Source organism: Streptomyces sp. NPDC051320 (assembly GCF_040682175.1).
Taxonomy (GTDB): domain Bacteria; phylum Actinomycetota; class Actinomycetes; order Streptomycetales; family Streptomycetaceae; genus Streptomyces.
Genome location: NZ_JBFBAL010000024.1, coordinates 1 through 42,381, shown reverse-complemented (window position 1 = coordinate 42,381; position 42,381 = coordinate 1). Strand labels below are relative to the sequence as shown.

33 protein-coding genes, 1 tRNA gene and 4 pseudogenes are annotated in these 42,381 nt (G+C 68.6%); 14 read left to right on the top strand and 24 right to left on the bottom strand.

The window, feature by feature from the left end:
• Positions 1-282 precede the first annotated feature (282 nt).
• Both AB0M87_RS31835 and AB0M87_RS31830 read right to left on the bottom strand, forming a co-directional pair.
• On the bottom strand, positions 283-930 hold the full coding sequence (locus AB0M87_RS31835; RefSeq protein ID WP_365859163.1) for a methyltransferase domain-containing protein: 648 nt from the start codon (positions 928-930) through the stop codon (positions 283-285).
• Positions 931-1,057: 127 nt separating this feature from the next.
• Positions 1,058-1,471: an ATP-binding protein gene (locus AB0M87_RS31830; RefSeq protein WP_365859161.1), complete on the bottom strand. Its 414-nt coding sequence runs from the start codon at positions 1,469-1,471 to the stop codon at positions 1,058-1,060.
• 630 nt (positions 1,472-2,101) lie between these two features.
• Here AB0M87_RS31830 and AB0M87_RS31825 point away from each other — a divergent pair.
• Entirely contained in the window at positions 2,102-2,440 is a 339-nt protein-coding gene (locus AB0M87_RS31825; protein ID WP_365859159.1) for a MerR family transcriptional regulator, read from the top strand.
• Between the two features lie 95 nt (positions 2,441-2,535).
• Here AB0M87_RS31825 and AB0M87_RS31820 read toward each other — a convergent pair whose 3' ends face one another.
• Positions 2,536-3,768 carry a PP2C family protein-serine/threonine phosphatase gene (locus tag AB0M87_RS31820; RefSeq protein WP_365859157.1) on the bottom strand — a complete coding sequence of 411 codons (1,233 nt, stop codon included), beginning with the start codon at positions 3,766-3,768 and terminating at the stop codon, positions 2,536-2,538.
• A gap of 232 nt (positions 3,769-4,000) precedes the next feature.
• Positions 4,001-5,518 carry a CehA/McbA family metallohydrolase gene (locus AB0M87_RS31815; protein ID WP_365859155.1) on the bottom strand — a complete coding sequence of 506 codons (1,518 nt, stop codon included), beginning with the start codon at positions 5,516-5,518 and terminating at the stop codon, positions 4,001-4,003.
• 203 nt (positions 5,519-5,721) lie between these two features.
• Between AB0M87_RS31815 and AB0M87_RS31810 the strand changes: the two genes are divergently transcribed.
• Positions 5,722-6,549 (top strand): LLM class F420-dependent oxidoreductase, encoded by an 828-nt coding sequence (locus AB0M87_RS31810; RefSeq protein ID WP_365859153.1) that lies wholly within the window; start codon positions 5,722-5,724, stop codon positions 6,547-6,549.
• A gap of 463 nt (positions 6,550-7,012) precedes the next feature.
• Here the strand turns inward: AB0M87_RS31810 and AB0M87_RS31805 are convergent.
• The 8 genes and pseudogenes from AB0M87_RS31805 to AB0M87_RS31770 form a co-directional block, all read right to left on the bottom strand.
• Positions 7,013-7,829, bottom strand: a pseudogene (locus tag AB0M87_RS31805) (IS5 family transposase).
• A gap of 199 nt (positions 7,830-8,028) precedes the next feature.
• Complete coding sequence (locus tag AB0M87_RS31800; RefSeq protein ID WP_365859151.1) at positions 8,029-8,178, bottom strand: hypothetical protein; 150 nt, start codon at positions 8,176-8,178, stop codon at positions 8,029-8,031.
• Between the two features lie 395 nt (positions 8,179-8,573).
• Positions 8,574-9,290 (bottom strand): hypothetical protein, encoded by a 717-nt coding sequence (locus AB0M87_RS31795; RefSeq protein WP_365859149.1) that lies wholly within the window; start codon positions 9,288-9,290, stop codon positions 8,574-8,576.
• Positions 9,287-9,859: a hypothetical protein gene (locus tag AB0M87_RS31790; protein ID WP_365859147.1), complete on the bottom strand. Its 573-nt coding sequence runs from the start codon at positions 9,857-9,859 to the stop codon at positions 9,287-9,289. Before AB0M87_RS31790 ends, AB0M87_RS31795 begins: the two co-directional genes overlap by 4 nt.
• Before the next feature lie 14 nt (positions 9,860-9,873).
• A complete protein-coding gene (locus AB0M87_RS31785) occupies positions 9,874-11,157 on the bottom strand; it encodes a putative T7SS-secreted protein (protein WP_365859145.1) in 1,284 nt (427 codons plus the stop codon).
• A complete protein-coding gene (locus tag AB0M87_RS31780) occupies positions 11,154-11,468 on the bottom strand; it encodes a hypothetical protein (protein ID WP_365859143.1) in 315 nt (104 codons plus the stop codon). The genes AB0M87_RS31785 and AB0M87_RS31780 overlap by 4 nt, the downstream gene beginning before the upstream one ends.
• Before the next feature lie 40 nt (positions 11,469-11,508).
• Positions 11,509-12,372, bottom strand: coding sequence for a hypothetical protein (locus tag AB0M87_RS31775; RefSeq protein WP_365859169.1), 864 nt, complete (start codon positions 12,370-12,372; stop codon positions 11,509-11,511).
• 164 nt (positions 12,373-12,536) lie between these two features.
• Positions 12,537-13,193 carry a hypothetical protein gene (locus AB0M87_RS31770; RefSeq protein ID WP_365859141.1) on the bottom strand — a complete coding sequence of 219 codons (657 nt, stop codon included), beginning with the start codon at positions 13,191-13,193 and terminating at the stop codon, positions 12,537-12,539.
• Between the two features lie 351 nt (positions 13,194-13,544).
• Between AB0M87_RS31770 and AB0M87_RS31765 the strand changes: the two genes are divergently transcribed.
• Together AB0M87_RS31765 and AB0M87_RS31760 are read left to right on the top strand one after the other, a co-directional pair.
• A complete protein-coding gene (locus AB0M87_RS31765) occupies positions 13,545-16,142 on the top strand; it encodes a bifunctional FO biosynthesis protein CofGH (RefSeq protein ID WP_365859139.1) in 2,598 nt (865 codons plus the stop codon).
• 41 nt (positions 16,143-16,183) lie between these two features.
• Positions 16,184-17,299: an ADP-ribosylglycohydrolase family protein gene (locus AB0M87_RS31760; RefSeq protein WP_365859137.1), complete on the top strand. Its 1,116-nt coding sequence runs from the start codon at positions 16,184-16,186 to the stop codon at positions 17,297-17,299.
• Positions 17,300-17,365: 66 nt separating this feature from the next.
• Here the strand turns inward: AB0M87_RS31760 and AB0M87_RS31755 are convergent, their stop codons facing one another.
• The 4 genes from AB0M87_RS31755 to AB0M87_RS31740 form a co-directional block, all read right to left on the bottom strand.
• Positions 17,366-18,958 carry a sodium:solute symporter family protein gene (locus AB0M87_RS31755; protein WP_365859135.1) on the bottom strand — a complete coding sequence of 531 codons (1,593 nt, stop codon included), beginning with the start codon at positions 18,956-18,958 and terminating at the stop codon, positions 17,366-17,368.
• Between the two features lie 466 nt (positions 18,959-19,424).
• Positions 19,425-19,634: a DUF397 domain-containing protein gene (locus tag AB0M87_RS31750; protein WP_365859133.1), complete on the bottom strand. Its 210-nt coding sequence runs from the start codon at positions 19,632-19,634 to the stop codon at positions 19,425-19,427.
• Between the two features lie 180 nt (positions 19,635-19,814).
• Positions 19,815-20,672 (bottom strand): helix-turn-helix transcriptional regulator, encoded by an 858-nt coding sequence (locus tag AB0M87_RS31745; protein ID WP_365859131.1) that lies wholly within the window; start codon positions 20,670-20,672, stop codon positions 19,815-19,817.
• A 240-nt stretch (positions 20,673-20,912) separates the two neighbouring features.
• The gene (locus AB0M87_RS31740) at positions 20,913-21,656 is read right to left on the bottom strand and encodes a GPP34 family phosphoprotein (RefSeq protein WP_365859129.1); all 744 of its coding nucleotides are present in this window, start codon (positions 21,654-21,656) and stop codon (positions 20,913-20,915) included.
• Between the two features lie 193 nt (positions 21,657-21,849).
• On the opposite strand from AB0M87_RS31740, the gene AB0M87_RS31735 reads away from it, so the two are divergent.
• The 3 genes from AB0M87_RS31735 (at position 21,850) to AB0M87_RS31725 (ending at position 27,292) form a co-directional block, all read left to right on the top strand.
• Entirely contained in the window at positions 21,850-24,420 is a 2,571-nt protein-coding gene (locus tag AB0M87_RS31735; RefSeq protein WP_365859127.1) for a serine hydrolase, read from the top strand.
• A gap of 315 nt (positions 24,421-24,735) precedes the next feature.
• The gene (locus AB0M87_RS31730) at positions 24,736-26,418 is read left to right on the top strand and encodes an MFS transporter (protein WP_365859167.1); all 1,683 of its coding nucleotides are present in this window, start codon (positions 24,736-24,738) and stop codon (positions 26,416-26,418) included.
• Between the two features lie 202 nt (positions 26,419-26,620).
• Positions 26,621-27,292, top strand: coding sequence for a hypothetical protein (locus tag AB0M87_RS31725; protein WP_365859125.1), 672 nt, complete (start codon positions 26,621-26,623; stop codon positions 27,290-27,292).
• Between the two features lie 70 nt (positions 27,293-27,362).
• On the opposite strand, the gene AB0M87_RS31720 is transcribed toward AB0M87_RS31725, so the two are convergent.
• Complete coding sequence (locus tag AB0M87_RS31720; RefSeq protein ID WP_365859123.1) at positions 27,363-27,773, bottom strand: GtrA family protein; 411 nt, start codon at positions 27,771-27,773, stop codon at positions 27,363-27,365.
• The gene (locus tag AB0M87_RS31715) at positions 27,770-28,774 is read right to left on the bottom strand and encodes a glycosyltransferase family 2 protein (RefSeq protein WP_365859121.1); all 1,005 of its coding nucleotides are present in this window, start codon (positions 28,772-28,774) and stop codon (positions 27,770-27,772) included. Before AB0M87_RS31715 ends, AB0M87_RS31720 begins: the two co-directional genes overlap by 4 nt.
• A gap of 124 nt (positions 28,775-28,898) precedes the next feature.
• Between AB0M87_RS31715 and AB0M87_RS31710 the strand changes: the two genes are divergently transcribed.
• Positions 28,899-31,469, top strand: a complete 2,571-nt coding sequence (locus AB0M87_RS31710) for a YfhO family protein (RefSeq protein ID WP_365859119.1) — start codon at positions 28,899-28,901, stop codon at positions 31,467-31,469.
• A gap of 10 nt (positions 31,470-31,479) precedes the next feature.
• Complete coding sequence (locus AB0M87_RS31705; protein ID WP_365859117.1) at positions 31,480-32,400, top strand: class I SAM-dependent methyltransferase; 921 nt, start codon at positions 31,480-31,482, stop codon at positions 32,398-32,400.
• A 48-nt stretch (positions 32,401-32,448) separates the two neighbouring features.
• Here AB0M87_RS31705 and AB0M87_RS31700 read toward each other — a convergent pair.
• A pseudogene (locus AB0M87_RS31700) lies at positions 32,449-32,601 on the bottom strand (VapC toxin family PIN domain ribonuclease); the annotation flags it as partial.
• 148 nt (positions 32,602-32,749) lie between these two features.
• Between AB0M87_RS31700 and AB0M87_RS31695 the strand changes: the two are divergent.
• The 4 genes and pseudogenes from AB0M87_RS31695 to AB0M87_RS31680 all read left to right on the top strand — a co-directional run bounded on the left by AB0M87_RS31695 (position 32,750) and on the right by AB0M87_RS31680 (position 36,537).
• Positions 32,750-33,886: a PP2C family protein-serine/threonine phosphatase gene (locus AB0M87_RS31695; RefSeq protein WP_365859115.1), complete on the top strand. Its 1,137-nt coding sequence runs from the start codon at positions 32,750-32,752 to the stop codon at positions 33,884-33,886.
• A 56-nt stretch (positions 33,887-33,942) separates the two neighbouring features.
• Positions 33,943-34,497, top strand: a pseudogene (locus AB0M87_RS31690) (methyltransferase domain-containing protein); the annotation flags it as partial.
• 376 nt (positions 34,498-34,873) lie between these two features.
• Entirely contained in the window at positions 34,874-35,782 is a 909-nt protein-coding gene (locus AB0M87_RS31685) for a hypothetical protein (protein ID WP_365859173.1), read from the top strand.
• Entirely contained in the window at positions 35,779-36,537 is a 759-nt protein-coding gene (locus AB0M87_RS31680; RefSeq protein WP_365859171.1) for a hypothetical protein, read from the top strand. Before AB0M87_RS31685 ends, AB0M87_RS31680 begins: the two co-directional genes overlap by 4 nt.
• 348 nt (positions 36,538-36,885) lie before the next feature.
• Here the strand turns inward: AB0M87_RS31680 and AB0M87_RS31675 are convergent, their stop codons facing one another.
• From AB0M87_RS31675 to AB0M87_RS31655, 5 genes and pseudogenes are all read right to left on the bottom strand, one after another.
• Entirely contained in the window at positions 36,886-37,341 is a 456-nt protein-coding gene (locus AB0M87_RS31675; RefSeq protein WP_365859113.1) for a DoxX family protein, read from the bottom strand.
• A 314-nt stretch (positions 37,342-37,655) separates the two neighbouring features.
• A tRNA-Glu gene (locus AB0M87_RS31670) sits at positions 37,656-37,725 on the bottom strand.
• A gap of 134 nt (positions 37,726-37,859) precedes the next feature.
• Positions 37,860-38,426: a Uma2 family endonuclease gene (locus tag AB0M87_RS31665; protein WP_365859111.1), complete on the bottom strand. Its 567-nt coding sequence runs from the start codon at positions 38,424-38,426 to the stop codon at positions 37,860-37,862.
• A gap of 1,126 nt (positions 38,427-39,552) precedes the next feature.
• Positions 39,553-39,861 (bottom strand): annotated as a pseudogene (locus AB0M87_RS31660) (ATP-binding protein).
• Positions 39,862-40,230: 369 nt separating this feature from the next.
• Positions 40,231-41,028 (bottom strand): phage antirepressor KilAC domain-containing protein, encoded by a 798-nt coding sequence (locus tag AB0M87_RS31655; protein WP_365859165.1) that lies wholly within the window; start codon positions 41,026-41,028, stop codon positions 40,231-40,233.
• A 520-nt stretch (positions 41,029-41,548) separates the two neighbouring features.
• Between AB0M87_RS31655 and AB0M87_RS31650 the strand changes: the two genes are divergently transcribed.
• The gene (locus tag AB0M87_RS31650) at positions 41,549-41,905 is read left to right on the top strand and encodes a hypothetical protein (protein ID WP_365859109.1); all 357 of its coding nucleotides are present in this window, start codon (positions 41,549-41,551) and stop codon (positions 41,903-41,905) included.
• Positions 41,906-42,381: the final 476 nt, after the last annotated feature.

Below are 42,381 nucleotides of genomic sequence, written 5' to 3'. Positions count from 1 at the left end.
TCGGCGCTCGTATCCCGACGCCCGCATCTCGAAGCTCAAGCTTCCGGTGACACCCCTCGGTGATACCCCGAAGGAGTGAACGCCCCGCCCCGGCTCCCGACTCCCCAGACTCGGACGTCGAGAGCCGAGAGCCGAGCTTCGGGCGAGCGTGAAGGGAAGGTTCGTTTCGATCCCCTGTCCTACGCCCGTGAGACGGCGCGCAGTCGAGAACCTGGGGAAGTGCCAGGGGCTCCGGGCCCGGCAAAAGATCGGCCGGACAGGACCTTGTGAGACGGCCTCTCCCTAGGCTTTCCGTGCGAGCAGTTGAATCTCCTGGAACTGCCGCCGGTCGGTCGGCTGCGGCTCACGAACCATCCGGGCCACCTCCGCCAATCCGGACTTGCGCAGCATCGCGGCGAGGTGATCAGGCGACCACCGATAGGCCAGGGCGACTGCGTGATCGAAGGCCTGCGTCAGGTGAGACGGACCATCGCTTGCCGAAAAGCCGAGCAGAAGGTGGCCGCCAGGTGCCAGCACGCGGTGGAACTCCACGAGGATGGCGGGCAGTTCATGCGGCGGGGTGTGGATGATGGACCACCGTGAGAGTACGCCGCCCAGCGTGCCGTCAGCGATGTTCAACGCGGTCATCGAGCCCACGTCGAACCGCAGGGCCGGGTACGCCTGTCGAGCCAACTTGATCATCGCAGGCGAGGCATCAACACCGAACGCCGCCAGGCCCAGCCCGTCCAGATGAGCAGTGATATGGCCAGGCCCGCACCCCAGGTCCGCGACCCGGACTTCCCCACTCGCGGTGGCGACCTCGGCGAAGGCACCCAGGATCGCGCGGTCCAGGGCACTGTCACGCAGCGTGTCGCGGAACAGCTCCGCGTAGGTGGGCGCAGCAGCGTCGTAAGCCTCGCGGGTGGCAGCGAGGGCCTCGTGTTCGACCATGCTCGCCACGGTAGTTCCCGTGCTCCTTGGTGCGTGCCGGGCGCCACGGCGAGCGCGGCGGGATGGCGGGCGGCGAGGCGGTCGTCCGCTCTCGGGACAATTGGTGCCCGCCTGGGTCCGGGGCGCGTCACCTCGGGAGGCGGGCGAGGATGGTTTTGCCCTGCCCGGGGTCGCACGTGACGGTCAGGCTGCTGGTCAGGCTGCGAACCATGTGCCAGCCGAAGCCGCCGGTGCTGCCGTTCAGGTCGGGGGCCCGCACCTGTGGGGGTGCGTGGCTGAGGTCGCTGACGGCGACGTTCACCGTATCGGGGGTGGCGCTCAGCTCGAGGGTGTAGCGGCCGCCGCCGTGACGCAGTGCGTTGGTGGTCAGTTCGGTGACCACCAGGGCGAGAGTTTCCGCCGCCTCGGTGGCCAGTGCCGGGTCGAGTCCGTCGGCGAAGGCCCGGGCGATGTCGCGGGCGCGGGGCACGCCGGCCGGGCTGTCGTCCTCGAGGACCAGGCCGGAGGTGGCACGGTCCGTGTCGGTCGTCGTCTCGCTCATGCGCTGACACCCCGCCTGCGTCGGTTGTACCGCTGAGCCAGGCTTGTGCCCCCCGGATCCGGGCTTCAACCCCTCCAGTACGTCTTTCGGGGGGCGCGCGGGCCAAGGTATGGCACCCCGGCTGTGCCGGAAATCTGTTGCCCGGAGAGTAGACATGGGCGCTCGCCGGAGCTAGTGTTTCCCTCGTAGCCAAGAAGTCGCAGAAGGGCGCGGCAGACACGAACTGCTGCGCATGCAGGTTGAGCAAGAAGCGGAACGGCAGGGGAGTGACAGGGCCGGAAGTGGAGGGTCCTTTCACTGACTGCCGGGCCGGGCGGCCCCAGGGGCCGCACAGCAATACCCGCAACATCGAGCAGCACAGCCCATTGATGGAACGAGGAAGGAGCTCACCGCCATCAGGATCGCCCGGGCGAGGAACAGACCGCTCGGGTACCGCAGACCCCGGAACGGAAGGTGGTCCCCGGTCAAACATCCGCGATCCCCGCACATCCGCTCTTCCAGGCGGACACGCGGAAAAAGAAGGCCGGTGCAAGTCAGCCGGTAGATGGTGTTGAAAGCTCGGGGCCCGAGTGCCGTACGGCACCCGGGCCCCTCGATGCGTCCTTCGAAAGAATTCGAAAGAAGAGGTTTATGCCCCCTCGCAGTTCCCGCCCCGTCGACAGTCTCGACGACGACGATTACCCCGCCTACACCATGGGCCGGGCCGCCGACATGCTCGGCACCACCCCCGCCTTCCTGCGGGCCCTCGGCGACAACCGCCTCATCACCCCGCTGCGCTCCGAAGGCGGCCACCGCCGCTACTCCCGCTACCAGCTGCGCATCGCCGCCCGCGCCCGCGAGCTCGTCGACCAGGGAACCCAGATCGAAGCGGCCTGCCGCATCGTCATCCTCGAGGACCAGCTCACAGAAGCCCAGCGCATCAACGAAGAACTGCGCACCGACGAGACCGGATCACAGGCCTCGGCCTGACCGGACGCGCACCGCGAAAAGAGTGCGCCGTTGCCCGGGGTTCCGGGCCTTTCCTGGCCGTGAGAACGGCCAGGACCGTGGGCGATGTGTCTTTTTCAGAGGAGGACCGGAGTGACGGGCGGCAGCTGCGGCCCGGGTTGCCACTCGAAGAGCACGATGGTGGCGTCGTCGCTGAGCTGATGGTGGTGGGCGAGGATCGAGTGGATGAGGCGGCGCAGGACCTCGTAGGCGGGTTCTCCCGCGGCGGTGGCGCGGATGATGAAGTCGGCGAAGGTGTCCAGGCCGAACATCTCGCCGGAATCCGAGCGGGCTTCGGTGACGCCGTCGGTGTAGAGCAGGACCCGGTCACGGGGCTGGAGCTGCTCGTGGTGCACTTGCCGCTCGTGGCCGGTGAACGTACCGAGGCCCAGCGGACTCTCCGAAGGACGCTCGAGCGCGCCGTGCATCAGGCGTTGATCGCGGATGAGGAGCGGCGGTGGGTGACCGGCGTTGGTCCAGGTCAACTCGCCGGTGGGCAGGTCGAGGTGGGCGAAGATTCCGGTGCAGTACCGGTCGGGGAACTCCGCGGCGAGGGTGTCGTCGACGCTGCCGGTCAGGTCCTTCAGGTCGGCGCCGCTGCGGCGGGCGTTGCGGCACCCGGCCAGGGCCACCGAGGTGGTCAGGCCGGCCTTCAGGTCGTGGCCCATCGAGTCCAGGATCGTGGTGTGCAGCGTGTGGTCGATCAGCGAGTGGTCGAAGCCGTCACCCCCGATGTCGTAGGCGGGCTCCAGGACGGCGGTGGACAGAACGTTCTGGGCTTGCAGCGTCCGCGGCGGCAGGAACGCCCACACCATTTCGGCGGGCAGATGCATCGCCTCCCGGCGCTTGACGCCGGTGAAGATGTCGCTGTGACTGCCCTTGGAGACCACGATCAGGGTGAGCAGGGTGGCCAGCGACCGGCAGAACCGCAGGGTCGGGGCGTCCAGGCAATCACCGCGCAGGCCCAGCACACCCATCCGCTCGACGCCGTCCATCATCGGCGTCCACAGCTGGAGCCCGCCCGTCTCGGCTTCCGTGACGCGCAGCGAGGCGGTGCGGTAGGACCAGCCGGCGAGACTGTCATCGATATCCAGCACGGGCGGCTCCCGGTCACCCTCCGGCGCCTCGGGTTGCGGCATGGGGATGAGGACATCCTGCTGAACGTCGGCGAGGTAGATAGTCAGGTCCCGCAGACCCAGCAGCGCCGCGCACCGGCGGGTCAGCTCCGGGACCTCCCCCAGGCCGACCTGCTCGAACTCATGCAGTAGTTCGTCCAGCGCCCGGAAGCCGACGATGGTCATCTCGTCCATGAGGCCACCCGCCTTCTGAAGGACCGCTGACGCAGCTGCCCTGTATTGCCGGCCTTCTGCGACGTTGCCGCCGGGCATACGGCCAAGTGGCCGCACTACCCAGATAACCGCTGATCAGCGGCCCTGTCCACCGCCCGCGGACCTCAGCGCGAGCTGAGGTCCGCGTACCTGCCGCAGCCCCCGCCCGTACTCGCCGGAACGCCGTTCGTCCTCGCGTCAGGGCGCGGTGGCCTCAGCCGCCCAGGAACACCGGATTGGTCAGCGCGGCCAGCGGTCCCGGCAGGCCCGTCACCACCGGTGCGTGCCGGACCTCCGCTCGTACGTATGCGGCGTACGCAGGCGTGGTCGCCCACTCCACCGCCCCGGCCCCGGACTCCGGTAGCGACACCGTGTACAGCGTGCCCTGGTCGGTGACCAAGTCCGCCGTGCACCCGGACGGCGCCCCGGTGACTACGAGCCGGACCGTCACCGGGGTGTCGGCGGGCACCCGGAGCCGTTCCCCGATGCCGGCGTGGAGCGCGCGGCCGCCGGAGGCGCCGAAGGTGAGCGAGATCGCCGAGGACTCCGCGATGTAGGAGCGGCCGGCCCGGATGCCGGCCAGGATGGCTTCCCGGCTGAGCTCGTCGGCGAGCACCACGGTCTGCGGCAGACCGATCCGGTCCGGTTCCCGGTGCGCGTCGCTGTTGCCCATCGCCGGGGTCCAACCGGTGCCGCTGACCAGGGTGTTGTCCCAGTCGGCGACCGATACCTCGTCGTCCACCGTGTACGGGCCGTTCCACACCTCCACCGCGTCCGCTTCACCGAAGCCGAACTTCCAGTTGCAGCCGATGCAGGTGGCGTGCGGGTGGGCGGGTACGACCAGGCCACCGGCCCGGCGGATCTCCCGGGCGTAGTGGCCGAAGCGGTTGTCGCGGGCGCGGTAGCGCCAGTCCACCCAGGTGCCGTGGTCGGTGGCGATGCCCAGCACATGGCCGTTGCGGGTGGTGATCTCCTCGCCGGTGAGGATGAGCAGGTCGTCGCCCCACAGTCCGGCCCACGCACTGTGCCCGGAACTCGTGTTGTGCTCACTGGTGTTGATGAAGTCGAGCCCGGCGGCGCGGGCCAGCGCGGCGATCTCGGCGGGCGTGCGCTTCCCGTCGGAGTGCACCGAGTGGAGGTGGCAGTCGCCCCGGTACCAGGCCCGTCCGCGCCCCTTCGCGCGCACCGGCGGATACACCGGCTCCGGCGTTGCGGGGGTCGGCCCGAACCGCAGGGTGATCGTGACGGTGTACGGCAGCCCGTCGGGAGCCGTGGTGTACGGGCCCAGCGCGATGTGCCACCGGCCCGCCCGGATCGGCCCCGGCAGATAGCCGGGTGTCGCCTCGTCGCCACGCAGGAAGAACTCACTGCGCGCGCCGCCCGACCAGCCCCGGAACCCGGCCCGGCCCCCTGCGGTGCCCCGCTCGTCGAAGATGCCGATGTCGAGTGCGTTGCCCTGGGTGCCCGGGGGGACGGGCGGCTTCTCGTACGTGTAGGAGACGGCCAGTTCCCGTACGCCGTGCGGTACGTCCACCGGGAGGTACACGTAGTCCGGCGACCCGGGCGGCAGCGTGCCGTGCACGGTCCGGGTCCGGTCGGCGGCAGGCCCGTCGCCGGGCGTGGCGCCCGCGGGGTCTGCGAAGCTCACGCTTCCCAACGTAAGCGCGGTGGCGGCGCCCGTCACCAGCAGTCCTCGCCTGCCCAGCTCGCCGGCCGTATCTCCAGTGGCCATACCAATAGCTCCAGGTGTCCGGTGGGTGGCACGAGCGGTGGGGTCGAACCGATTCCAACCCTGGTATCGAGCCGTGAACCGGGCGAGAAGGGAAGGGTGCCCGCAGGTGGAGACCCGACGGCCGGGTGGCGCTGTGCCTCGGTTTTCGTGTGGTCCCGGCATATCCTCGGGCGGCCACCCGACCCACGGAGAGGGCTGACCCCATGCGGCTGAGCACCACGATCTTCCTGACGGACCTCACCGTCACCCCCGTGCGCCTGGCACGTGAACTGGAGCAACGCGGCTTCGCCGGGCTGTACCTGCCCGAGCACACCCACATCCCGGTGGAGCGCACCACGCCGTACCCGGCGGGTGGTGAGCTGCCCGACGAGTACGGCCGGACACTCGACCCGTTCGTGGCGCTGGCCCAGGCGGCCGCGGTGACCGACACCCTGACCCTGGGCACCGGCATCACGCTCATCGCCCAGCACGACCCGATCGACCTGGCCAAGCAGATCGCGACCCTCGACCACCTGTCGGGCAGCCGCTTCACGCTCGGCCTCGGCTTCGGCTGGAACAAGGAGGAGGCCGCCGACCACGGCGTGCAGTGGGCGGACCGCCGGGAACTCGGCCGGGAGCGGATGGCACTGATGCGGGCGCTGTGGGCGCCCGAACCGACCGCGTACACCGGGAAGTTCGCTTCGGTACGCGCCAGCCACGCCCACCCCAAGCCGCGCGGCGGCAGCGTCCGCACCCTGGTGGGCGGGGCCGCGGGCCCCCAACTCTTCGCGCACATCGCCGCGTACGCGGACGGCTGGCTGCCGATCGGTGGCCGTGGCCTGAGCGAGTCGATCCCGGCGCTGCGCCAGGTGTGGACGGACGCGGGCCGCGACCCGGCGACCCTGCACGTCGTGCCGTACGCCGTACTGCCCAGCGCCGGCAAGCTGTCCCGGTTCGCGGAGCTCGGCATCGAGGAGGTGGTGCTGCAGCTGCCGTCGGGGGACGAGAAGACGGTACTGCGGTCGCTCGACGCGTACGCGGAACACCTCTGACCGGGCGGGCCGGGCGAGTTCATCGACAGGTGGACGAGATGCTGGACACCGGCGGTGGGCTTAGAACCTCTAACGGAATGGCCTCACCGGGTGTGTCGGTGAGCGCGGTTGGTACTGTCCGGCCGTGACTCTGACGGACCTTCGTGACGGATTCCGCGACGCTGAGCAGCGGCAGTGTGTCCAGGCAATGATCGCCAGTCGCCTTGCGGACGATCGCGAGCCGCAGGAGTGTCGATATCTCATGCGCTTCTGGTGGCAGCTGAGCATGCCGTACCAGGAGGTATCGGTTGCGGAACTGCGCCTAAATGTCGGCCAGCAGAAGCTAGACGTCGTGATGGAACTCGATCAGCGCCATCAGGTCATCCCACGAGGAGATCGACGCATGGCTAGCCGGCGCAGTGCAGACGTTCCCGGTGCTTCAGGACCATGGCTTCAGCGCTACCTCGGACAGCCACGATGGAGGCTAGAGCCTCGGCAGACGTTGCCAGCAGATCAGTGCGCATCCGAGGGTGAGGAAGGCTTCGTGGATGTCGTCACGGATCTCCCAGTGGATCCGCAGGCGGCGGAACCAGTGCAGGTGAGCGAACGCGCGCTCCACGACCCAACGTTGGCTTCCGAGGCCGGAACCGTGCTCGGTGCCGCGGCGGGCAATGACTGGCTTCACGCCGAGGTCCCGGACAAGCCTGCGGTACTTGTCGTGGTCGTAGCCGCGGTCCCCGCGTACAACCTACGGTCGGCGGCGCGGCCGGCCGCGTTTGCCGCGCACGGGCGGTACGGCCTGCAGAAGTAGGATGAGCTGCGTGACGTCGTTGCGATTCCCGCCGGTCAGCGTGGCCGCAAGTGGGATGCCAGTGGCGTCGGTGATCGCGTGGTGCTTGCTGCCCGTCCTGCCCCGGTCAACGGGGCTTCGTCCCGTTGCGGAGCCCCTTTTAAGGCCCGGATATGGGAGCCGTCGACTGCAGCCCGGGAGAAGTCCAGGGCGTTCGCGCAGCGGAGCTTGGCGAGGAGAACCTCGTGCAGCCGGGGCCACACACCGGCCTCGGTCCACTCGGCCAGGCGGCGCCAGCAGGTCATGCCCGAGCCGAAGCCGAGTTCCTGCGGCAGGTGTTCTGTTCCCAGGCGATCCCGGTATGCAGTACGAACAGGATCCCCTGAAACACCAGCCGGTCCGGATGCCTCCTTCGCCCCGGATGACGTGCCCGGCGTTCCACCTTGGGTAACAACGGCTCGACCACCGCCCACAACTCGTCATCGACGTCCCATGGCTTCGGCCGAGCCATCCCACACCCCCGGATCAACGTTCCCGGAGTGATCCAACCACCTAAAAGATCATTTCGTTAGGAGTTCTTAGGGGCCCCCGCGCCGGCGGCACAGTCATGTCCGTGTGGCGCAGAGCGAGGCCATGGTGCACTGCTGTGGCGCACACACCAGGCCGACCGGCGCAGGCCCGTGGCTCGCCACTGGGCGAGCGGCGCGCGGTCAGACCCAGCGCAGGGAGTGCGCGATGGCGTCGCAAAGTTCGCCCATCGGACTGTTCGCGCCGCTGAGCGGCATGGAGAAGGCGAGGTGGAGGTATCCGACGTCGCCGGGCATGCGGACGTGGAAGTCCATGGTTGTGTTCGTGATCACACGGACTGCCTCACCGGCGGGCAGTTTAAAGACGTCCACCTCTGAGTCCGAACCCGTACGGTGTTCCAGAGCCTCAGCGACGGCGGTCGGTTGGGGGGCCGGCCGACGGGGTGTGAGCGCCACCGATACCAGGAGGGAGGCAGGTACGACTGCGCCACCCGGTGACTCGCTTCTGAGGAAGAACTCCAGTGCTCCTTGCGCGACTGCGCCTTCGGCTGTGTTGCGCAAGGCCGTCCACACGGTGCGCGTGACGTCTCCCGGGACGCGACTGCTCGCAGACTCCTTGTCGATAAAAGTCTTCAGCTGGGCGCGCCAGCGCTCGTGCGTGAGGTCGACGCGGAACCAATCGCGGGGCACCAGGAGTCGGTAGTCCGATGCGGGCGCTTCGGCCGTGGTCATGCTCCAGCTCGGGCGGTGATCAGAGCCGATCCGTCTGTGTTGAACAGGCGGATGCTGCTAGCGATGTTGCCGAACAGTGTGGCGAAGGTGTCCCACCCGGTCATGGTTGGCGTGTCCATCTCCATCACGAAAGTGGTGCCATTCGGGAGCGGTACGTAAACGCGTATGAATGACGTGGCAAACACCGCGGGCAAACCGGCATCGGCCAGCTCTCCGGTAACGCGCTCCTGACGGGTTCCGACACAAGACACTGCGAGTCCGCAGGGCAGCTCGATCTCCGTGACCTCGTTGCCGCTGCCTGTACGGCGCAGGCTGGCTGCGATCGCCCTGATGGGATTCGCGACCCCATCGGGGCTGTCCACGAGGGATGTGAACACGGTAGCGCTGCATGGCGTTTCATCGAGCGCCAGTACGCAGATGGCGGCGTACTCGGCTCCGGCAGTCACCAGATCATCGAGGCCAAGCGCGCAGAGAACTCCGAACTTGAGCTGCTCTTCGCCGGGCACGCCGGGGAGAGCCTTGGCCGTAAGTTCTTCCAGGATCCGGACCGCCTCGTCATCGTCATCTACCGCGACGGGCAGGTCGTGGAAAACCTCTGGCATCACCCAGCGCACATGAATGTTGTCGGATCGGCCGATGGACTGTGTGGCGCGCTCCTGTGAGGGGTTGGTGCGAGGCGGAACGGTGTGCGATCTGGAAATCTCTGTGGTCACGCGGATTCGCCGCTTTCGGGAATGGAGAGCTCTGGGGCGTCAGGGAAGAACCTCCGTGAAGAGGCGTACATGCCGTAATAGGGATAAGTCGTCGGGATGTCGGCTCCGCCACGGCGTGCGATGCCGGCGATCTCCCGGTACAAGCGCACCCGGCAGCGCATGTTGCGCAGAGACGGGTCGTGCAAGGTGGGGCGTCGCCAGAGGTAGAGCCCCAGCATCAATCCGATGACGATCAGTGCGTCCACGCAGACGAAGGCGATCTGGAATGCACGGGGCCTCTGGGAGGCAACCAGATCCCAGAATGGCCAGGCGCCGAGCGTGAACGCGGCCAGCGGTAGGCTGGCCACACATCCGACGAGGCGTCCTTTCCGGTTGTCCTCCCACCGCTGCGCCAGTAGCCCGTGAACAGCCTTGTCATTGAGGAAGTCGAAACGCACATCGCGCCCGAATTTTTCGGCCGCCGCTTTGGCGGCGGGAACAGCAGCGATGACCGACGAGGAGACCACCTGGTGGACCCCGCCGTCGTCTCCCATGAACTGACCGACAGACAAGCCTTGTTGCTCACTCATTCGGTGTCTCCTTCTCATCCGGCCGACGACAGCGCGGCATGGAACGAAGCCGAGGGTGGGCTGGGTTGCGGCGTCGGTGATGGAGTGACGGCCCCGCGGGGCGCACGCGGAGTCGTGTCCGGCACCGGGGTGGGGCGGGCGCTTCCTGGCGGGGGGCTGACGTTGTGCGGAGCATCGTTCCCAGGCAGGCTCTTGCGCGCCTTGAGGATCGACGTTACATACAGGTTGGTCAGTCCGGCACCCTTGATGTACCGCGTAACGACCTCCGGATCCCAACCCCCGGCGGGAAGCTTCGGCGTCGCAATGCCCCGCTTGGCGAGCAACTTGGAGGCATACGTGACACCCTTGTTGATGTTCTTCGCTGCGAATCCGTTGGTGAAGGCGCCCCAGACTCCTCTCTGCGCACCAAGCAGGCGTGCCCCCTTGGCTGCCGCGGTCAGGCCTTTCAGTGCACCGACGCCGGGGACGATGCCGACCGCGTCGACGCCAATCTTCAGCGCGTCGAACTTTCCGCCGCGGGCGAATGCGTCGTACAGGCGTCCTGTCAAAGCGCCGGCACTGGCAACGGAAGCCAGGCCAACGATGACCGCAGCCGCGAGACCGCCGGTCAAGACGATCGCAGCGGCCAGAGCGACCACTGCCAGGATCGTCGCGGCGGTCGATAGCCAATCCGCATGGTCCGCCAGCCAGTCCAGCACGCCGCCGGGATCCCGAACCCCGTCGTGGTGAATCACATTCTTGATCTTCTTGGCCGCACGGTTCGCAGCGTCGTCGCGTATGTCCTTAGCGCTTTCGATCTTGCTGCGTGCCTTGGCCATCTCCCCTGCGGCATCATCCCGCTTCTTCTGCTGCTTGCTGCGTTCCACATGGTCGTCCTTCGAAGGAACGGTCCCCGCATACGGCTCCAGCGCCTTGACCGCTGCTTTGTGGCCGGTCTCTGCGTCGCGGAACTCCTCCAGGGCCCTGTCCGCCATGCGCTGCGCCCGGTGGAGCTCGCCGGCGTACTCGTCCGACTCACCATCCCTGACCTTGGTGCCCAGTGCGGTCGCGGCCTCGTCGTAACGGTCATAGGCCTTTTTCAGCCGACCGGCGGTGTCCCCCGCGGTCTCGTGGAAGGCGCGGCCTGCGTCGCTGTCCCAGCCCTCGACCGACGCCAGGGCCCGGATGTTCCGCGCCTGCTTGTCGATCTCCTGGGCCATCCCACGCATCTTCTTGCCGAGTCGGGCCACCTCGTGCGGATCGCCGGGAACTGGGTCGGAGTCGTACATCGGCGTCCAGTCGGACGGTCGGGTGGTCACTGCTTCCCCTTCTTCCCGCTCTTGTTGGCGTTCCGGAGCGCTTCCGCGAGCTCGTGATCAAGTTTGTCGTAGGACTTGGCCGCGTTGGCGGTGAACTTGGCCAGGTTCTCGATGTCCTTCATCAGCTTCTTGCGGCTTTTCTTCCATGTCTCGGAGAAGTCATCGAAGATGTCACGGAGCTTGTCGCTGCCCAACTCGTCCTCGTAGCCCTCGGCGGGATTGCCGTGCTCCGTGAACTCGTTGTGAATACGAAAAAGCGAGTTCGAGCAGTCCTTGATCAGGTCAAGGTCAGCTCTGGTCCTGTCAGCCACGCTGTTCCCCCAAAAGGTGCTGAACTTCAGTGTGCCCGTCTCAGCGGTTAATGGCCTGGATTTCCTGCACGACGACCTTCTGTTCGGCGCCGAAGGTGCCGTCCGGCAGAGTCTGTTCGCCGTCGACGCCCGTGCCGGTCCAGTGGATCTTCCAGGTTACGGTGGCCTTGAGCTGATATGAGCTATCCCCGGACGAGCGCAGGTACTTCACGCCGCACGGCGGGGTTTCGTCGGCCTTGCCCTTGGCGTATGGCTCGCCGATCGAGCCGTCGTTGATTGCGCATTCACCCGAGGCGGGATAAGTATCCGCGTCTTCGGTACCCGGCTCCATTTTGAGCGAGACGGGCACCGCAGTCGTGGTTGCCTGGATATGGAGCGCAGGCACGGATGCGGTAACCGAGACCGGCTTGAACTCGGCGCCATCCAGCCATGCCCATGTCGGCAGGTTGACCTTTGTGGTGCCTTCGGGCGCCAGGTTCACCGCGGTGCCGGGCACGCGGATCTCGGCGTACGCGAGTTGAGCGAGCATCTCGGGCGTGATCGCCTGCGGTATGTCAGCGGGTGGGACATCGCCTTCGTCCACCCAGAAGGTCTGCTTGTCGCAGTCCTGGGCCCCGGGATCGGCTTCCCGCCCCTCGCTGACGTACGAACCCCACCAGTAGCCCTCGCCGGCTTTTTCCTTGTTGAAGTCCTTGTAGGGGTGGCCGTTGACGTACCGGTCCTGCTGCGTGGCATCCCACTCGTAGCCCGTTGAGCCGACCTCCCAGATCTGCCTCATGTACGCCTCCAGTTCTATGGGGGTGTACTTCGGGGCGTAGTAGCAGGGAGGTGGGGACCACGTGGTGGTGGAGGTGACAGCTCCGGCAGCCTTACCGCTGCCGTTCTTCGAACGGTCGAAAACGATGGCTCCAGCTGTTGCGGAGAGCGTGCCGTCCTCGTCGGCGTTGCCCTGTGGCTGGGGCGCAGGGGTCTCAGTGCCTTGGCCACCGCGGCCGCCGGCGTATGCCGCGTGCGGTACAAGGGCCAGTAGACAGGCAAGCCACAACGTCACCGTAGTGACGGATCGCTTCAGGGCTGGCACTGGTCGGCTCCCCGCTTCGAGATGACGTTGGTGGTCTGCCACACGCCCTGGGGGTCCTTGACGAGCTTGGTGTTGTACAGGACGTAACTCTCGGACGTCGTCGGGGTCTTTTCGACCTTGCCGGTCTTCCGGTTCCTGAGGAAGGACTTGCTCTCGTCGGAGCAGTAGACGACGGTCGCGGTGCCGTCGTCTTTCAAGGTCACGGTGCGGTCGAAATACCGGGTTGTCCCCGTCCATGTACGATTGTCGTCCACGTAACCCTTGACGAACGTCCTGGCGCTGTCCAGGGCGCCGTTCGCGCTGTAGAAACTGAGGGCGTTGGTATTCACGCTTCCCTTGAAGATCGCGTCGTCCACGGAGTCGATGCGCTGGGCATTGTCAGCAAGCACTGCGTCCCTTTTGGCGTCTCCTGTCTTCTGGTCCTCGAAGATGTTCTTGGCACCGGTCGCAAATACGATCTTCGGGCGCCCAGCCGGGTGTGATGGGTTCGAGCTCGGCGACGCGGTCGTCCCCTGGCCCACGTCGGCACCTGCGATTTTGTCGCTGTCCTTTGAAGTCTTGTCCCCGCCGCCACACGCGGACAATGACAGGGCTGCGACGGTGGTCAGCACAACTGCAGCGAGCAGGGCGGGGCGGCGATTCACAGTCAACTCCGGGTGGGGAAGGTTCTCGCGAGCAAAGCCACGTTACCCACGGGACGCGTGCGAACACCAGTTGTAGTTCGGCCTGGTGGGAGAGGCGGCGGCGTATCCGGTGGATCACGGTCGCGGTGCGAGAGCCTGTCTGTGCCGTACTTGATGCGGTCGATGCTGGGAGCTACCCCGGTCGCCACGTTGGCCGAGCACATTAAGTGACGAACGAGTGCTGGGGTCCCCTGCTGGGCAAGATCAAGCCCGATACAGGTCTCAAAGTGCTGCTCAACTGGTCCACGTGCTGACGGGCTCTCCGGGCAAGGCGACGCCGACAGGGTCCATTCGCGCTCGTATGCTCGAACCATGACTGATCCGCAGCCCGCAGCACCCACCGCAAATTCCATGCGCCGCGCGCTCAAGCGGGCCAGGGACGGTGTCGCCATCGACGCGGTGGAGGCGGCCGTACTGCTGCAGGCGAGAGGCGACGATCTGCGTGATCTGGCCGCTTCGGCGGCCAGGGTGCGGGATGCGGGGCTGGCGGCGGCCGGGCGGCCGGGGGTCATCACGTACTCGCGCAAGGTGTTCATCCCGCTGACCCGGCTGTGCCGCGACACCTGCCACTACTGCACCTTCGTCACCGTGCCCGGCAAGCTCAGGCGGGCCGGGCACGGGATGTATCTGTCGCCCGACGAGGTGCTCGCGATCGCCCGGCAGGGGGCGGCGATGGGCTGCAAGGAGGCGCTGTTCACGCTCGGCGACCGGCCGGAGGACCGCTGGCCGGAGGCGCGGGAGTGGCTGGAGGCCGAGGGGTACGACGACACCCTCGCCTATGTGCGGGCGATGGCCATCCGGGTTCTGGAGGAGACCGGGCTGCTGCCGCACCTCAACCCGGGGGTGATGTCCTGGACCGACCTGCAGCGGCTCAAGCCGGTGGCCCCCTCCATGGGGATGATGCTGGAGACGACGGCGACCCGGCTGTGGAGCGAGCCGGGCGGCCCGCACCACGGCTCGCCCGACAAGGAACCCGCCGTACGCCTGCGGGTGCTGGAGGATGCCGGGCGCTCCAACGTGCCGTTCACCACCGGTGTGTTGATCGGTATCGGGGAGTCGTACGAGGAGCGCGCCGACGCGTTCTTCGAGCTGCGCAGGACGGCGCGCTCCTACCACGGCATCCAGGAAGTCATCGTGCAGAACTTCCGCGCCAAGCCGGACACCGCGATGCGCGCGATGCCCGACGCGGAACTGGAGGAGCTGGCGGCCGCGATCGCGGTGGCCCGGCACATCCTGGGTCCGTCGGCCCGTATCCAGGCGCCGCCGAACCTGGTGGACGCCGAGTACGCGCTGCTGATCGGCGCCGGCATCGACGACTGGGGCGGTGTCTCCCCGCTGACCCCCGACCACGTCAACCCGGAGCGCCCCTGGCCGCACATCGACGAACTGGCCGAGCGGACCGCGGACGCCGGCTTCCGGCTGCGTGAACGGCTCACCATCTATCCGGAGTTCATCCAGCGCGGCGAGCCCTGGCTGGACCCGCGGCTGCTGCCGCACGTCCGGGCCCTGGCCGATCCGGACACCGGCCTGGCACGCGAGGACGTCACCCCGCAGGGCCTGCCCTGGCAGGAGCCGGACGAGGGTTTCACCGCGAGCGGCCGCACCGATCTGCACCACACCATCGACACCGAGGGCCGGACCACCGACCGGCGTGACGACTTCGACGAGGTCTACGGGGACTGGGAGGCGCTGCGCGAACAGGCGGCGCCCGGCATGGTGCCGTCGCGTATCGACACCGACGTCAAGCAGGCGCTGACGCAGGCCGCCGCCGACCCGACGCTGCTCACCGACGACGAGGCGCTGGCCCTGCTGCACGCCGACGGGCCCGCGCTGGACGCCCTCACCCGGATCGCGGACGAGTTGCGCCGCGAGGTGGTCGGTGACGACGTCACGTACATCGTCACCAGGAACATCAACTTCACCAACGTCTGCTACACCGGCTGCCGTTTCTGCGCCTTCGCCCAGCGCCGGACGGACGCCGACGCGTACACCCTGTCGCTGGACCAGGTCGCCGACCGGGCCGCCCAGGCCTGGGACGTGGGCGCGGTCGAGGTGTGTATGCAGGGCGGCATCCACCCGGACCTGCCGGGCACCGCGTACTTCGACATCGCCCGGGCGGTGAAGGAACGCGTCCCCGGCATGCATGTGCACGCCTTCTCGCCGATGGAGGTGGTGAACGGCGCAACCCGCACCGGGATGTCCCTCCGCGAGTGGCTCACCGCGGCCAAGGAGGCCGGCCTCGGCTCGCTCCCCGGCACAGCGGCCGAAATCCTCGACGACGAGGTCCGCTGGGTCCTCACCAAGGGCAAACTGCCGACAGCCACCTGGATCGAGGTCATCAGCACCGCGCACGAACTGGGCCTGCGCACCTCATCGACGATGATGTACGGCCATGTGGATCAGCCCCGCCACTGGCTCGGCCACTTCCGCACGCTCGGCCGGATCCAGCAGACCGCGCTCGCCCACGGCGTCGCCGGATTCACCGAGTTCGTCACCCTGCCCTTCATCCACACCAACGCCCCCGTCTACCTGGCCGGCATCGCCCGCCCCGGCCCCACCACCCGCGACAACCGGGCGGTCACCGCGATGGCCCGGCTGCTGCTGCACCCGTACATCCCCAACATCCAGACGAGCTGGGTCAAGCTGGGCACCGAGGGCGCCGCCGAGATGCTGCGCTCCGGGGCGAACGACCTGGGCGGCACGTTGATGGAGGAGACCATCTCCCGGATGGCGGGCTCGAGTTACGGCTCGTACCGCTCGGTCCAGGACCTGGCGGCCATCGCGGACCTGGCAGGCCGGCCTGCGCGGCCCCGTACGACGCTGTACGGCGAGGTGCCGCAGGAGCGGGTACGCGCGGCCGCGGCGTCGGACGGGCACCTGCCGGAGCTGCTGCCGGTGCTGGGGGAGTGAGGACCTAGGCGCGCGGTGGCGGTCGATTAGAGTGCTTCGCCATGAGCGCATCACCCACTCCCCTCTGGGGCCGAGCCGAGCAACAGGACTTCCGCAGTCGTGTCCGCGGCTGTCTGCTCGGCGGCGCCCTCGGTGATGCGCTCGGCGCGGGTGTCGCCGGCCTCGGCCTCGCCGCGATACGCGAGACACACGGCCCGGACGGCCTGACCGACCTGGCCCCCGCCTTCGGCAGACGCGGCGCGGTCACCGCCGCCACCCAGCTGTCGCTGTTCACCGTCGACGGACTGATACGGGCCCAGGTACGGCGCGACACCGGCGCCTGGCACCCGCCCACCGACGTCTACCGCGCCCATCTGCGGTGGGCCGCCACCCAGAGCGACTGGGGCCCCGACGAGCGCCGCAAGGACAACGGCTGGCTCGCCTGCGAGGAGTGGCTCTACGCCCGCCGGGATCCGGCACTGACCTGTCTGCTCGGCTTCGGCGACGAGGTGATGGGCACCCTGGAACATCCGAGGAACCCCACCGCCCGCGACGCCGCGGCGGTCAGCCGCTCCGCACCCTTCGGACTGCTCGTCGGCTGGGAGCCCGGCCTGGTCTTTCAACTGGCCGTGGAATGCGCCGCGCAGACCCACGGCCACCCCACCAGTTACCTGAGTGCCGGCGCCTTCGCGGTGACCGTGCACGGTCTGGGACGCGGCGACAGCCTGGACGCCGCCGTCCAGCGCGCCCTCGGCCAACTCGCGGCCCGCCCCGGCCACCAACCGGTCACCGACGCCCTGCAGCACGCGCTCGGCGCCGTACGCCAGGGCATGCCGAATCCGGAGCGCGTCGAGTCGCTGGGCAACGGAGAGGTGGCCGAGGACGCGCTCGCCATCGGCGTCTACTGCGCGCTGGTCGGCGAGGACGTACGGCACGGTCTGCGGCTCGCGGTGAACCACAGCGGCCCCTCGCCCGCCACCGGCGCGATCTGCGGCGCCCTGCTGGGCGCCCTGCACGGCGAGACCGCACTGCCGCCGGCCTGGCTCGCCGAGCTGGAGGGACGTTCCACCGTCCTGGAGCTCGCCGACGACTTCGCGATGGAGATGACCCAGGGCCCCGCCCTGCACGGCCCGGCGCTCAGCACACCCGGCTGGCTGGCCCGGTACCCGCGGGGCTGAGCAGTCCGGCGCCGGGCGCCGGTGGGGCCCGCCCCCCGGGACGGGCCCCACCCACATCCGGGGGCGTCAGCTGCCGGCGCCCTCGTGTCCCAGCACCTTCTCGTCGCCGGGGGCGCCCGGAGCCAGCACCGTGGTGGCGGCCGCGTCCGGTCCCGCACCGGGTCCGTCGCCGTCCGAGTTGATCTTCGCGATGATCGCGTCGCGCTCCGGGGTGTCCTCGGGCCGCACAAAGCCGATGAGGATGTAGAGCACCAGCGAGACCGCCAGCGGCAGCGAGACCTGCCACTCCAGGGCGACGTCCGTGTTGGTCGAGCCGTCCAGGTGGTAGTTGGTGAAGAAGAAGGCGAGCAGTCCCGCCGCCCAGCTGACCAGCGCCGCCGTCGGCCCCGACTTACGGAAGCTGCGCAGCAGCCCCAGCATGAACGGGATCGCGATCGGACCCATCAGTCCGGCCACCCACTTGATGACGACGGTGATGATGTCCTTGAACGTCGGCGAGTTGATCTGGGTCGCCAGCGCCATCGACAGGGCCAGGAACGACAGCGTCGAGATCCGCGCCGCCAGCAGCCCGGTGCGGCTGTTCCAGCTGCGCGCCGCCTTCGATATCACGGGGACGATGTCCCGGGTGAAGACCGCCGAGATCGCATTGGCGTCCGAGGAGCACATGGCCATGGTGTGCGAGAAGAAGCCCACCACGACGAGCCCCAGCAGACCGTGCGGCAGCAGCGACTCGGTCATCAGGGCGTACGAGTCCGAGGCGTCCGGCTTCTGCGCGTGCACCAGCAGCGGAGCGCACCACATGGGGAAGAAGAGGACGGTCGGCCAGACGATCCACAGCACCGCCGAGAGCTGCGCCGAACGCGTCGCGGAGCGTGCGGAGTCGGTGGCCATGTAACGCTGGGCCTGGTTCCACATACCGCCGTTGTACTCGAAGGTCTTGATGAAGAGGTACGCCAGCAGGAAGGTCACCGTGTACGGGCCGGCCGTCGGGTCGGAGTGGCCCGAGGGAAGCTTGTCCCAAATGGTCCACAGCGCGCTGAAGCCGCCCAGCTTGGCCATCGCGGCGACCAGCATCGCGACACCGGCGATCAACTGGATGATGAACTGCCCCAGTTCGGTGAGCGCGTCGGCCCACAGGCCGCCCACCGTGCAGTAGACGGCGGTGATGATGCCGGTGATGAGGATGCCCTGGGTGAGGGTGACCCCGGTGAACACCGACAGCAGGGTGGCGATGGCCGCCCACTTCGCGCCGACGTCCACGATCTTCAGCAGCAGCCCCGACCACGCCAGCGCCTGCTGGGTGGGCAGGTTGTAGCGGTCCTTCAGGTATTCGAGCGGCGACGAGACGCGCAGCCGCGAACGCATCCGGTTGAGCCGTGGTGCGAAGAGTTTCGCCCCGATCCCGATGCCGATCGCGATGGGCAACGACCAGGTGACGAATGAGGTAATGCCGTATTGGTAGGAAATGCCGGCGTAGCCGGTGAACATGACCGCGCTGTATCCGGACATGTGGTGCGAGATGCCCGACAGCCACCACGGCATTCTGCCGCCGGCGGTGAAGAAGTCACTCACATCGTCCACGCGCTTGTGCGACCAGAGGCCGATCGCGATCATCACGCCGAAGTAGCCGATGAGCACGGCCCAGTCGAGACTGTTCATGTGCCCCCTCCAGGGGTCCGCCAGTACTGAGTTCACCCTGAGGGCTGTTCGCCGGGATGAACGGGGAGCACTTCGCCAGTACGTCGAGCGGGCGGCGCCCCCGTGCGGGAGAAGGGGACAGCACGGATTGAACCCTCCGTCCGGAGGGTCGGTCAAGAGTTCCGTGGTCACAAGCATGAACGCAGATCAGCAACTAGAACGATTTTGCCTGCTCTTGACCCGTGGGGCAGTTGTTCTCGCAGTGACGGGGGCCACACCATGGGCGAACACTTCGTCATGCGTGGTCAGTGCGTGCTCATACAGAACGGCCGCACGGGATGCGGGTCCCGTGCGGCCGAGATCAGGAGGGGTTCCGGACTGCTTCGCTCCTGTAACCGCGTCGACGTACGGGCCGAGCCCCCTCGGCCGGGACGGCGATCCAGTCGAGAGGGCTCTGTCTGTCGCGCGGCGGGAAGGGCCTGAGGCATCAGGCGAGTTCGGAGGCGCCCCGGCTCACATCTGTGACGAACGCAGTCCATGATCCGGGGGCGAAATCGAGACGCGGCCCCGCGGTGACCTTGGAATCCCTTACCGAAATGGTCTGCACAGCGGGGGATTTGACCTCGACGCATGCGCCGTTTCCCGCGGAATAGGATGACTTGATCCACTTCTCGTCTGCACCCTGCTGAATTGCCATGTTCGCTCCGGTCTAGCCAGTGTCCAGTGGTGCCACCGTTCTTGATGGCGCGATTGACGCTACTCGTCAACGTGCCTTCGTGAGACGGGCGTTCACTCGACCGGATGGCATATACCTCTGGAGTCTTCCACCGGGGTGTCGTGCGGTGTATCGTCCGCCGACGTCTTGCGCATTGCCGTTTCAGCGGGCGAATTCCTTGGCTACGTCCGAAATGAACTGACGTGTCTGATCCGCGTTGAGAGCCTGGGCCCGCAGGTGCTCGTACATCACGCTGTACCGCTGCACGTCCGGCGCCTTTTCCAGGTAGAGGTCGCTGGTGACGCCCTCGATGTAGACGACACTCGAATCCCCCGCATCGGGGAACTCCAGAATCGCGTACTGCCCGGTGACTCCCGGATGAGCGCCCACCTCGAACGGCAGCACCTGCAAGGTGACATGAGGCAGCTGCGACCATTCGATCAGGGACTCCAACTGCTCGATCATCGACTGCCGGTCTCCGACGACCCGGCGCAGTGTCGCCTCGTCGAGCACGGCCCACAGCCGCAGCGGGGAGTCAGCTGCCTGCAGCCGGTCCTGGCGGCGCAGCCGGACCTGGACGCGCTTCTCGATGTCGGTCGTCGACGTCTCCGGCATGGCGCCGGTGATGAGCGCCTCCGCGTAGCGACGCGTCTGCAGCAGGCCCGGAAGGACCTGCGACTCGTACACCCGGATCGAGGCGGCGTCGGTCTCCAGGCCGATGTAGACGCTGTACGGGATGTCGCCGAAAGCGTGCCACCAGCCTTGCTGGCGGGAGTCCTTGGCCATCTGCATCAGCGAATCGACGATGCGGTGGTCCTCGACCTCATATACCCCGCAGAGATCGCGGACATCGCGCTGACTGATGGAACGGCGGCCGTTCTCCAGACGGCTGATCTTCGACTGGGAGACCAGTAGGCGCTCCGCGACCTGCTCGGCCGTCATGTTCTTCTGCTCGCGCAGTTTGCGGAGCTCCTGACCCAGTCGGCGTCGCCTGACAGTGGGATTGACGTTGGACGCCACGGGAACTGCACCTCCGGCTTTGTGGCCTGCTTACTGCCTTGGTGCTCAGAAGGTTGCCACCAATGCAACGCACTGCGCTGGGAAATGGCCAGAGAGTGAGCGCGCGGGGCCGGCTGTGTGCCGGCCCCGCGCGTCATGCGGCTCCCGAACCGGGTCTGTGGGGACGTCGGTGCGGCGGACTGGTGCTCCGTCTCCGGGCCGGGGCCCGGTCGTCAGTGCGGCCAGTCGTCAGTAGTCGATTCAGTGCGCTGCCACGTGAGCCATCGACCCGTGGGCCATCGACCCGTGGGCCATGGACCCGTGGTGCGACTGCATCGGTGCACTGCTGACTGGTGCGGGTGCTGCCCGTCGCGGCTGTGCGGCCGCGCCGTTCTGAACGTCCATCACGGCGTGTGCCACGAGGCCGCCCATGGGATCGTGCCTGATCAGATCCCGGAGGCGGGAGCGCGATGAACGCCCCTCGTTGCCGGGGTAGAGGTGCTTGCCGAGCCCCACTGCGTGAGCGAGCGCGGCGAGCGCCGCGGTCCGCGGGTCCGGCGGTACGCCGGTGCGGATCGCACTGTCCAGCCGGGACCTGATGTCCCTGCTGATTGCCGTCTCCGTCGCCTGGTAGCGAGTCGTCGGCAGCACTCCGCACATCTGGCCCGCCACGGCATGCACCATGCCGCACCGCTCCAGATGAGCGAGGTAAATCTGGCGCAGCCCCAGTCGGGGGCCGCCAATCCAGTGGACCGCCCGAACCGGGCTGCCGCGTCTGCGCAGCAGTTCCAGTGCGGAGTCCAGTGTCGGATCTCCGGTCGGCCGTGCCATCACCACGGCGATACGATCCCCATCAGGGGCTATCCGTCCTGCCAGAGCCAGCTCTACTAGCTGGGCCCCGGCTAGGCCGAGGTCGAGCGACTGCGGCTGCGCTGTGGTACCCGTGGTCGGGTCCAGAGCGAGCAGTAGAAGCTCTTCCGGAATCGTTCTACGGCTCTTGCCCATCCATGCCTCCCCGCGTGGATGAATGACAGGGTGACCCCTCTCACATTGGTCTGTCGAGAGCGCCTGGGTGTTTCGTGCGGTAATCGATACCTATGTCGTTCTCGTCCGGTGCGGCGGTTAAGCGCCCACACAGGACACTGGTAGATGGTTCGGACAGGCGGGAATTCCCGCGCGGCGTATCCAGGAGGCATCGGTGGCGGGCGAGTCCCCCGAGAAGTCGGAGCAGCGGAAGTCGTCGGGGGCGGCGACTTCGGGCACAAGCGATCCGCGGCTTGCGGTCTTCCGGGCGGTGCCTGATCCGGACGATCGGGCGGTGACCGGATCGCAGTCGGGCGACGCGCGACTGCGGGAGGCGGTGGCGGCGTGGGTCGCCGGTGCGGATTCGCCGTCCGGCGCGGACTCGGTGTCCGGTGCGGATACGGATACGGATGTGCCGTCGTCCGGCGCGGGTGCGGACGTGGGTGCGGACACGCCGGAGGTCGAGCGCACCCGGGTGCTGCCTCAGGCGACCTCGCCCGAGGTCGACGACGCCCCTGCGGCGGCGGACCTGCCGTCCGACGGGGACGGTTCGGATGACGACGCGCCGGCGGGTGCGGACGAACCGGCCGCGGACGACGTGGACGACGTGGACGACGCGGACGACGCGGACGATGTGGACGACGCGGGCGATGTGGACGGCGCGGAGGGCGACGACGAGCCTGCCGCTTCCCGGCCCGCAGCCGAGGAGGACGGCGGCGATGAGCCCGCCGAGGACGTACCGGACGACGCCGAGGGCGGCGCTGAAGCCGCCACAGAGGGCGCGGAGACCGCGGGTGGAGCTCCGGGCGCCGCCACCGGCACGGCGGCCCGCACAGAGGCCGATGCCGACGCCGTGGATACCCCGGCTGCTGTCGATGCCGATGCCGATGCCGATGCCGACGCGGACTCCGATGCCGATGCGCGTTGCGATGCTGACGTTGCCTCGACGGTGGACCCGAAGCCCGACGAAGACGCCGAGGCCGCGGCGAACGCGACCGAGGGCGACGCTCCTGACTCCGGCGCCGACGCGGGTAGCGGTGCGTCCGCCGACGCGGTCGCCTCGGCGGCAGGCCCGCAATCGGACACCGCCCCGGACACCGGCAGCGGTAGCGCCGACCAGGACGGCGACAGGGACGGCGACCAGGACGGCGACAAGGACGCCGACGAGGCCGCTGCCGAGACCGACGACGACGCCCCGGACAGCGAAACCGCGGTCGCGGCCGACCCGCCGCCCGTCGATCAGCCCACCGGCGTGTTCCGGATGCCCAAGCGGCCCGCCGTGGACCAGCCCACCACCGCCCTGAAGCGCAGCACCTTCGTCCCGCTGCGCCCCGACGACGTACCCGGCGAGCGGAAGAAGCCCGCCGTTCCGAACTGGGCGGCGAAGCCGTCTTCGGCTGCCACGTCCGCCGAGGCGGCCGCGCAACCGGACGTCGTCGAGCGGACCCGGCAGCAGCCGCTGCCGCCCAAGCCGCCGCTCGATCTGCTGGCCGAGCTGACCAACACCCCGCCTCCGCCGCAGACTCCGGTGCGCACCGTGCTGCGGCGGTTCAAGATCTGGACGCCGCTGGTCCTGCTGTTGGTGATCATCTTTGCGATCGTGCAGGCCGTGCGGCCGCTGCCGGCTCCTCAGCTCGGGCTCACCGCTGACTCCACGTACACCTTCAAGGGCGGGCTGAACCTGCCCTGGCCGGACGAGGGCCAGTCGGCCGTGGAGGTCGACGGGGTCGGCAGCCTCGGTACGCACGGGAAGGTGCAGCCGGCGCCGACCGCGAGCATGGCCAAGGTGATGACGGCGTACGTGGTGCTCCACGATCACCCGCTCACCGGCAAGCAGACCGGACCGAAGATCACTGTGGACAAGCAGGCGGGACAGGAGGCCAACTCTCCCGACGAGTCGACCGCTCCGATCAAGGAGGGGCAGCAGTACACCGAGAAGCAGATGCTCGAACTGCTGATGATCCCCTCGGGCAACAACGCCGCGCGGCTGCTGTCCCGCTGGGACGGTCCGACCAAGGACTTCGTCAAGAAGATGAACGACGCCGCCGCCGATCTCGGGATGGCCGACACCACGTACACCGACCCCAGCGGCCTCACCGCGACCACCGTCAGCACCGCCCCTGACCAGCTGAAACTGGCCAAGTCGGTCATGCGGAACGATGTGTTCCGGGAGATCGTCAACACCCCGCAGATCAAGATCCCGGGGATCCCGAACATGATCTACAACAACAACCGGCTGTTGCTGAAGCCCGGCGTGAGCGGCGTGAAGACCGGTTCGTCCACTCCGGCCGGCGGTAACCTGCTCTGGGCCGCGGACACGATCGTCGACGGCAAGTCACGGCGGATCGTCGGTGTGGTGATGGGCCAGAAGACCGGCACCACGCTGGACTCGAAGCTGCAGCGGGCGATCGACAACAGTTACAAGCTGATCCAGTCCGCGCAGCAGGACGTCACATCGGCCACGGTCGTGAAGAAGGGTGAGGTCGTGGGGTACGTGGACGACGGGCTGGGCGGGAAGACACCGGTCGTCGCCACGAAGGAGCTCAAGGCGGTCGGCTGGCCCGGTCTGCAGGCCGACCTGCACATCGGGGACACCGGCAAGACCGTTCCGCATGCGGCGAAGGCGGGCACCGTGGTCGGCCGGCTGACGGTCGGCTCGGGCCCCGGCATGGTGTCCGCGCCCGTCGCGCTGCAGAAGGACCTGGCCGCCCCCGGCTTCGGAGCCAAGCTGACGCGGCTCGGCTGAGACCGGGCCGACATCACCAGGCTGCCGCCGCCGGATCTCCTGACCGCGGCGGCAGCCTATTTCGTACGTGTTAGCGTCGCTGGGGGCAACTCCGGGCGCAGGGACGGCGTCCTCCTTCGCAGGAGATTCGCGGGACATTCGCGGGAGAAGCGAGCCTTGGTGACCACTGCAGAGCCGACGTGTGAAGAAGACAGGCGCAGCCCCGCCGGGGCCGGGACAGCCCTGCCCGCGCGGGGCCGGACGGCCGCACGGTGGCCGGGCGCCGACCGGGGCTGGACGTGGGCGAAGGGCCACCCCGTCGTCACCGCGACCGCGGTGGCCGCCGTGGCGCACATCGTCTGGTTCTTCTTCTTCGCGAACAGTGGCGGCGACCTCGCCGCGCAGGACGCCTGGTCCGAGTTCGTCGGCCGTCACCCGGCCTCCGCGTACAACCTCGCCTGGTACGGCGGGATGCACCCCGTTTCGTACAGCGTGGTCTCGCCCTATCTGATGTCGCTGCTCGGCGTCCGCACCACGATGATGATCGCCGGTACGGTCTCGGCGGTGCTGACCGCGCTGATCCTGGTCCGGGTCCGCGCCGTCCGCAATCCGCTGGTCTGCGCGCTCGCCGCCGACTTCGCCTTCCTGTGCAACGCGATGTCCGGCCGGGTGACCTTCGGGCTCGGCACCATGTTCGCCCTCGCCTCGGTCGCCGCGGTGTTCTGCTGGCCCCACCGCTGGCGAACGAAACGCTGGGCGAAGGCCGCAGTGGCCGCCCCCCTCGCCGGGATCGCCACCGCGAGCAGTCCGGTCGCCGGGCTGTTCCTCGGCGTGGTCGCGGCTGCGCTCTTCCTCAACAAGCGCCGTCCGGGGGCATATGCCGTCGGCCTCGCACCGGTCGCCGTCGTGGCGCTCTCCGCCTGGCTGTTCCCCTTCTCGGGCACCCAGCCGATGTCGGTGGGAACGGCCTCGCTGCCGTTCCTCTACGGCGTCCTCATACTGTGCCTGGTCCCCAAGGACTGGCGCACGGTCCGTACCGGCGCGGCCGTCTACGCCCTGGGCGTGCTGCTGACCTGGCTGATCTCCTCCGAGATCGGCTCGAACATATCGCGCCTCCCGATGCTCTTCGCCGGGGTGGTGATGCTGGCCGCCCTCCCTTACACGGTGCCGCGCTCGCGCAAGTGGTATGCGGTGGGGATCGCCTTCCTCGGCCTCAACGCCTGGATCGGCTTCAAGAGCGTCGACGACATCGTGCGCACCGCGCCCGCCGCTTCCTGGACGCGCGAACTCGCCCCGCTGGTGAACCAGCTGGAGAAGGTGGGCGCGGACAAGGGCCGGGTGGAGGTCGTCCCCGCCAGCAGCCACCGCGAGGCATCGGCGCTCGCACCGTACGTCAACCTCGCACGCGGCTGGAACCGCCAGGCCGACATGGAGCGCAACCCGCTCTTCTACGACGACACCCTGGACGCCGACAACTACCGGACCTGGCTCAACCGCTGGGCCGTGCGGTACGTGGTTCTGCCGAAGGGCGCGCCCGACTCCTCCGGAGGCACTCAGGAGGAGAAACTGGTCCAGGACGGCCAGCCGTATCTGAAGCGGGTCTGGGGCGACGCCAACTGGCAGCTGCTCGCCGTGGACGCACCGACCCCGATGGCCGAACCGCCGGCGACGGTACAGCGCGCCGCGGAGGGCGAGCTGACCATCAAGGTGAAGGCGGCGGGCCGGGTGCTGATCCGCGTTCCGTACTCCCCGTGGCTCGGCCTGGTGGACGACCACGGCAAGAGCCTCCCGCGCCCCAAGGAGACGGACGCGTCCAAACAGCGGACCGACGGGGAACCGAAGGCTTTCGCCAACGTCCACGGCTGCCTGATGAAGACCGACAAGGACGCCGACGGTGACGAGTGGACGGAACTCCTCGCCCCGAAGGCCGGCGTCTACCACGTGGCGTCGCCCTACCAGCTGCCCCGCGGAACCCCGTGCCCCACCGAACTCCAGCACACGGTGACACCGGGCGGCTGAGCTCCCCGGCAGCCCACCGGCCGTACGCGTGCCGCATCGGGTCCGCGTCGCGGAGACCCACTCCCCCCAGGAGGGTGTCCGTAGGACCACCCCGGATCCGGGTCCCAGACCCAGCGACGACAACCGCCGCTCTCGGCAGGATTCATCACGTCGGCACGAGGGCCGACGAGGAATCCACCGCACGGACCCTTGGGGGACACCCATGAACGAAACCTTCGCCAGGCGCCTGACCGGCCTCGCCGGCCTCGCCACCGCGGCCGCTCTCATCATCGAGGTGCCGCTGTATTTCCTCTACTCGGGCCCGCCGCCGGACGCGAACGTCCTGGCCCGGCTGCTGATCGGCATCGTCGCCCTCGCGTTCATGGTCATGTTCGTGACCGCCTTCCGCGAACTGGTCAAGCGTGTGGATCCCGCCTACGAATGGGTCGGCTCGATGGCCTTCGCCGCGGGACTGGTCTACGCAACGGTCACCCTGGTCTCCAGCGGACTGGAGGCCGGCGCGGTGATCGCCACCGACCACCCGATCGACCCGACCATCACCGTCAGCGGCACCTACATCCTCTACGGCTCGATCTCCCGCCTGATGCTGGCTTTCTTCCTGACCGCGGTGGGCTACGCCATCTCGCACACCAACCTGCTGCCGCGCTGGACCAGCCGGTCGGCCTACGTCCTGGCAGCGGTCAACCTGGCGTTCGTACCGTCCCTGTTCTTCGGCAACAGCCCCGCGCACTTCTACGCGGCGAACGGCTGGGCGACCACCGCCCTGATGGGCGCGATCCTCAGCTACTGGCTGCTCGCCCTGGGCATTTCCATCTACCGCAGCTCCCAGCGCGTCACCCGGTCCGCGGCCGGATCGCCGCAGCTGCAGCACTGAACTCCGCACTGCGAGAAACGACCGCGGTGCCCGCCCCCAGCAGGGGCCGGGCATCGCGGCGTGTGCATCCTCACCAGGCGTCCGTGAGCGTCCGGGGTTCCGGTCGCAGCATGATCGTGCGGGACACCACGAAAGTGATGGGGATGGCGGCCGCCGCCGCGATCAAGGGTGCGTAGGTGTCGTTCATGCCGAGCCGATCGACCAGCAGATAGACACCGCCGGTGGTGATGGCGAAGTTCGCCACGTTGGTCAGCGGAAAGAGCAGGAACTTCCGCAGGGTCGGCGGGGTCCGGTACGTGAAGCGGCTGTTCAGGAAGAACGAGCCGACCATGCTCAGGAGGAAGGCGAGGACGTGCGCGACGACGTACGGCAGCCCCGCCGCGTGCAACAGCGCCAGGTAACACGCGTAGTACGTACCGGTGTTGACCGCTCCGACCAGGGCGAACCTGATCAGCTGGCCCGTTATCCGGCGGCCCGTCATCCGCGGATCAGCTCCCCGCGGTCCCGCTCCGTGGTCGTGCGGGCCGTGGGCGGCTCCGCCTGGCGCCGCACGTCCTGGTCGGTGGCCGCCACCAGGTAGTGCGGGCGGCGCTTCACCTCGTAGTAGATGCGGCCCACGTACTCGCCCACCACCCCGATCATGACCATCTGCACGCCGGACAGCGCCGTGATCGCGACGAGCAGGGTCGCGTAGCCGGGCGTGTCGACGCCGTTGACGAGGGTCGCGACCACGATCCACGCCGCATACAGCATCGCGAGCGAGAGAAGCAGGAAACCGAGGTAGAGGGCGGCGCGCAGCGGTTTGTTGTTGAAGGAAATGAGTCCGTCGAGGCCGTAGTTGAGGAGCTTGCCGAAGCTCCACTTCGAACGGCCCTGCTCACGCACCGCGTTCTCGTACGCGAACGTCGTCGTGCGGAAGCCGACCCAGGCGAACAGGCCTTTGGAAAAGCGGTTGTTCTCGGACAGTCGCAGTACCGCGTCCACGGTGCGGCGCGAGAGGAGCCGGAAGTCGCCGACTCCGTCGACCAGTTCGACGTCCACGAGGTGGTTGATCAGCCAGTAGTAGGCGCGTGCCATGAGGGTTCTGGTGACCCGGTCGCCCTTACGGGTGCGCTGGGCGATGACCTGGTCGTAGCCCTGGGTGTGCAGTTCGAGCATGCGGCGGACGAGCTCCGGCGGGTGCTGGAGGTCGGCGTCCATGATGACCACCGCATCGCCGGTCGCGTGCTGGAGGCCCGCGAGCATCGCGGCTTCCTTGCCGAAGTTCCGGCTGAAGGAGATGTACCGTCCGCGCGGGTCCGCCCGTGCGCACGCCTCGAGCAGTTCGAGGGTGGCGTCCGTGCTTCCGTCGTCCACATAGACGATTTCGAATTCGTGGCCCATGTCCTGGGTCATCGTGACGAGTTCCCTGGTCACATGGTGGTGGAAGCGTTCGATGATTTCCGCTTCATTGAAACACGGGACAACTATCGAGATCAGCACGGATAAACAACACCCGACCGGCATGACCGGAGGGGTGGACAAACATGAACTTCCCGCAGCTGACTCATGAACGAATCCGGCCCATTGCCCTGTTCTCGCGCGGGGGATGGAATATTCGATTTCCATGCCCACCCTGGAATCCGTACGCGGCGGTGTACGCGGCCTCGTGCGCGGCGTTGTACGCGGCCTCGTGCATGGTCGTAGCCCCGCCCTCGCCGCCCTGATCACCGCGGTTGCCGTATGTGCCGGTGACGCCGTCGCACGTCAGTACCCCTTCGGTCCGCACAGCCGCGCCATCAACGACCTCGGGGCGCAGTTCGTACCGTTCCACGCCCACCTGTGGGACCTGCTGCACGGCACGGCACACGGCGGGCTGCTGCTCAACTGGCAGTCCGGGTTCGGCGCGGCCTCGCTGCCCGACCTCGGGACTTACCTGACCAGTCCGTTCGCCCTGCTGGTGGGCTTGTTCCCGCGTGATCGGATCGATCTCGCGGTGTATGTCGTCACCGTGCTCAAGATGGCCGCGGCCGCCGCAGCCATGACGGCCGTCCTGCCGAGACTGACCCGTACGAACGAGCATCCCGGGCCCATTCCGGGGAACTCCGCCCGTAACGCCCCCTGCACCGCCCCGTGGTGGGCCGCCACGCTCCTGGGCGCCACCTACGCGCTCTGCGGGTGGTCGCTCATCGAGGCCTCGTACAACCCGATGTGGCTGGACGGCCTGATCGCCTTCCCGCTGCTGTGCCTGGTGGGCGAATGGGCACGTACCGCGCGCCGTCCCGTCCTCGGCCCGCTGATCGTCGCGCTCGTCTGGGTCGCCAACTTCTACACCGCCTACATGGCGACCCTCGGCGCCGCCCTGGTGCTGGTCCTGCGGCTGCTGCTGGACCGCGACACCTCCTCGCGGGAGCGGGCGCGCACCGTCGGCAGGGCGGCCTGGCGGGTCGCGCTGGGCGTCGCGCTCGCCGCGCCCGTGCTGCTGCCCGTGTACCTGGGCACCAGGCACGCCTCCCCCGGCGCCACGACCGTCTTCTCGCCGTCGCCGTGGACCGCTGTGCTGGCCAGGACGATGCCCGGCACGTACAGCTTCCTCTCCCCGGCCGTCTTCGTCGGGGCCGGCGCCCTGCTGCTCGCCGGCGGGCTCGCCTTCGACCGGAAGGTCCCCGCCCGGGAACGCCTCGGCTGGGTCGCCCTGGTGGTCGCCGTGGCGGTGTCCCTGCAGTGGGGCCCCACCAGCCTCGCCTGGCACGCCTTCGCGATACCCAACGGCAGCCCGTACCGGGAGACGTTCGTGCCGGCCGGAGTGGTGGTGATGGCCGCGTGGACCGCGCTGTCCCGGGGCAGGCCCGGTGTGCGGCCGGTGCTGTACGGCGCCGGACTGCTGGCGGTGCTCTGGCTCGGCGCCGCGTCGAACGCGCTGTCCAGCAAGCCGTCCCTGGCGCTCTTCGTCCTCGCGGTGGCCGGTGCGGGCGCCGGTCTGCTGCTGGGGCGGCGCCGCGGCCGTGGCTCGACGGCCGCGGCCGCCGTCCTGCTGCTCGGCAGCCTGCTCGGGCAGGCCACCACGGCCATGGCGTACGGCGACCACGCCAAGCTCGTGAAGTTCGCGGCGTACCCGACCTGGGGCCCCGACCACACGGCCCGTGCGGCCGCCGTGAAGAAGGCCGACGGCTGGCCCGCCTACCGCACCGACCCCGGCCGCGCCCAGGTCAGTTCGAACGACCCGCTGCTCCTCGGCGGCGAGGGCGCCGGTTACTACAGCAGCATGACGGCGGACACCTACACGACGATGATGCGCGCACTCGGCGCGGGCTGGACCTCGGGCGGACGCGTCATCCAGAGCCTCGACAACCCCGTCACCGACGCGGTCTTCTCGGTGGGCGCCCGGCTGCGGACCGAACCGGGCAGCGCCCCGGTCACCGTCCGCGAGGACGTGCCGCCGCTGGTCACCGTACGGCCACCGACGCTGCCCGCCGGGTTCGCCACCGGCGAGGGCACCGACCCGTCGACCGGCAGGCCGCGCTACGGCTCCTCACCGTTCCGCAACCAGGAGGCGCTGCTCGGCGCGGCCGTCTACACCGTGCCGGCCTCCCGGGTGTGCCCGGTGGGCCGCGAGGCGTACCTGTCGGCGCCCGACTTCTGGGGCACGGCGCGCCTCGGCTCCGGCCCGGCGGTCGAACTCCGCGGTGCGCTGCCGAAGTTCCGGGCCGCCGTCACCCCGCTCGGCGCCGTGCGCGAGGCGGGCGCACGGATCACCTTCCACGACAAGGCGGGCCGCCCGGAGGCGCCGGCGGACTGGAGCGTCGGCTGCCTCGACCGCGGCAGGCTCGCCGCCGCCGTCGACCGCCTGAAGAAGTCGGCCGCCGTATCCCTGCGGGTCACCGGCAACGGGGTGCACGCCGTACTGCCCCACGCCACCACCGGTTACGCCGTGCTGTCCGCACCCCGTATCGCAGGCTGGACGTGCGACGGGCGGCCCGCCACGTCGTACCTGGGCCTGGTCGCCGCGCCACTGCACGGCGGCGACACGGTGGACTGCTCGTTCCGGCCGCCGGGCCTGAAGGCAGGCGGAGCAACCGGTTCCGCTGCCGTTCTCGTGCTTATCGCCATCGCGGTGTTCTCCCGTCGACTCGGCGTCACGAAGCATTCATCCGACCACCATGTGCACGTGGTCCGCCGGGAGGAACAGCTGACGTAAGTTCCGCGGCATGTTCGCTCTATCGAAAAATCCGCTGGCCCGGCGGGTCCTGCGACCCGCCGCCGAACTCGTCGACCGGCGCGTGACGCGCCACACGAACCGGCTGCGCCCCGAGATCGAAGAACTCAGGCGGGAGGTGGCGACGCTGCGCGCCGAGCACGGCTCGCTCGGACTGCTCGTCGACGGAACCGCCCGCAGCGGCCCCCGCACCCCGACCACCGCTCAACTCGACGCCCTGGTCGGCCAGGTGGCCGCGGTGACCGGCGCGCCGAGGGCCGTCGCGCGCCGCAATGTCGTGCTCGCCTACCGGAACGTGATCGCGCTGGAAATGCTCGGCGTCGGCCGCCTCGCGGGCTCGACGCAGAACGTATGCGGCAAGCTCGCCACCGTCCCGCTGCTCGCACCCGCCGACCACCCGGACGTACTGGAGATCGGCACGCTCTACGGGTTGTTCGCGGCGTCGCTGCTCCGGATGCTGCACCGGGCCGGCATCGAGCCCCGGCTGACGATCGTGGACCCGCTGGCCGGCAGCCAGCTCCAGCCCGGCACCCGGGAGGCGGCCGACCCGACGGGCACCCCGGTGCGTTTGGACGTCCTCCGCGCCAACCTGGCCTTCGGCGGAACGCCCGGCGCCGAGGCCCGTGTCGTGCGGGGCTTCTCCGGCGACGACGACGTACGCACGCAGGTCTCCGACCGTGAGTACGGCGTGATCGTGGTGGACGGCGACCACTCCGCCGAGGGCGTGCGCGCCGACCTGGAATGGGCCGAGAAGATCGCCGCCCCCGGCGGGACCATCGTCATCGACGACTACGGCGATGCCCGCTGGCACGAGGTCAAGCAGGCCGCCGACCAGCACCTGTCCCGGCCCGGCTCCCGCTTCGAGCTACTGGGCACCGCGTCGACCTCGGCGTTCCTGCGGGTGGCGGACTGAGGGAGGGGCTGAGGGAGGGACTGAGGGAGGGGGACTGAGGGGGGGTTGTTCACCGGCTTCAGGGCCGTACCCCGGTGGCGCCTGGCCGGTTACCACGGCCCTGCACCCGAAGTCCCGGTCGCACTGCAACAAGGTCGGTGCCTGAAGCTTCGCGGTGGCGGCCACGACGGGGGCGACGGCGCCCGCGCTGCGGCGTTGCCCCGTTCCGTCGCGGGACTCGCCGGTGGCTGTTTCAAGCTGCTGGGCGCTGCCTCGATCAGGGCCGTACGACCGAGCGCTCCGGCGGGGATATGAGTAGCTTTGTTCCATGGGGCCAAGCGAAGGGCCGGGTCAGCCGCGGGGGCCACAGATGATGCGCTCCCCAACGGCCCGGTTCGTTGCTGCGCTGCTGCTCGTAGGTGTTCTGCTGGCGTTCGACGAGCTGGGTGGCTCGCGCGTGCGGATCGCCGGCCTGTTGGTGGCGGTGCCCGCGCTGTCCGCCGTGTTCCTGGCCGCCGTACCCGTATTCCTGGTGGCCGTCGCCGCCATCGCGGCCGCCGTGGCAGCGGGCAGTAACAACGCCCAGCTGGGCACCGATAACTTCACCATTGTGCTGATCACCATGGTGCTGATCAGCGGAGTTTCCGTACTGGCGGCCGCCGCGCGCACACGGCGCGAGCGTGAGCTCGCCCAGGCCCGGTGGGTGGCCGCGGTGACCCAGCTGGCGCTCATGCCGCCGCTGCCGGAGCGCCTGGGCTCGCTGACGCTCGCGTCGATGTACTTGGCCGCCGACGACGAATCGGCCATCGGCGGGGACCTTTATGCGGTGGCCCGCCTCGACGGCGGTGACACCAGACTGATCGTGGGGGACGTGCAGGGCAAAGGGCTGGGGGCCACGGAGCTGGCCGGGTTCCTGATCGGTGCCTTCCGGCGCGCCGCCAGGCATCGCGTCCCCTTGCGGCAGCTGCCCGCGAACCTCGACTGCGCCATCCGCGAGGACATGGCAGACCTTGCCATGTCTATGCCGAAACCGTCCGGCACGCCGACGCCTCCGCCCGGCCCGGTCGGCCCGGAGAGCTTCATCACCGCCGTGGTGGTCGATGTGCAGGACAGCGGTCGGACCCTGCGTTTCGTCAGCTGCGGGCACCCCCCGCCACTCCTGCTGCGCGAGGACGGGGTACGCACGCTGACTTCGGACGTTCCCGCTCTGCCCCTCGGCCTGGGCGATCTCGGCCAGGACCCGCAGGAGCCGGGTACCTGCCCGGTGGGGAGGGGCGACATCCTGCTCCTCTACACCGACGGAGTGATCGAGACCCGCGACGCGAAGGGCGCCTTCTACCCGCTCGCGGAACGACTCGCCGCTCTGCGTGGCCGCTCTCCGGCCCAGCTGCTGCGGGCCATCCGGGAGGACCTGGAGCGCTACGCCGCCACCAAGCTCAGCGACGACGTGGCGATGGTCGCGGTCCAGTGGCCAGGAGACGCGGACCTGGAGCGGCGGATCGACTAGGCCGCGGGTGCCGGCACCGAAGCCGGCCGCTCCCGGCCCGGCTACTCTCAGCACTGATGACGCATACCGAAGAGCGCGCGGAGGAACTGCGTGCGGCGCTGGCTGACGCTGTGGAGGCCAGTGGCCAACTGTCCGACCCGCCGTGGCGAAAGGTGTTCGAGGCCGTGCCGCGCGAACCGTTCGTGCCCGCGTTCTGGACCCTGGCAGATGAGGGGCAGCGGCGCGTGACATCCGAAGATTCGGACTGGCTCGACCTGGTGTACACGGACGACGCGCTGGCTACGCAGCTGACGGACGGGGTGGCCACGTCATCCTCGACCGCACCGGGCCTGATGCTCGTCATGCTCCAGGCACTCGACGCGGCCGACGGTCACCGGGTCCTGGAGATCGCGACCGGCACCGGTTACAACGCGGCGCTCCTTTCGGAGCGCCTGGGCAGTCACCAGGTGGTCACGGTGGAGGTCGACCCGTCGCTGGCAAGCCTGGCGAGGACGAGGCTGCGCCGATGCGGATACACCCCATTCGTCGTTGCCGGGGACGGCCGCGACGGGTACCCGGCCCGCGCTCCGTACGACCGGCTGATGGCCACCTGCGGATTCAGCACGATCCCAGCTGCCTGGCTGGAACAGGTACGGCCCGGGGGCCTGATCGTGTGCCCACTGGGCTTGGGGACGGTGCGCCTGGTCGTCAGCGAGCGGGGTCGCGCGGAAGGCCGGTTCCTGCCCACCGGTTCGTACTTCATGACCGTACGAGAGGCAGGCACCACCGGAACACCCCGGCAGGCCGACATCGGGCTGTTGCCACCCGCCACGCGAAACTGGCCGTTAGCTAGCCGCGTGGACGTGGGGTGGTCTGTGCGGGATCGAGGAACAGCACCGGACCGGCGTGCCTCCGAAGCGGTGCACATCTGCTGTCCCGTGCCCTGCACCGCCCCGGCCATGGAGTTGAGCTGGTGCGTGCAAGGGCAGGCCGTGCTGTACTGGCGAGGTGGAGCGAAAGCACTCACTGGCATCGGTCACGCACCTGAGGCGGCCCGCCCGGGCGGCTCCGGACAGTGTGCGCGCCCAGCGGACCGAGGAGGTGCGCACCCGGGTCCGGCTCATGATCGAGATCACGGCGCGGGCGGGAGCCTACCGAAAAGGGCTGGTCGCGGCCGCGCGCCGCCTCAGTCCGGAGGAAGCGGCGATCCTTTCGGATCTGGAGCGCCACGGACTACAGGTGCCCCAGTTGCACGACGTGCTGTGCGGCGGCCATGTGCTGGTGGACGAACCGCAGTTGTACGAGGACTGGCGGTTCGCCAAGGTGAGTCACGAGCGTCTGTCCAGCCACCACCGGGACATCGACAAGACGCTCTATCCCGACATCGGGATGCGCGGGGACGTGGTGCGGGAGAAGCTGCACGGGCGCACCGCCCAGGGCACCTGGGTGCAGTTGGAGAAGACACCGGCCGCCTTCGGCGGGCGGAGGTTGCCCCGTGTGAGCGACCTTCGCCACCTTGTGGACTACGTGGTGTACCGGATCACGCGCAGCAATGTCGGGCCCTGGGGGCTGTCCCGGATGACCGAGCGGCGCCCGCTGTACCTGGCGCCGGTCGTGGCCATGCCGACGTCCCTGACGCCTCCGGTCGCGCGGTTGCTGACTCAGGCCCTCCGCCGGATCGAGGAAGCCGACGACGTCACTGCCGTTTCCGAGGACCTGGCAGCTCGGTTCCCGCCCCCGGACCGGGAGGACCTGGCCGGCGAGCTGGGGCAGTCGCTGGGCGGCAGGGCGGGCCGTGGGCTGTTCGGCAACTCCGAGGTGTGGGTGACCGAGACCCTCTCCCGCAGTGCCGCCGCGGTTCTGCGGGAGAGTCGCGTGCCGCCTGTCGTGGGACTGTCGCAGCCGGGAGGGACATGAGCGACGATCAGCGCGATGTCCCCCCTACGCCGCCGTCGGACGCGGATGCGGCGTCCGTCCCCTCGGGGCTGGTGGCGGCCGTGGTGAACCTGGTGAACACGGGACCGGTGCTGCTCGGTGCGTACACCATCGCGGAGCTCACCGCGGTGGACGCGATCGTGGACTTCCTGGAGGCCAGGCCGTCGGACGAAGTGATCGCCGAGGCCGTCCGGTCGCTGGCGGCACGCCAACTGCTGCTGGCAGGTGACACGGGCGAGCAGGTGCAGGTACAGGGAGACCTGGGCATCGCCCTGGCGTTCCAGCAAAGGGCCCGCAAGGTGCTCGATGCCCGCACGACCGGGTCGGGCCCGGGTGAGCCGTGGCGGATCCTGTTGCTCCCCCAGCCCGAGCGCATCTGCCTCATGGTCCGCATCGACGCGCTCGGCGTGCACCAGATGGGCCTGTACAAGCTCGACGTGGCCCTGAACATGCTCACCGAGTGGCTGCCACGAGGCTCCTCGGCGGACCCCGATGAGGCAGTGGACACGGATGCCGTGCTCGCTGCCGCCGAGCGTTCAGCATTGATCACCGTCACCGACTACACGGCGCTGGGATCGGCCGAGACGGCAGGCAACAGCAGGGACCTGGTGCTGGCCCGCAGCGGCGGGCGACTGCACGTCCTTGCCCGGGACCCCGCAGACCGCGAAAAGCTGGTGCCGGATCCGGAGACGGGCAAGGACAACGTCCGCGAACGGCTCGTCGATCTGCTGACGTAGACAACTGCCGTCATGGACAGCGCTCAGGCACGCGGGTGTCCCGGGAGCCCGAGCCCGGAGCGGACGTTCAGCCGGAGAGGCCGATGAACCCACGGATGATGTCGATCCGTCGGGCGATATTCGGGCGGTTCCGGCCCGCCCGCTCACCCGCCCGCTCACCCGCTGACGTAGACGGCGCCGAACGAGGAGTCCGAGGCCGGTTGAAGTGCCTCCTGGGGTACACCGGTCCGTTGCCGTACTCCGTTGCTGTACGGACTCGGAGGTTTCGTGTCAGCTGCTTACGGCCTCACCCGACCAATCGCGGGTGAGGCCGTTGCTCCAGTGCGTTGCGGGTGTTGGCGGCGGAGACTACGCGGTGGGCACTCGTGCCGCGCCGTCTGCCGGAGTGGTCGTGCCTCTCTTCAGGAGCGCGCCGACTGCGTAGGCACCGGGACCGAGGCAGGCGATCAGCAGGAAAGTCCAGCAGAACAGGACGGCTGGCTCGCCCCCGTTGTCGACAGGAAGCAGCGCATTCGGCTGGTGGACGTTGAAGTAGGCGTAGGCCATGGACCCGGAGCAGATGATGGCCGCCGTCCGCGTGTACAGGCCTAGCGCTACCAGGGTTCCACCCGCCAGTTCAATGACTGCGGCCCACCAACTGGGCCACTGGAGGATGGGCACCGTGCCGCCACCGTGGGCGCCACCCAGGACCCCGAACAGGGATGCCGCGCCGTGACAGGCGAAGAGGAAGCCGGTCACCAGGCGAAACGCAGCCTGCACGAGAGGGCGCACGGTGCGTAACGTCAGTGCTGGTGAGAAGTTCATGGGGGTTACTCCTCTGCTTTAGAAACCTGGCGAGGAACCTCAGGTTTCATGGACATGACACTAGTGGTCTAACGCAGGTTGCAAGGCCGCACCAGCTGCCGAAAGCTCTGTATTTCCTCTGAGATTGGAGGCGTTGGGCCACCGTAGGGCCCGGCGTCGGCACGGGTGGCTCTTGTGAACCGCACCGGCGGATGCCCGTGAACCCCCTACCTGCCCCGGCTCCCATCCGGGCCGCCTTCGCCCACACACCCGTTGATGTCAGCCGTAGATGTCAAAGACCCCCAGCCATGATCGGCTGAGGGTCTTTTCGCTTGTGGCCCCGGCAGGATTCGAACCTGCGACACCCGCTTGAGGAGTGGGATCGAATCCTTGCCGGGGGATGCCTGGCGCTGCTGCGCGGTGCTGTTCCCCTTGGTCAGAACCCCGCGGCGAGCCCTCTGCTCCGGCTCAGGCCGCCATGTATCGGGCCGTCCGCTCACGCATCGCTCACGCGCTGTTGGCTGCCGAGCAGCGCCTGGTCAGACCTGGCCGAGGTCGATCTCCACCGGGAAGGGGGCCGCTACCTTGAGGACGCCGGTGAACACGTCTCCTTCTCGGTAGGTCTTCGTCGCGGGGTCGAGAACGTAGGTGTACACGAGAGGAACGCCTGTCGCGGCCTGCTCGATCCGCCAGTAGAAGCCGATGCCTGCCTTGGCGTACTGGTCGACCTTCACGACCCGGTCGGTGGTCTCCGAGCCTGGCGACACCACTTCTGCGACGAGCAGCACGTGCTCAGGGCGGGTGGGGGTGACGTCGATCGTGTCTGCGCGGTACACGACGACGTCCGGGCGGCGATTGGTGAGCGGGATGTCCTGAAGCCGGACATCGAAGTCCGTGTCGGCGTTCCACTCCGGGCCCGCGGCGGCATCCAGGGCGTTCGCCAGAATGCGGGCCAGCCGGTTGTGCCGCTTGGACGCACTCGGACTCACGACGACCATCCCGTCCACGATCTCGATCCCGGCGCACTGCTCCTCGGACCAGGACGCGTACTCCTCCGCCGTGATTTGCTCATGCATCCACGCAGGGGCCACCATCTCGGCCGTCATGAAGCACCTCCCGGACATGTGCTGCGGGCCCGATCCCGCTGGATTCAGCGTACTGTCTGCCATTCTTCCGCCACGTTGATCTCGCTCACGCCCCTCACCGCCAGTCGGCTCCGACCTGCGAGCCCACGACAAGTGGGGAACCGGCACGGTGGACTCGTCACCAGGGCTCGGAACGGGCTGGCCGCCGCCCGGCTCGTATCGCGAGCGCGCGCAGCTCCGAGGACACCCGGCCCGGTGAGGGGGGAGACACCGTGACGGACGGCGCTGCTCCGCCGGGAGGAATATCGGGGCCTGGCGGTCCGCCCGCCGACACACCGCTCATGAATCCGGCCCCCGACGAGGACTCCGAGGCCGGATGAGGCGTCAGCCGTCTGCCCTCGCGGCGCGCATTCAGAGGCCTGGCGGCGGCTCCGCCTGATGCACGGAAGCAGCGAGGGGCGAGCCCCGCAGGGCCCCCTTGATCACTTGCCCTTGGGCTTGTGCCTGTACTTGTCGACGTCTTCCCGCTCTGCCCTGCCCTGTCCCGGCGTCGGCGCCATGGGCTTTCGCTGTACCGCCGTCATCTCGCTGCCGCTATCAACACTCCTCTCTGGAGCCGGGGAGCAGAGCGATGTGGCTGGGCCGGATCTGGATTCGCTGTACGCGGCGCCTATGGCGCCCCCTCCATCCCGGAGTCTGAGCGCCCCCGCCGAGGCATGTTCTCAGCGGCTCGGACCCTGTCGGCCGGCCCCAGCGGGGTTCCTCCACCCCGTGCCGGCCGTTTTCTCCCGGCTGGTGTTGCGCTCGGTGCGCCGCCGCCCTGCCGGGGGCAGCCGGGGCGGAGACAGAGACAGCCCCCGGCCGGGGGCTGCGGCGCGCGCCGCGCTGGCGCGACGCCTTGAACCAGTAGAGAAAGTTGTAACTCAGTCGGTCTGCTGGGGCTTGAAGTCGCGTGCGCAAGCTGGGAGTTCGGTGCCCCTGGCGGTGAGCGAGCGGAAGGAAGAGCGCGTGTCGGATGGTCCAGGTGATGCGCGTGCTTGCGTGGGTGACTGAGTACGCGTCGAAGGATGCCCGGAGTGCCGGCCACGTTCTCTCGGGCAGGCTTCGGTCCAGCACTCGCATCAGTAGCCGCGCTCCGGTTGATCCATCAGCATGGGTGGCCACCCGGACGAGCCCTGGTGAAGAGTTCCGCGGTGACCGGGTGGCCGCTGTCGCTGTCGTGGACCACGACCCGGTGGGCGAGCGCACTGACCATGCCCAGGCCTCGGCCGTGCTCCGCCTCCTGGTCCTGGTGCTCGATATTCGGCGCCGTGCCGGTGCCTCAGTCATCCGTGACCGACAAGGCGACCACCTGCGGGGAGACCGCGAGCGCGAGATGGAAGCTGCCCGCCGCCCGGCCGCTGGCGGTGTGCAGGATCGCGTTCGCGCTCAGGCAGGACACGCAGCGCGAGGCCATCAGTCACATGGATCGGCTGCTCAAGAGGCGCCTCGGTCGTCAGTGACCGCACCCGTTGATGTCAAAAAACTGGATGTCAAAGGCCCCGGACCATGATCGGTCCGGGGCCTTTTGGCTTGTGCCCCCGGCAGGATTCGAACCTGCGACACCCGCTTTAGGAGTTCGAGCGGTGGCCCGAGATAGAGCGACCACCTCATGACGACGCTGCTGGGCCGGTGCTCCGATGGCCGCTGACATCCACCGCTGTTGATGTCAGCAGTGGATGTCAGACCGCTTGCGACCCGTAGCTCTATCCGAAACGGTCCGTGACGATCGCAACGGCCGTTATGAGGCCCCTAATGGGCGCTACCGGGCGCACTCATGGGCCGGTCAGGCCATCCCAAGCCGGTCGACGAGCCAGTCCAGGCCCTTCGAGGTGAAGAAGGTCTGCTCCACCCACTGACCGTTGGGCGTCTCCACGAACTTCACCTCGGCGCGACCGGCCTTGGTATGGCACTCGTAGGGCAGGCGGGGGTTCTGGATCTGCAGAAAGCGAATGTCCTCGCGGCGCAGCAACTCCATGAATTTCGTTCGCCCGAGCCCACCCGTGACCTTGTTCAGAGCCTTCGCGGCAGCCGCCATGTCGATAAGGCCTTCGGAGTCGCAGAAGGCGCTCCACCTGCCAGCCTTCGGCGCGGCGATCGCGAGTTCCCTCTTAGTCGAGACGAGCTCGCGTGCGGCCTCGACGTACCCCTCGGCGAGAGCCAGGATGCCCTCTGGACTGGAGACATCGGTAGGCTGCCGCATCACCTCCGCCTCACGAGTCTTCACCGCGAAGTACGTCTGGGCCGCTGCGATCTCCGGCTTCCGCGGGTCGCAGTTCATGGCGATCAGGTAGCAGGCATAGCGGGTGAGGCGGAAGTCGGATACGTTCTGCCTTCCCCACCGGCCACCGTTGATCACCTTCGAGGCTCCTCGAAAGTGATCAAGCGGGTTAAGTCCGCTGTTCTCGGCTGCTGCGATCGCCCGGTTGATGGCTACCTCGTAGCGTTCCCACTTGTCGTAGCCCATGGGGATGTGGAGGTCGCGAGCCGACCAGCACTCCTGGCCGTTGTGGTCCAAAAGCATGAGTCGATCAAAAAGGCTGCCCCCAGGGTTACCTTCTGTGGGGGGCGCGGTAGTGTCCACGATGGACAAGGTTGAACTCCCTTGACTCCTGGCTCTCGGCGGCTCCACCCGCCCGCGAGCTGTCTAGGCCGCCTTCGAAGCGAAGGCGGCCTTATGACAATCACATTACGGTACAGGCCTGACTCAGTGTCATTCTCTCCGCAGACACTGCGTGCCGCTCCCTTTTCCAGCGCCTTCGATTCCACGGAAAACCCCTGGTGGCACTCCGTCACCGCGTGCCGCGACGGACCGATTTATTCAGATACAACCCACTGCGATGTGACTGATGTCTCCCGATTTCGGTTGAACCAACACGCTGGGCCTTCGCATGTAGGGGCTGCATGACGGGAGCGCTGGTTACGCCTCGCGGCATCCGGCTGGATTCATCCGGCCTCAGATGGTGGTGAACCGCGAGACTGCCCGACGGACCGTTGTGGTTCGGTGCAGAACAGCGCTGTTCGCGCTTTTTAGGGTCAGTGGATGATGCCATCCTCGCTCCGTTGTGTACTACTCAGGCAAGCCTGATCGCTAAAGTCCGCGTATGAAGCTGACGTTGACCTTGTTGACTGTTGTAGGTGGGCTACTCCCGCTGGCTGCCCTCGTCTGGGGCGGGCTGGCTCTCCGCCGCGACTACGAAGCCTTAGTAGAAGACCTGGACGCAATTGATCGTGTGATCCAGGCCCCGGAGGGCACTTACGAGACTTCTGGGGATCAAAGCGCGGCCATGTATGCGATCCGTGAGCCTGCCTTCAATGTCGGTCGCCTGACGTACACCTATGAGTGGGCTCAGCGGCTCATCTGGCAGCAAGCGATGAACGATCTCCGTGGTCCGGCCTGGCTTGCCGTTGCAGGCTTGATAGTGGCTACCACGGCTGGGGCCTGGTCCATTTGGGTCTAACCGCGGGCTTCACGTACTTCCTCAGCCCACCGCTCACCCCGGCTTCCATCCCGTCCGCCTTCGACCCACACACCGTGGAGCGGGCGTGGTTCAGGGCGTCAAGGTGGAGCGCGCCACTGTACGAACGACCTTGACGCCCTGGGCCGCGACTGCTCGGCTCTGCCTGGGTCGAAGGTGGTCGGGATGGGAGCCCCACAACGCTCACCACGAATCCGCCGGCACTCGCCAACGGCGCCCCATCCATCCCGGAGTCTGAGCGCCCCCGCCGGAGGCATCTCTTTCGGCTGCGCGGACTCTGTCGGCCTGGCCTCAGCGGGGATTCCCCACCCTCGTGCCGGCCGTTTCCTCTCGGGCTGGTGTCGCGCTCGGTGCGCCGCCGCCCGGCCGGGGGCAGCCGGGGCGGAGACAGAGGCAGCCCCCGGCCGGGGGCTGCGGCGCGGGCGCCGCGGGGGCGGGGGGCGTGGACCCGGGGGAAA

Coding starts and splice junctions, on each gene's coding strand:
- AB0M87_RS31765 (WP_365859139.1), top strand. CDS start 13,545: ATGACTGATCCGCAGCCCGCAGCACCCACCGCAAATTCCATGCGCCGC.
- AB0M87_RS31750 (WP_365859133.1), bottom strand. CDS start 19,634: ATGGCAATTCAGCAGGGTGCAGACGAGAAGTGGATCAAGTCATCCTAT.
- AB0M87_RS31755 (WP_365859135.1), bottom strand. CDS start 18,958: ATGAACAGTCTCGACTGGGCCGTGCTCATCGGCTACTTCGGCGTGATG.
- AB0M87_RS31820 (WP_365859157.1), bottom strand. CDS start 3,768: ATGGACGAGATGACCATCGTCGGCTTCCGGGCGCTGGACGAACTACTG.
- AB0M87_RS31665 (WP_365859111.1), bottom strand. CDS start 38,426: ATGACGGCCGAGATGGTGGCCCCTGCGTGGATGCATGAGCAAATCACG.
- AB0M87_RS31705 (WP_365859117.1), top strand. CDS start 31,480: ATGTTCGCTCTATCGAAAAATCCGCTGGCCCGGCGGGTCCTGCGACCC.
- AB0M87_RS31830 (WP_365859161.1), bottom strand. CDS start 1,471: ATGAGCGAGACGACGACCGACACGGACCGTGCCACCTCCGGCCTGGTC.
- AB0M87_RS31815 (WP_365859155.1), bottom strand. CDS start 5,518: ATGGCCACTGGAGATACGGCCGGCGAGCTGGGCAGGCGAGGACTGCTG.
- AB0M87_RS31740 (WP_365859129.1), bottom strand. CDS start 21,656: ATGGGCAAGAGCCGTAGAACGATTCCGGAAGAGCTTCTACTGCTCGCT.
- AB0M87_RS31810 (WP_365859153.1), top strand. CDS start 5,722: ATGCGGCTGAGCACCACGATCTTCCTGACGGACCTCACCGTCACCCCC.
- AB0M87_RS31725 (WP_365859125.1), top strand. CDS start 26,621: ATGAACGAAACCTTCGCCAGGCGCCTGACCGGCCTCGCCGGCCTCGCC.
- AB0M87_RS31835 (WP_365859163.1), bottom strand. CDS start 930: ATGGTCGAACACGAGGCCCTCGCTGCCACCCGCGAGGCTTACGACGCT.
- AB0M87_RS31710 (WP_365859119.1), top strand. CDS start 28,899: ATGCCCACCCTGGAATCCGTACGCGGCGGTGTACGCGGCCTCGTGCGC.
- AB0M87_RS31675 (WP_365859113.1), bottom strand. CDS start 37,341: ATGAACTTCTCACCAGCACTGACGTTACGCACCGTGCGCCCTCTCGTG.
- AB0M87_RS31720 (WP_365859123.1), bottom strand. CDS start 27,773: ATGACGGGCCGCCGGATAACGGGCCAGCTGATCAGGTTCGCCCTGGTC.
- AB0M87_RS31680 (WP_365859171.1), top strand. CDS start 35,779: ATGAGCGACGATCAGCGCGATGTCCCCCCTACGCCGCCGTCGGACGCG.
- AB0M87_RS31760 (WP_365859137.1), top strand. CDS start 16,184: ATGAGCGCATCACCCACTCCCCTCTGGGGCCGAGCCGAGCAACAGGAC.
- AB0M87_RS31695 (WP_365859115.1), top strand. CDS start 32,750: ATGATGCGCTCCCCAACGGCCCGGTTCGTTGCTGCGCTGCTGCTCGTA.
- AB0M87_RS31790 (WP_365859147.1), bottom strand. CDS start 9,859: ATGAGTGAGCAACAAGGCTTGTCTGTCGGTCAGTTCATGGGAGACGAC.
- AB0M87_RS31650 (WP_365859109.1), top strand. CDS start 41,549: ATGAAGCTGACGTTGACCTTGTTGACTGTTGTAGGTGGGCTACTCCCG.
- AB0M87_RS31825 (WP_365859159.1), top strand. CDS start 2,102: ATGCCCCCTCGCAGTTCCCGCCCCGTCGACAGTCTCGACGACGACGAT.